The sequence below is a fragment of the Chitinophaga cymbidii genome (genome assembly GCF_007992715.1).
Lineage (GTDB): Bacteria > Bacteroidota > Bacteroidia > Chitinophagales > Chitinophagaceae > Chitinophaga > Chitinophaga cymbidii.
The window spans coordinates 2,590,378-2,648,048 of record NZ_BKAU01000001.1; the positions used below are offsets into that span (position 1 = coordinate 2,590,378).

Annotated in this window: 38 protein-coding genes (2 of these 38 only partly in view); 18 read left to right on the top strand and 20 right to left on the bottom strand. The window is 53.5% G+C overall.

The annotated features are described in order from the left end of the window. Both CCY01nite_RS10720 and CCY01nite_RS10725 read left to right on the top strand, forming a co-directional pair. On the top strand, positions 1-686 hold the 3' end of the coding sequence (locus tag CCY01nite_RS10720; protein ID WP_186831001.1) for a RagB/SusD family nutrient uptake outer membrane protein. The gene continues 733 nt to the left of window position 1, outside the view; the window shows 686 of its 1,419 coding nt (coding positions 734-1,419); its start codon lies beyond the left edge, outside the window; the stop codon is at positions 684-686. A 4-nt stretch (positions 687-690) separates the two neighbouring features. Next, on the top strand, positions 691-1,722 hold the full coding sequence (locus CCY01nite_RS10725; protein ID WP_146860554.1) for a TlpA disulfide reductase family protein: 1,032 nt from the start codon (positions 691-693) through the stop codon (positions 1,720-1,722). Positions 1,723-1,911: 189 nt separating this feature from the next. Here the strand turns inward: CCY01nite_RS10725 and CCY01nite_RS10730 are convergent, their stop codons facing one another. Genes CCY01nite_RS10730 through CCY01nite_RS10740 form a run of 3 tightly spaced genes read right to left on the bottom strand, consistent with a single transcriptional unit; the run spans position 1,912 to position 3,978 of the window. After that, positions 1,912-2,145: a TfoX/Sxy family protein gene (locus CCY01nite_RS10730; RefSeq protein ID WP_222614340.1), complete on the bottom strand. Its 234-nt coding sequence runs from the start codon at positions 2,143-2,145 to the stop codon at positions 1,912-1,914. A 14-nt stretch (positions 2,146-2,159) separates the two neighbouring features. After that, the gene (locus CCY01nite_RS10735; RefSeq protein ID WP_222614341.1) at positions 2,160-2,954 is read right to left on the bottom strand and encodes a hypothetical protein; all 795 of its coding nucleotides are present in this window, start codon (positions 2,952-2,954) and stop codon (positions 2,160-2,162) included. A gap of 34 nt (positions 2,955-2,988) precedes the next feature. Further along, the gene (locus CCY01nite_RS10740) at positions 2,989-3,978 is read right to left on the bottom strand and encodes a type IV toxin-antitoxin system AbiEi family antitoxin (protein ID WP_146860561.1); all 990 of its coding nucleotides are present in this window, start codon (positions 3,976-3,978) and stop codon (positions 2,989-2,991) included. Between the two features lie 103 nt (positions 3,979-4,081). On the opposite strand from CCY01nite_RS10740, the gene CCY01nite_RS10745 reads away from it, so the two are divergent. Then, complete coding sequence (locus CCY01nite_RS10745) at positions 4,082-5,593, top strand: pectate lyase family protein (RefSeq protein ID WP_146860564.1); 1,512 nt, start codon at positions 4,082-4,084, stop codon at positions 5,591-5,593. Positions 5,594-5,633: 40 nt separating this feature from the next. On the opposite strand, the gene CCY01nite_RS10750 is transcribed toward CCY01nite_RS10745, so the two are convergent. From CCY01nite_RS10750 to CCY01nite_RS10775, 6 genes are all read right to left on the bottom strand, one after another. Beyond that, positions 5,634-8,405: a DUF8487 domain-containing protein gene (locus CCY01nite_RS10750; RefSeq protein WP_146860567.1), complete on the bottom strand. Its 2,772-nt coding sequence runs from the start codon at positions 8,403-8,405 to the stop codon at positions 5,634-5,636. Position 8,406: 1 nt separating this feature from the next. Beyond that, entirely contained in the window at positions 8,407-10,068 is a 1,662-nt protein-coding gene (locus tag CCY01nite_RS10755) for a RagB/SusD family nutrient uptake outer membrane protein (protein WP_146860570.1), read from the bottom strand. Between the two features lie 11 nt (positions 10,069-10,079). Beyond that, positions 10,080-13,448 carry a TonB-dependent receptor gene (locus CCY01nite_RS10760; RefSeq protein ID WP_186831002.1) on the bottom strand — a complete coding sequence of 1,123 codons (3,369 nt, stop codon included), beginning with the start codon at positions 13,446-13,448 and terminating at the stop codon, positions 10,080-10,082. A 199-nt stretch (positions 13,449-13,647) separates the two neighbouring features. After that, positions 13,648-14,790, bottom strand: coding sequence for a FecR family protein (locus CCY01nite_RS10765; RefSeq protein ID WP_146860576.1), 1,143 nt, complete (start codon positions 14,788-14,790; stop codon positions 13,648-13,650). 156 nt (positions 14,791-14,946) lie between these two features. Next, positions 14,947-15,507 (bottom strand): RNA polymerase sigma factor, encoded by a 561-nt coding sequence (locus CCY01nite_RS10770; protein WP_146860579.1) that lies wholly within the window; start codon positions 15,505-15,507, stop codon positions 14,947-14,949. A gap of 98 nt (positions 15,508-15,605) precedes the next feature. Then, a complete protein-coding gene (locus CCY01nite_RS10775; RefSeq protein ID WP_146860582.1) occupies positions 15,606-17,990 on the bottom strand; it encodes an ABC transporter permease in 2,385 nt (794 codons plus the stop codon). Positions 17,991-18,903: 913 nt separating this feature from the next. Here CCY01nite_RS10775 and CCY01nite_RS10780 point away from each other — a divergent pair. From CCY01nite_RS10780 to CCY01nite_RS10790, 3 genes are read left to right on the top strand one after another with little or no spacing between them, the layout of a single operon-like run. Continuing rightward, on the top strand, positions 18,904-22,146 hold the full coding sequence (locus CCY01nite_RS10780; RefSeq protein ID WP_246129903.1) for a SusC/RagA family TonB-linked outer membrane protein: 3,243 nt from the start codon (positions 18,904-18,906) through the stop codon (positions 22,144-22,146). A gap of 10 nt (positions 22,147-22,156) precedes the next feature. Beyond that, positions 22,157-23,674, top strand: coding sequence for a SusD/RagB family nutrient-binding outer membrane lipoprotein (locus CCY01nite_RS10785; RefSeq protein WP_146860588.1), 1,518 nt, complete (start codon positions 22,157-22,159; stop codon positions 23,672-23,674). Positions 23,675-23,693: 19 nt separating this feature from the next. Further along, positions 23,694-25,220: a DUF5689 domain-containing protein gene (locus CCY01nite_RS10790; protein ID WP_146860591.1), complete on the top strand. Its 1,527-nt coding sequence runs from the start codon at positions 23,694-23,696 to the stop codon at positions 25,218-25,220. Positions 25,221-25,296: 76 nt separating this feature from the next. Here the strand turns inward: CCY01nite_RS10790 and CCY01nite_RS10795 are convergent, their stop codons facing one another. The 5 genes from CCY01nite_RS10795 to CCY01nite_RS10815 are packed head-to-tail and all read right to left on the bottom strand — an operon-like array spanning position 25,297 to position 35,359. Continuing rightward, the gene (locus CCY01nite_RS10795; RefSeq protein ID WP_146860593.1) at positions 25,297-25,689 is read right to left on the bottom strand and encodes a hypothetical protein; all 393 of its coding nucleotides are present in this window, start codon (positions 25,687-25,689) and stop codon (positions 25,297-25,299) included. An 18-nt stretch (positions 25,690-25,707) separates the two neighbouring features. After that, positions 25,708-27,546 (bottom strand): RagB/SusD family nutrient uptake outer membrane protein, encoded by a 1,839-nt coding sequence (locus CCY01nite_RS10800; protein WP_146860596.1) that lies wholly within the window; start codon positions 27,544-27,546, stop codon positions 25,708-25,710. 18 nt (positions 27,547-27,564) lie between these two features. Beyond that, positions 27,565-30,648, bottom strand: a complete 3,084-nt coding sequence (locus CCY01nite_RS10805; protein ID WP_146860599.1) for a SusC/RagA family TonB-linked outer membrane protein — start codon at positions 30,646-30,648, stop codon at positions 27,565-27,567. Positions 30,649-30,669: 21 nt separating this feature from the next. Continuing rightward, complete coding sequence (locus CCY01nite_RS10810) at positions 30,670-32,460, bottom strand: RagB/SusD family nutrient uptake outer membrane protein (RefSeq protein ID WP_146860602.1); 1,791 nt, start codon at positions 32,458-32,460, stop codon at positions 30,670-30,672. Between the two features lie 13 nt (positions 32,461-32,473). Next, entirely contained in the window at positions 32,474-35,359 is a 2,886-nt protein-coding gene (locus CCY01nite_RS10815) for a SusC/RagA family TonB-linked outer membrane protein (protein WP_186831003.1), read from the bottom strand. 414 nt (positions 35,360-35,773) lie between these two features. On the opposite strand from CCY01nite_RS10815, the gene CCY01nite_RS10820 reads away from it, so the two are divergent. Together CCY01nite_RS10820 and CCY01nite_RS10825 are read left to right on the top strand one after the other, a co-directional pair. Beyond that, complete coding sequence (locus CCY01nite_RS10820; protein WP_146860608.1) at positions 35,774-36,790, top strand: LacI family DNA-binding transcriptional regulator; 1,017 nt, start codon at positions 35,774-35,776, stop codon at positions 36,788-36,790. A 43-nt stretch (positions 36,791-36,833) separates the two neighbouring features. Next, the gene (locus CCY01nite_RS10825; RefSeq protein ID WP_146860611.1) at positions 36,834-38,249 is read left to right on the top strand and encodes a Gfo/Idh/MocA family oxidoreductase; all 1,416 of its coding nucleotides are present in this window, start codon (positions 36,834-36,836) and stop codon (positions 38,247-38,249) included. A gap of 104 nt (positions 38,250-38,353) precedes the next feature. On the opposite strand, the gene CCY01nite_RS10830 is transcribed toward CCY01nite_RS10825, so the two are convergent. Further along, positions 38,354-39,421 carry a bifunctional transcriptional activator/DNA repair enzyme AdaA gene (locus tag CCY01nite_RS10830; RefSeq protein WP_146860615.1) on the bottom strand — a complete coding sequence of 356 codons (1,068 nt, stop codon included), beginning with the start codon at positions 39,419-39,421 and terminating at the stop codon, positions 38,354-38,356. A gap of 413 nt (positions 39,422-39,834) precedes the next feature. Between CCY01nite_RS10830 and CCY01nite_RS10835 the strand changes: the two genes are divergently transcribed. The 3 genes from CCY01nite_RS10835 to CCY01nite_RS10845 are packed head-to-tail and all read left to right on the top strand — an operon-like array spanning position 39,835 to position 44,503. Continuing rightward, positions 39,835-41,058 (top strand): ROK family protein, encoded by a 1,224-nt coding sequence (locus CCY01nite_RS10835; protein WP_146860618.1) that lies wholly within the window; start codon positions 39,835-39,837, stop codon positions 41,056-41,058. A gap of 11 nt (positions 41,059-41,069) precedes the next feature. Continuing rightward, positions 41,070-43,514 (top strand): carboxylesterase family protein, encoded by a 2,445-nt coding sequence (locus tag CCY01nite_RS10840; protein ID WP_146860621.1) that lies wholly within the window; start codon positions 41,070-41,072, stop codon positions 43,512-43,514. 59 nt (positions 43,515-43,573) lie between these two features. Then, complete coding sequence (locus CCY01nite_RS10845) at positions 43,574-44,503, top strand: hypothetical protein (RefSeq protein WP_146860623.1); 930 nt, start codon at positions 43,574-43,576, stop codon at positions 44,501-44,503. A gap of 28 nt (positions 44,504-44,531) precedes the next feature. On the opposite strand, the gene CCY01nite_RS10850 is transcribed toward CCY01nite_RS10845, so the two are convergent. Then, complete coding sequence (locus CCY01nite_RS10850; protein ID WP_146860625.1) at positions 44,532-45,203, bottom strand: hypothetical protein; 672 nt, start codon at positions 45,201-45,203, stop codon at positions 44,532-44,534. Positions 45,204-45,388: 185 nt separating this feature from the next. On the opposite strand from CCY01nite_RS10850, the gene CCY01nite_RS10855 reads away from it, so the two are divergent. Together CCY01nite_RS10855 and CCY01nite_RS10860 are read left to right on the top strand one after the other, a co-directional pair. Next, positions 45,389-45,913, top strand: a complete 525-nt coding sequence (locus tag CCY01nite_RS10855; RefSeq protein ID WP_146860627.1) for a GNAT family N-acetyltransferase — start codon at positions 45,389-45,391, stop codon at positions 45,911-45,913. Then, complete coding sequence (locus CCY01nite_RS10860; protein WP_146860629.1) at positions 45,910-46,803, top strand: phosphotransferase; 894 nt, start codon at positions 45,910-45,912, stop codon at positions 46,801-46,803. The genes CCY01nite_RS10855 and CCY01nite_RS10860 overlap by 4 nt, the downstream gene beginning before the upstream one ends. On the opposite strand, the gene CCY01nite_RS10865 is transcribed toward CCY01nite_RS10860, so the two are convergent. After that, the gene (locus tag CCY01nite_RS10865; protein WP_146860632.1) at positions 46,800-47,408 is read right to left on the bottom strand and encodes a TetR/AcrR family transcriptional regulator; all 609 of its coding nucleotides are present in this window, start codon (positions 47,406-47,408) and stop codon (positions 46,800-46,802) included. The genes CCY01nite_RS10860 and CCY01nite_RS10865 overlap by 4 nt on opposite strands. Positions 47,409-47,480: 72 nt before the next feature. Between CCY01nite_RS10865 and CCY01nite_RS10870 the strand changes: the two genes are divergently transcribed. Then, the gene (locus CCY01nite_RS10870) at positions 47,481-48,635 is read left to right on the top strand and encodes an FAD-dependent monooxygenase (protein WP_146860635.1); all 1,155 of its coding nucleotides are present in this window, start codon (positions 47,481-47,483) and stop codon (positions 48,633-48,635) included. On the opposite strand, the gene CCY01nite_RS10875 is transcribed toward CCY01nite_RS10870, so the two are convergent. From CCY01nite_RS10875 to CCY01nite_RS10885, 3 genes are all read right to left on the bottom strand, one after another. Then, a complete protein-coding gene (locus CCY01nite_RS10875; RefSeq protein WP_146860637.1) occupies positions 48,632-49,198 on the bottom strand; it encodes a dihydrofolate reductase family protein in 567 nt (188 codons plus the stop codon). The two genes, CCY01nite_RS10870 and CCY01nite_RS10875, sit on opposite strands and share 4 nt — an antisense overlap. 115 nt (positions 49,199-49,313) lie before the next feature. Continuing rightward, complete coding sequence (locus CCY01nite_RS10880; protein ID WP_146860639.1) at positions 49,314-51,437, bottom strand: cation:proton antiporter; 2,124 nt, start codon at positions 51,435-51,437, stop codon at positions 49,314-49,316. A 3-nt stretch (positions 51,438-51,440) separates the two neighbouring features. Beyond that, positions 51,441-52,013, bottom strand: coding sequence for a hypothetical protein (locus CCY01nite_RS10885; RefSeq protein WP_146860642.1), 573 nt, complete (start codon positions 52,011-52,013; stop codon positions 51,441-51,443). 180 nt (positions 52,014-52,193) lie between these two features. Here CCY01nite_RS10885 and CCY01nite_RS10890 point away from each other — a divergent pair, with 180 nt between their 5' ends. The 4 genes from CCY01nite_RS10890 to CCY01nite_RS10905 form a co-directional block, all read left to right on the top strand. Continuing rightward, complete coding sequence (locus tag CCY01nite_RS10890) at positions 52,194-52,790, top strand: RNA polymerase sigma-70 factor (RefSeq protein ID WP_246129905.1); 597 nt, start codon at positions 52,194-52,196, stop codon at positions 52,788-52,790. A 60-nt stretch (positions 52,791-52,850) separates the two neighbouring features. Beyond that, positions 52,851-53,906 (top strand): FecR family protein, encoded by a 1,056-nt coding sequence (locus tag CCY01nite_RS10895; protein WP_146860645.1) that lies wholly within the window; start codon positions 52,851-52,853, stop codon positions 53,904-53,906. A 177-nt stretch (positions 53,907-54,083) separates the two neighbouring features. Beyond that, on the top strand, positions 54,084-57,473 hold the full coding sequence (locus CCY01nite_RS10900) for a TonB-dependent receptor (protein ID WP_146860648.1): 3,390 nt from the start codon (positions 54,084-54,086) through the stop codon (positions 57,471-57,473). 19 nt (positions 57,474-57,492) lie between these two features. Further along, positions 57,493-57,671, top strand: the start of a protein-coding gene (locus CCY01nite_RS10905; protein WP_146860651.1) for a RagB/SusD family nutrient uptake outer membrane protein. The gene runs 1,285 nt beyond the window's last position; only the first 179 of its 1,464 coding nucleotides appear in the window; its start codon is at positions 57,493-57,495; the stop codon falls past the right edge of the window.

The window sequence follows — 57,671 nt, forward strand, 5'->3', positions numbered from 1 at the left end:
CGCTGACCGCTGCGCAGCAAAGCCTGAATATCGACAGCGTATTGACGGATGACCGGCTCTATGCGCCTGTGGGCACCACGGGCTTCGTGAAACCGGTGGTGACGCCCGCGGAAAATCTCTTTTATATAGGTGCGGGCGGCAGTCCCACCGCTGCTTCCGTCAGCCTGGAGATCACCAACGAAATTTACGAGCCCGGCAACATCATCAACAGCTATGTGCAGCCGTATTATAATATGGACAATCCTTTCTCCGGCCTCCCCGGCTCAAAACTGTGGATCAGCCAGGGCGGCGTATATGCCATCAATACCGCGGGCCTCACCACCAGCGACACCTATCTCATCAAAGCGGAATGCCATGCCCGCGGCGGGAATTTGGAGGAGGCGCTGCGCATTATCAACAAGATCCGGGAAAGACGTATTCACCCGGATGTATATGCGCCCGTAACGGCCAACACCGAAGCCGGCGTAATGGCCCTGCTGATGCGTACTTCGCGGATAGAGCTGCTGTACTCCATGCGTAACTTTTTCAACATCAAACGCTGGAATACGGAACCCGCCTATGCACAGACCATTACCAGAACGGTGAGCGGCGTCACCTATTCACTGGAACCGGGATCGCCGTTATGGATATTCCCGTTCCCGCAAAGCGCGACCAACTATAATAAAGAACTCACACAAAATTATTAAGACCATGCAAAGCATACACATTGCCGCTGCGCTGCTGTTACTCACGATAACAACGCAGGCGCAGGAAACATTTACCATCAAAGCAAAAACCGGCAACAGCAATCCGCCGGGGAAAGCATACCTGCTGTACAAGAACGGGCGGGATATCATTACGGATTCCGCTGTATTGCACAACGGCGCTTTTGAATTCAAAGGCAGCCTTAAAGAACCGACCCTCGCCCGCCTGATCGTAGACCACAAAGGCGTGGGGTTTACGCAGACAACATCTGCCTCCGACATGACGATGATGTACCTGGAAAAGGGGACGATTTATATCAATGCGCCGGACTCCGTGAAGAAAGCGAAGATCACAGGTTCGCCCATCAACCTGGATTATAGCCGCTACCAGGCGTTTATTGCCGGCGCCACAGAGCAGGATATGCGGGCAAAACAGTTCGAGTTCATCCGGGCAAATCCTGATTCCTACGTCAGCCTGTACACATTGCGCGCAGCCGCGGTACCCGTTATTGACGTGCCGGTGATCGATCCGCTTTTCAGCGGCTTGTCCGAACGCCTCCGGGAAAGCATTACCGGCCGTGAGTTCAAAGCGCTGATCGACAAAAGGCGCGCGCTGGCAATAGGCCAGATGGCGCCCACCTTCACCCAGAATGATGAAAACGGCCAGCCGGTAAGTCTTACCGACTTCCGGGGGAAATACGTGCTGATAGATTTCTGGGCGTCGTGGTGCAAGCCTTGCCGCGCGGAGAACCCGCATGTGGTAAAGGCTTATAACAAGTATAAGGACAAAAACTTCACCGTGATCAGCGTTTCGCTGGACAGACCCGGTAAAAAGGAAGACTGGCTGAAAGCGATCAAAGCGGACGGGCTGACGTGGACGCAGGTGTCTGATCTGCAATTTTGGGATAATGCTGTGGCGAAGATGTACGGCGTCAGGAGCGTTCCCCAGAACTTCCTGCTGGACAAAGAAGGACGGATAGTGGCGGAAGACCTGCGCGGGGAAGCGCTGGGAGCGGCGTTGGAGAAGTTTTTGAAATAGGATGACAGGCGATATAAGCGTTTGCTGAAAAGTGGATGCTTGTATCGCCTGATCTGAACGGGTTGATGTCTGGGGAGGATGTTACTTTTTCTTTTTAGAGGATTTAGCTTTCGGGTTAAATGCCAGGCACAGCCCGATCCAGTAATCGAAATCCTTTTTACTGCGCATCCCTTCGTCCGACACAAATACCTACCCCTTCATCGGCCTACCGGTGAACACCATTTCCCGGCATCCGTTCCTTTCGAGCACCTGCTCGTATTGCTCTTCCCCGATCCGGCACATCATTTCATCACCCGCCACGCCCACGCACATTTTATCATTTACCATATAGCAGATGCCGCCGAACATCCGTTTTTCGGATACGCCGGGTACTGCTGCCAGGGCTTCCCTGATCCTGTTGCTGAGTTGTTCGTTAAAGGCCATAAAAAATGGAGTTTTTATTCTTCAAACCCTTGTTTTAGCTCCTGCAATAAAAGAAAATTTTCCTGAACGGTATTGTCAAAATATTCCCGCATTATCAATGCCATTTTACTTGTATGTGGCTCCGCCGTATTCGATTTCAGAATGTGCCTGATCCGTTTGTATAATCGTTCATCCCGTATGGCAATCCCCGCAATCTCACGCCCCAGGGCCCTGGCGGCAATATTGAGCAATTCGCTGTTGTCATCTTCAAAAAGATCGCTATGTTTTTCCCAGATAACATCCTGGTACATATTAAAGAAGTGCTTCAATATGTCGCTTATATCTTTTATGTCATCCCTTCTTGCTTCCGGACGGTCATCCCAGGCTATCAACTTCAGCAGCACAATGCCGGGGAGCGTACAAATTTTGAACTGGTGTATTTCTTCCAGCTCTATTTCCGGTAATTCCTGTGCATATACTTCTTTAAATCCATCAACATGCATCGTGCTATATCCGTTTCCGCTGACAGACACGCGCCTGTTCTCATCTTCAATTGCGCCAAAGGGTAACAGGTCAACTTCGGTGCCATCTTTCCATATAAGTACAAAGGCGTTTCCGCTATAAGGGGAAAACCCTTCGTGGTGGATGAAGTACGCTTTTAATTCCTCGTATACGCCTTTGTCGTTTATAAATATGGCAAAATCTATATCTCCTGTTGTTCGCCCGGGCAGAATTTTATTAATTCCGCTCATCCATACGTCCCGGGAAACGGCCCCGACAAGGTAATAGTCAATCCCGAACCGGGAAAAGCCTCTTTCCAGCGCGGACAAAAGATTGCTTAATTCCTTATTCTGCCTGATCTGCTCAAAACGTATCTTGTAAATACTCATTATAAATTTTTTGCGCAGTTTCTATGCATCGCCTGTCTCCGGTATTCATCAGGTCTGCGTAGATGAGCAGTGGTGGAGCGATGGTGTTCTCTTCGTTACCTTCCCAGAATTTTTGATAGACGTTTATATTCCCGGTTTCATCAGGTACCAGCCGATAACGCTTTATCAGATCGCTTCTTTTTTCGAGGGTATATAAAGTAAATTCTCCCGGTTTTAAATATCCTGTTAACAAATCAGCAGCTGGCTCTCCGCCCCAATATGTTTCACCGGTTTTTAGCGGCAATTTTTTCCATTGCATATACTCGTCGTCTTTCAGAAAGCGGAATGTAGCTATCTTTAAAGAAGGCTTTAATTTATCCCTGTAGGCCATCATCCATGTATCCAGCAATGATTTTTTATTGACCAGCATAAAGGTTTTCCTGTCTTTTTCTATCAAAAAGCCCTGCTTCCTGAGCGCTGTCATTATAACATTGATATTACCAAAGCTGACACCGGTTTTTTTTGCTATTTCCCTGTAGGTCATATTCACCAGGCTTTCATCAGCCAAAAAATGAAAGATCAGCCTAAGCCCGGTTTTTGAAAATGCTCTTCCCGGCTTTTCTTCCGGTGGATTTGTTTTTTTTCCGTCCAGCCAAAAGTAGATGTCCTTATCCTTTATGTAGGTGTTCCCATTTGTTTCCAGGTAAGCGATGCCTTCTTTTCTTAACTCTTTTTTAAGATTGGGATAAATGTATTCAGCAATTACTATAAGCGGATGGTAGGTGGCTTTCTGCGCCAGGATCTTGGGCAACTGATTATTGCGCAGCTCGCTTTTCACTTCGGCAAAGAAATGGTACTCCTTCTTGTTATACCGGAAAGTTATTTCGCCGTCCAGCGCCTTGTGACGTGACGCCTTCCACTGCATGGTGATGTCTATCAGATCTTCCAGTGCCGTTATGGCTTTCTCTGCGATGTACTTGTCCATGTTTACTTTTAAAATTTGTTTCTTTTTCGTAAACAAACATTATTCGTAAACAAATGTAACCAGTATTATTGAGAAATCAGTTGTTTTATCATTATATTTCACTATGTCTGCACTGAAAAAATATTCCCCGGTTCTCGCTATCTGCGTGTTTTTTTCTTTTTCCCCTTTACAGGAAACGCCCTGGCAAAGCAACCACATCAAAATAACCGGCAACGGCCAACTGGAATACATCCCCGATGAACGCGGAAACATCATCCCCGATTTCAGCAGGGTAGGGTATTATTATGGCGATAAACCCCTCCCCACCGTACCCGTCGTAAAAACAATATCCCCCACCGGCACAGACAACGACCAGGAGCACATCCAGGCCGCGATCGATGAAGTGTCCGCGCGAAAGCCCGACAGAAATGGATTCCGCGGTGCGCTGCTGCTGAAGAAAGGGACCTACCGCATACCGGAAAGCATCCGCATAAAAACCAGCGGTGTTGTGCTGCGCGGCGAGCCGGGCACAACACTTATCGCCACCGCGAACAAACAGGTGTCGCTGATACAGGTGATGGGAGAGGGGCAGATCACGGAGCTGCCGGGCTCCCGCGTGAAGATCACGGACGACTATGTGCCCGCGGGCACATGCTCTTTTCTTGTGGAGAACGCCGGCAAATTCACAAAGGGCGATAAGGTGATCGTTTTCAGGCCGGGCACGGCGCAGTGGATCACCGATCTGCAAATGGACCGCATTGAAGAACGCCCCGGCACAAAGCAGTGGCGCCCGCAGGAATATGATCTGCGGTTTGAACGCACCATCACGAAGATCGAAGGCAACAGGATATTCATTGACAACCCCGTTGTAATGCCGATGGAAACGAAGTACGGCGGCGGGGAGTTATATAAGTATCGTTTCGACGGGCGTATCAGCCAGGTAGGTGTGGAGCAGCTGAACTGCGAATCCGTGTACGAGAAAGACACTTCTGAAAATCACGCCTGGAGCGCCGTCACCTTCGGGAAGGTGGAGCATGGATGGGTGCAGGGCGTAACGGCGCGGTATTTCGGGTTCAGCTGCGTGAACCTGCAACGCACCGCCCGCAATATTTCCGTGCTGAACAGCAACTGCTTTGATCATAAATCGATCATCACCGGCAGCCGCCGTTATTCATTTAACAACGACGGGCAGCTGAACCTCTTCATGAACTGTCACACTACAGACGGACGGCATGATTTTGTAACGGGCGCCATCACCTGTGGCCCCAACGTATTCGTGAACTGCTCGGCGAAACGCACGCATGCGGACATCGGGCCGCATCACCGCTGGAGCAGCGGTACTTTATACGATAACATCACCACCGATGGCGACATCAATGTGCATGACCGCGGCAACTGGGGAACGGGGCATGGATGGGCCGGCGTTACGCAGGTGATCTGGAACTGTTCCGTCAGGAAAGCGGCGGTGCAAAACCCCTGGGTTTCCGGGAAGAACTATTGCATTGGCTTGCAGGGAGAAAAGTTTGAAGGACGCCTGAAAGGCAGGCCGGACGGGGTTTGGGAGGGGCAGAATAAAGCGGGACTGACGCCTTCTTCCTTGTACATGGCGCAGTTGAAAGCCCGTCAGCGGAAATAAAAAGGCCAGCCCAAAGTGTCTTTGAGCCGGCCTTCAATGACTATGCAAAGATTCCCTTCACCATCTCCATGCTGATCGCTTCAGCAGGATTAAAATCTTCCGACAACAGGTAGCGCAACAGCGAATACCTGAATTGCGCTGCTACTTTCCGTTTTTCCAGATCCGTGCTGATATCCATGCTGCATATCATCAGCCTGCCCTTGCCCACTTTCGCTTCGGCGAGCACGGCCATTTTACGGTTCGCCTTCCAGGACGGGACCATCTGGATCAAGGGGCGGTAGCTTTTCGGCCAGGGATGTTTGGCGGCGAACTCGTCCAGGATAAATGGACTGGCCTGTGTCAGCAGCTCCCACCATTGCCAGTTGCCGTGAAAGTCCGTGGGGAAATGCCGGAACACCGGATGTTGAGGATCGGTTAGCAATCCGCAGGCGGAAGTTTCCCCGCCGTGGAAATCGAAGGCGGTCCAGTAGAACGTGCCGAAACATTGCACCAGCTTGCCTTTCAGGGTTTCACGTTCCGGCAGCAGCAGCACGGTCTTTCCTTCGTTGAGCGCATGCAGGGCTTCGTCCGTGAGGGTTTTTACGATCAGCAGATGAGCTGTAGGCACTGCGGGCACGGCTGCGGGGTACACCCAGAAATCCCAGTCATTCACTACATCGTTCACCGCAACGGAAAGGTTGTATTTCGCGGGCGCATCAAAATTTTTCAGGTCGATGGAAAGCCGGCCGGCTGCTTGTCCTGCTCCTTCCGGGAACGTTTTGCCGGCAAGCGTTTCGCGGTGAACAACATCCCCGTTTGCGGAGCGCACGGTGCAATGTATCCCGGAGGACTGCAATACGCCGCCCGAGAAATTATACAGTTCGAGGCGCGCATCCAGCCGTTCGCCGTTTGTCCATGTCCGTTTATCCATCCTTGCCAGTACCACCGTATGATCGCAGCATCTGCGCAGCATTTCCGGCTTTACGTATGGCTTTGCATCGTAAAAGAAATCCAGGAACCCCACCGGCGCGGTTCCCTGCCCCGGAAAATCCTGCAACCCCAGCAGATGAAATCCCCCGATGCCAGGCGTCCGCAGGTTCGCTTCGATCTCTTCCTTATACATCTCTATCTGCCACTTTCCTGATGCCTGTACGAAATCCGGCACCTGTTCCAGCATGCCCAGCTCTTGCAGTTGATCGCGCGCAATGTCCAGATACGTGGGCTGAAGGCTGCCGGTGAATTTTCCGGGCAGCTGCAATACGTCCGGGTACGCGCAGCGTTGCGCAATTTCATGCGCGATGAACGGGCGGTCGCCTTGTTGTATGCCGGCGGTATAATCGCGGGTAGTAGCGGGCGGGAACTGATAGAAATACGAAGGGCCGGGCGTGGGCGGCCATCCAAGGTAATACCTTGCCCGTACGCCGTTCCTTGTGCCCCCGCCAACATAGAAATCGCAACCTTCCAGCAGCGGTTTGCCGCCGGTCTTGCCATTGTACAGGCGCCTGTTGTCGTTCTTCCATTCCCGGAGAAAATATTCGAGATATTCTTTTTTAACGCTCTTTTCGTTGCCGAGGGATAAGGTGACAAAGCTCGGGTGATTGCCGTACCGGCGGAGGATCGCTTCGCTTTCTTTTTTATAGAATTCAAATTGCTCCTGTGTTTGCACGCTGCTCCAGTCCCCGCATTCGGGTTGCAGGTAGATGCCCGCTTCGTCCGCCGCTATGAAAGCGGCTTCGGGTGGGCACCAGGAGTGGAAGCGGATGCAGTTCATGCCCCATTCCTTGTGTATCCGCATGAGTTTCTTCCACCAGTCCGGCCCCATCTCCGGGTATCCGTGCAGCGGGAAAATGGCGGTGTCCACATTCCCGCGGAGGTGAACAGGTTTGCCGTTAACGGTGAACTGTGTGCCGGCGCGGGAGAAGTCGCGGATGCCGTAGCGCACTTTGCGGGTATCCCGGTGGCGCCCGGCTTTCAGCTGCACGGTTATGTGATGCAGATGCGGATGGTGCTCGTCCCAGCGCGGGAGGCCATCGCTGGAAATGTCCAGCTGCAGGCGGGTTTCGCGGCCTTCGAGAAGCACTTCTTTTTCTATTCCCTGCGCGCTCACTTTTCCGCGAACGGCGCCGCCGGTGATATTGCCGATGGTGATGTGCAGTTTGTCCGGGTAAACCTGCACGTCATCTATCCACACCTTGTCCGTGGCTTTCAGCGCAATGGCTCCCACGATGCCGTTCCAGGTGCCCTGCGTTTGTTCGGAGATGCAATGCGGCATGTCGCCTACGTCTACCAGCCGGGAGTTATCTACGCGGATGGAAATATGATTGCTGCCCGTTGTCACCAGTTCCGTGATATCATATTCATGGGGGGCGGACAGGTACATTTGTGTGCCGGCCTCTTTTCCATTGATATGCACGGTGCTTTGCCAGTGCACTCTTTCCAGCGTCAGCAGTATTCTTTTATGTTTCCAGGCGGTGGGTATCCGGCATTCCTTTTCGTACCATGCGGCGCCGAGGTAATGTTTGCGCGGTTGCAGGAATTCGTAGTTCTTGACGTTGCCCGGCTGCCGGTATTTTTCGTATACGGGACTGGTTTTCCAGACGCCTTTCAACGGGCCGTCCCACCATTCCGTGTCCGCCGTTACTTCGTTGCCAAAGCCCTGCGCCTGCATGGAGCCGGGCAGCTTTACCGCGCCGGTCCATTGCTGCGCGCGGTAAAGCCATTCGCCGGATAATGGAATATAATTGTCTGTTGCGGCCATCCATTTAAAAGATGGCAATACGATCATGGCGCCGCCCATGGCGGTGTTCTTTATAAAATCTCTTCTGCTTGTCATGTTACCAGTACGGGTTCTGTTTTAGTTTCGGGTTGATGGTCACCTGGTTGGCGGGCAGCGGGAACAGGTAATGTTTGGCGGGATCGAAATGCCGTTTTGCGGCGGCTTCCACGATAATGAACCCTTCATTGTCCACCGTGAAATTGGTGGTGGAGTAGGGCGGCCTTGTCTGCCATTCGGTGCCGGTGTATTTGAAGCCTTTCAGCGCCAGCGGCATTTCCGTTTCGGCGGTCTTCCACCGTCTGAGATCATCAAACCGGTAACCTTCAAAAGCCAGTTCCACCGTTCTTTCCCGGCGGATCTCGGTGCGCATGTCAAGACCGTTCACCTGCACAAATGTGTTCGTCAGCGGCGGCATGTCAACGCCGGTGCGGCTTCTGACTACGTTAACGGATTTGTTGAGATCATCGTCCGAGATGGCATTGTTCCTTTCAAAGGTGGCTTCCGCGAAGATCAGCAGCACTTCCGCGTAACGGATGATGTGCCAGTCGAAATTGTGCTTGCCGGAAGTGGCGTTGCCCACGGGGTCTTCCGACAGGAATTTGTACAGCATGTAACCTGTGTAGGCGAAAGGCCGGGAGTTAAAGAGCGGCCAGCGTTCCGGTGCGGTTGCCTGATCCGGATAGAACGGCTGCGCCACCTTGCTGCCGGGCAGCAGAATGGTTTGCGTCATGCGCGGATCGCGGTTTTCATATTCGGAAGTGAAGGTGGCATATCCCTGGAAGGAGGATGATTGGCTGATAGGCAGGCCATCCCGGCAGAGGTACATGTCCGCCATTTTTTTGGTGGGGGACATTTCGCCGTAGTAGATAAGGTTGGCCCAGCTCTGCGGGTCTACGTTCACATCAAAGCGGCGGTCCAGCACGCATTCGGTGGACCGGTCGCCTTCGTCGATGAACTGGTAGCGGTAGCTTTGGGCGCCTTTCCCGGAGAACAGCGCGTATTGCTTGCTGTTGATTACTTCTGCGGCGGCTTCAATGGCATCGTCCAGCCGCTCATTGGCCCTGGCGTCGCCCCTGAATTTTCCCCATGTGCCTTCAAACAGGGCCACGCGGGCTTTCAAAGCGAGCGCTGCGCCTTTGGTAACACGGCCATCGTCTTCCGCCTTCAGCTGCTTTTGCAGCGGCAGTACAGAGGCGGCATAGTCGAGATCGGCGAGAATGAAATCCACCACTTCGGCGCGCGGCGTTCTGGCGCCGTACAATTCCGGTGAATTCAAATCCAGCAGCTTGTCGATCAGCGGCACGTCACCAAGATCTTTCATCAGCCGGAAATAAGTATACGCCCTGAAGAAACGCGCTTCGCCCACCCATTGCGCAACCTGCTCTTTGATCGGCGAGCTTTCCGCCTTGGCGATGAGGTTGTTGCAGCCGCGGATGGTGGTGTAGGAATTGTTCCAGAAACCAAGACTTTCCGGCGTAAGCGCGGTGCCGTTGCTGGTGGTATTGGGCGTGATGCCGTATGCAATATCTGAACGGTTGTCGCCAACGGACATGCCGGGATGCTCTTCCAGCGAAAAATAAAAGTTATTGGCGGCCAGCTTGAAGTCCGCCGGCGTTTTCCAGAAAGATGCGTCGGATACTTCCGTGATCGGGTCGAAGTTCAGGCTGCAGCTTTGCAGGAGTATGATGGAGATAAGAAATATCGGTATGAACTTTTTCATCGCAGTCGTTTTTAGAATTTAACATTGAGCCCCAGTGACCAGGTGCGAACGAAGGGATAGGAGTACGCATCATTGCCTTCCTCCGGATCATAAGATCCGTCCCAGGTACCCTGACTGGATTCCCAGAGGTTCTCGCCGCTGAAATAGATCCTCACGGCTGCCAGCTTTATCCGGCTGATCAGGGAAGCGGGCAGGGAATAGCCGACCTGCAGATTTTTCAACCGCACATAGGCGGTGTTCACCAGCTGGTTGGAGGAAGGAATGTAGTTCCAGTTGAGCGTGGTGTTGTCCATGCTCAGGCGGGGATATTTGGCGTCCGGCCTTTCGGGCGCCCATGTTTTTTCATAAAAATAGGCCAGCGGCTGCGCCCAGTATTTGTTGAACGGACGGTAGAATTCGTCGCCGCTGCGGATGATGTTCCGTTTCCCGACGCCCTGTACAAAGGCGGCGAAGTCGATCCCTTTCCACTGCGCGCTCAGGTTCACAAAGTAGTTGTAGCGGGGGGCGGGGTTGCCGAGGAAAACCAGGTCACCGGCAGTGGAAATGCTGCCGTCGCCATTCAGATCGCGGTACCTGGCGTCGCCCACGGAAAGGGTGCCGGGCAATCCTTTTTTGGCGCTGCCGTCAGGGTTCTTTTTATATTCTTCCAGTTCCTTATCGTTCTGAATGATGCCGTCATACACATATCCGAAATAGGAGCTTTGCGGGTAACCCTGCTTGGTGCCGATCAGGCCGGTGCCTACGGGATCGGCGCCGCCAACGTATACCAGCTTGTTCTGGTTATCACTCAATCCTCCCCTTACGCCATATTCAAAGTTGCCGATGTGATCGTTCCATCCGAGGGACATCTCCCATCCGTGCACCCGCAGCTTTCCCGCGTTGGTGGTGGGGGGCGCTACGCCGAGCACTTCCGGCAGGGTAACGCTCAGCAGCATGTTCCGGTTTTCCTTTACAAAGTAATCGAAGCTCATGCTCAGCCTGGATTTCAGCAATGCAATGTCGATGCCCGCATTTTTCATTTCCACGGTTTCCCATGTTCTGTCCGGCGACGCCATGCCGGAAAGGGAAGCGGAGTTGATGCGCAGGCCGTTGCCGAAAGGATAGGCGGTGGTGCCGATGGTGATCAGCTGAATGTAGTTGTAATACCCCAGCCCGTTGATGTCCTGGTTGCCCATCTGCCCCCAGGAGGCGCGCAGCTTCAGGTCGTCGAACAGGTTGAGGCGCTTTACAAAATTCTCTTCCGATAAACGCCATGCCGCGGAGATGCTCGGGAACAGGGCGCTCCAGCGTTTGTCCGCCGCGAAGCGCGAACTGCCGTCCAGCCGCAGGCTGGCTTCCAGGATGTATTTGTTGTTGTACACGTATCCGAGCCGGGAGAAGAAGGAGTTCAATCCCCAAGCGAACGCGCCGTTGGTCGTAGAAAGCGTGGATTTATCCGCAAGATCGAACGAGAATATTTCGTTGCTGGAAAAATTGGTGCCCGAGGTAGTCAGTGATTCATAATGGTACGTTTCGCGGGAAGCGCCGGCCATCGCCGTTACATGATGTTTCCCGCCGAAAGTTTTGTCGTAGTCGAGATGACCGATGAAATTACCATAACGGCTTTTTGAATTGCTGAGGCTCGCGCGGTTGGGAACGTTCTGCGTGCGGGAGTTCTGGCTTTCGTCCCAGTTCCAGGTATAGAATGTTTTGAATTCCTTTTTATTGGTGGTGTTGCGCATGGTGATGCCCGCCTGGCCAACGAGCTTCAGGCCGTCCGCAAGGGTATATTCCAGCTTGAGGTTGCCGATGGCATTCTGTTCCGTGCTTTTGGCCTCACCGCCTTCCGCCATTTCCTGCAGGGGATTGACAAAGCCCTGCCATTGATAGTATTTGCCGCCCGGTGTTTTAGCGGGGACGAAGCTGGGCAGCTTAACGAAGTCTGACAGCACATTAAAAGTGCCGCTGGCCGGCGCGAGCATGGACGGCTCGAAATTGTCCTGCTCCTCGAAGGACAGTTTGATGAATGCTTTCAGGCGTTTGGACAGCGAGTGGTCGTAATTGACGCGGAGGTTGTAGCGGTTGCTGCGGTTGTCGCTCACGTTGTAGATGCCGCCGGTGTTGAAGAAACCGCCGGATATCACGTAGGCGGAATTGTCCGTACCGCCCGAAATATTCAGGTTGTGATATTGCTGCGATCCCGTTTTGTATAGCAGGCCGTTCCAGTCCGTGGTGGTAAAGAACTGCGGGAACCCGGCGATCACGCTGCCGGTGGGCGAGGGGTTGGGATCATTGTCCCGCATCCTTTGCAGGAATTCTTCGGAGAACTGTTTGGGCTTTCCGTCGTTGACGTTCGCTTCGTTGTACATCAGCGCGTACTGAAGTGTGGTGGTCTTGTTCTTCAGGAAGGCCGGTGTTTTCAGCGCGAAGTTGGTGCTGTACTGGATCACCGGTTTGCCTTTTCGGCCGGATTTGGTGGTGATGAGGATCACGCCGCTGGCGGCTCTGGCGCCGTATATGGAAGCGGCCGCGTCTTTCAGCACAGAAACGCTTTCCACGTCGTTCGGGTCTATGATCCCGAGGGGATTGGGAATACCGTCTATGATCACGAGCGGGCCGCCGCCATTGATGGAAGAGATACCGCGGATATCGAACGAATATCCTTCGCCGCCGGGCCTGCCGCTGGTGCGGGTGACGGTGAGGCCCGGCATTACGCCCTGGATGGCGCTTAACAGGTTGGTGGAAGGTTTGGAGCCGATGTCTTTACTGGTGATCACGCCTACGGCGCCGGCGAGGGTTTCTTTTTTGGCGGTGCCGTACCCCACTACCACCACTTCACCGAGGTCCTGCAGGGAAGCTTTCATCACAATGTTGATCACGCTTTTATCGCCCACAGTGACCTCCTGCTCCTGCATGCCGGTGAACCGGAATTGCAGCACGGCATTCCCGTCCGCCACTTCAATGGCGAAGGTGCCGTCCGGCGCGGTGATGGCGCCTTTGCCGGTACCTTTCACCTGTATGGTAACGCCCGGCAGGGCTTGCCCGTTTTCATCCGTCACCTTTCCGCTCACCGGCAGCTGCCGCGGTTTTTCTTCCGGCAGCGGCGTCTGCCGGCGGGTGATGATGATCGTTTTGTCCACTACGGAATAGGTGAAAGGGGTATGCTCAAAGCAGGCTGTCAGCACCTCGTCGATCGGCGCGGCCTGTACCGATACGTTCACGTTCTTCACTTCTTTCAGCCAGTGCTGATTGTAGAAGAACAGGTAGCCTGTTTGTTTTTTTATTTCGTTCAGTACTTTTTCAAGCGGCATGTTACGCGCTGTCAGCGTGACTTTCTGCGCATAACCGGTGGCGCTTACCTGCAGGCAGGCCACCAATAATATGAGCACTGTTATTTTCATGATCTTGACGAGTTGTGGTACAGGACTCCCTTTGCCTTGTGCAGTTAATTGCATAGCTTTACGTTGTTTCGGGTGGATAATAAAATAGCTTTAACAGAGATTGTTTTAATACGCCCTTAACTGGCCGGGAACGCTGGAACGTTTCCGGTTTTTTTGGCGCTTTTCACGTGGTATCTATTCTTTCATGCGCTAGTGTTTTTTACGGTAATACGATTATTTTTCCTTCTTCCATAGAGAATTGCAGTCCGCTCAGCTCCAGTATTTTCAGCACTTGCGAGAGATTTGAATTGCGGGACACGTAGCCGCCGAAGCGCAGTGCCGGCACTGCTCCCTTGTATTCCACGGTTACGTCGTACCATCGCGAGAGCTGCCGCATGATGGTGGCTACATCCGCTTCCCGGAACGAGAACATGCCGTTCTTCCAGGCCAGCGCGTCTTCGGTGTTTACACCGGAGAGCACCTTCCATGCGCCCTGTTTATCCAGTGCGGCCTGCTGGCCGGGTTTCAGGCGGTGGCCGGCGTGGCCGCTGCTGACCTGTACGGCGCCTTCCAGCAGGGTAGTTTGAATGGCGGCTTCTTCGGGGTAGGCCATGATGTTGAAATGGGTGCCCAGTACCGTCACCTGCATATCCCGCACCTGTACTTTGAAAGGCTTCTCCGCCTGCGGCGCGATCTCGAAGTATCCTTCTCCGGTCAGCTCCACTTTACGTTCGTTGCCGGTAAAAGCAGTGGGGTAACGAAGCGAGGAGCCCGCGTTCAGCCATACCTTGCTGCCGTCCGCCAGGGCCACGCAGAACTGCCCGCCGCGTGGCGTGGTGAGGGTGTTGTATTGCACCATGGCGCCGTCCGGCGTTTGTGCATAGGCCAGCAAACCGGCGCCGAGGTTGAGCTTGCTGCCGCCCAGTTTATGCACGGCGGTGCTGTCCAGCGCAATCACATCGCCATTGGCGAGCGTGAGCAGGGCCTTGTTGCCGCCGGGCGCTACGTCATGCGGAACGGGGTGGACGGCCAGCTGTGCGGGTTCGCGGTGTTGTTCCTTCCCGCTGAAAAAGTAAAAGGCGGCACTGACAGCCACTATCGCCGCCGCCGCTGCCGCTACTTTCGGCCATATCCTTCTCCTGACGGGAACAATTGGCGGTTCCTGTTCGTCAATAGCGGAATGGATGCGGGAAAGCAGCCGTTCTTCCAGCGTGGCGTCTTCCGGAACGGCCAGCTGTTCGTTTTCTTTTTGTATATGCCGGAAATAGGCTTCCACGAACTTTTCTTCTTCGGGGGAGGCCTTGCCGTGGAGGTATCTGTCCACCATTTCCTGCAATTCTTTTTTGCTTTCAGGGTTTACCATGCATACAAGACACAGAAAGCAGACGAACTCCCAAGCGGGTGGAATTTTTTTTTTGGACAGGCGTTGGCAGCTGCCGTCATCTGCCGTTGCGTCGCACACTTGTGCGGCGGCAGTGCTGTCAGCGGTTTGTGTGTGGGCGATAAATAACGATATGCGTCAGAAACCTGCCAGTAATAGCAGGAAAGCGGTAAGACCCGCTTTTGCGAACAGTCCCTGTACGGCGGTGTGCAGCTGGTTCTGCACGGTTTTCTGGGCGAGGCCGAGGCGGGAAGCGATCTCCTGTGTGGAAAGGCGGTCAGCAAAATGGAGCAGGAATATTTCCCGGCGTTTTACCGGCAAGGTATCAATGTATTGCACAACGAGGTGCATCATCTCTTTTTCCCTGATCAGTCCGTCCGCTGTAAAAGACGAAGTGGCGATCGCCTCGAAAGGCTCATAAAAAGCATCTTTCACGAGGTCCCTTTGCACGTAGTTCAGTATCCGCGAGCGAACAGCGGTGTATAAATAGGCTCCGGGGTTTTCTATCTGCCAGTCCCTCCGGTGCAGCCAGAGCGCCGTAAAGAGGTCCTGGATGATGTCCGCCGCCTGCGCCGGGTCTTGCAGGCTGCGGTAAGCAATGTCGTATAATGTTTTCCAGTAACGGCGGTAGATGAAGTTAAAGGCAGTACGGTCATCCTCCTGCAGCAGCAGGAACAATTCCTTATCCGTACAATTCATATAGAAAGAGTGATCTGCCAATGTAAAGGCCCTTTAACGCATTGAATTTACTCAAAGGAAAGGAAATAATATGAATTGAAAGTTAAGAAATTGAAACCTTACTCCGAACGCAGGCTCTTCACCGGGTTCATCGTTGCGGCCCTGATGCTCTGGAAGCTGATGGTCAGCAGCGTGAGCGCCAGCGCCCCCAGGCAGGTGCCGGCAATGATCCACAGGGATATGTCCGCACGATAATCATAGCGCTGCAGCCAGCTGTTCATAAAATACCAGGACAGCGGCACGGCGATCAGCAGGGAGATGGTTACCAGCAGCACAAACTCCCTCGACATCAAACGCCACAAATTGAAAATAGAAGCCCCCAGCACTTTGCGCACCCCGATCTCCTTCACCCGCTGCTCCGCCATGAAAGAAGCCATGCCAAAGAGCCCCAGGCAGCTGATGAAAATGGCGAGGACGGAGAAGATGCCGGACAACTTGCCGATGCGCTGCTCCGCATCGAACTTGTTCGCATATTGTTCGTCCACGAATTGATACTTGAAGGGTGCGTCGGGATTGTATTTTTTGAGAATTGCTTCGGTTTTGGACAGCACTTCCGATGTTTGCCAGGCGGAGTTTATCCGCGCCACGATCATGCCGGGGTTTTCGTAATCCATCATGAAAACGGTGCGGAAAACCGGCTGGTACGGCGATTCCATCACCATGTCCTTCACCACGCCGATCACGGTAAAAGGTTTGCCGTCCACCTTTACGATCTCGCCCACCGGATCTTTAAAGCCCATGAACGCCGCGGCGGATTCATTGAGGACCATGCCGGTGCTGTCTGATGCGAAGTCCCGCGAAAAATCACGTCCCGCCACGATCTGCCAGTTAATGGTCTTACCATAATCATGCGTGACGCCGATGGTGCCGAAGTTGCCCTGGGTGCCGGGCTGCATTCCTTTCCACGTGTAGCCGTTATTGATAGTGTTTACGCCGGTGACCTCGCTGGAAGTATATGCCATGGAGGTGATGGCGCCGGAGGCGATCAGCTCGTCCCTGATCAGGGAGAAATGATCTTTCAGCTCCGGGGAAGCCATGGGGATGCCCAGCAGCCCTTCCCGGGTGTAGGCCACGGGGCGGTCCATCGCAAACCGCACCTGCCGGAACACCACCACCGTGCCGATAATGAGGATAACGGACACCGTGAACTGCACCACTACCAATACTTTGCGGGGAACAGCCGCGAAGCGGCCGGCCCTGAAGGTGCCCTTCAATACTTTCACGGGCTGGAAGGAAGAAAGGTACAGTGCCGGATAGCTGCCTGCGATCAGGCCGGTGAACAATGTAAAGCCGGTGCCCGCCAGCCAGAACAGCGGCGCTCCGAATGGAATGCTCACCTTTTTGTCTGCTATTTCGTTGAACAGCGGGAGGCAGACCTGCACCAACGCGAGGGACAGGATGAACCCGATCGCCGCCAGCAGCAGCGATTCACTGAAGAACTGCGTCAGGAGCTGCCCGCGCACGGAGCCTACCGCTTTGCGGATGCCCACTTCCCGGGCCCTTTTTTCCGAGCGGGCCGTGCTGAGGTTCATGAAGTTGATGCAGGCCAGCAGCAGCACAAAAACGCCGATGATGCCGAAAAGCCAGACGAACTGGATCCTGCCGCCGGTGTTCTTTCCGTCTTTCCAGTCGGCATACAGATGCCACTTGCTCATGGGATGAAGAAATATCTCGGGTTTGAATGCGGCGTCCTGCGCCCGCACTTTGTGCAGCTTCACATCTTTGATCTTTACGGACACCGTTTCCAGGTCCGCGTTGTCTGCCAGCTGCGCGTAAGCTTGTGTGAAGTTGGAGCGCCAGGGATTTTCCATCTGCCGGATCTCGGGGAAGCTGCTGAGGTACAGTTCCCAGGGCGCAATGAAGGCCAGGTCCCTGAATGCGGAATTATACGGAAGGTCCTCATACACGCCGGTCACTTTCACATTGATCCGGTCATCGATCTTCATCAGCTGGTCCATCGGGTCCGCGTCGCCGAACAGTGCTTTGGCCGTGGAGGCGGACAACATGATGGAAGCGGGATCATTCAGACCGGCGCGTGTGCCTTTCAGCATTTTAAGCGAGATCATTTCCGGGAAGCCCGGTTCAAAGTAGGTGCCGTCCCGGAATATCGCGTTGTTATCATGCGCCAGTATATGTTCATATACCCAGGAAGTCATGATCACATGCTTGAAGTCGCTGCCGTATTTCTCACGGATCTCCTGCCCGAGCAGGTAGGGCACGGCGGTTTGCGTGCCTTTTATATTGTTGAAGGTCTGGTGTTGCATGACCGCTACAATGCGGTCGTAATTCGCATGATTTTTACTGAACGTCACTTCATCCCTGATCCACAAACCGATCAGCAACGCCACTGCCATGCCGGTGCTTAATCCCGCAATATTGATCAGTGAGAATGTTTTATTCTTCAGGAGGTTCCTCCAGGCGATCTTGAGGTAGTTCTTAATCATGATCCGGTGGCTGCCAAGAAAATGCCAGTGTAAAGCTTGTTTTTATGATAACGGTTTATACATTATCAGAAACGAACAAGTGTCCGGTTTTGATACAACCGCTGTCCGTTTTTTGCGGGGATAAATAGCTGTGAGGGAAAATTTCGAAAACTTTCATTATATTACGGTACGGACTATCAAAAGAGAATGACGCATTGCCTTTTTTGCCTATGGAATGCTTTACTGTGGCGGATGTCATCACATTTTACCAAAATCTGTTCAATACTTTCACATTATTTCACTATTTCTTTAAAACGGTTAATTAAAATTAAATTTTGTTTAATTTAGTTTTTTCTTCTACTTTAGCATAGTCCCTTTGATGAATTAAAGAACAAATGTTTCCACGAATGACCGGCGTACAAGCCGGTTGTATCAACAGTCAGGATTTTTCGTGCAGGCTACGGTGGCGTCACCGGCTCCGGATTCGGTTCAGCCCGGAGCGGTCAAAAAAATTAATTCCCGTTATACAGGCTGCTGAAGCCTTTTCAAACCAAAATTCAATGCCATGAAAGAGCGACACCCTTTTGCCTTGCAGTGCCGGATCAATGCATGATCCTCTACGGCAAAGAACCTCGAAGTGTTACAGAAAATGTGCTGCATCCGTGACCGTGTACATGCCGTATGCCCGCGGACCACAGGAACGTTATGGAAAAATATGCTGTCTCCCTGGTCAGCATGATAGTTTTTTAAACAAAAATTAAATTCTCCGAAACATAATAATCGCTTAACATAAAGTTCATAATGCGCCTATATTTTTGCGCCCTTGAATGCTGCTATTCATTATATGGGGCGATTACATACGAATGAACTTATCACTGAAATCTGTTTAAAACTGTTATCGCAGGATAACCATTACATTAACAATCATCGTTGCATGAAACAATTTTTCCTACTTATCACCGGCCTGCAGTTGTGTGCCTTTGGCATCGCACCTGTTAAGGCTGCCTGGAAGCATCCCGTTGCTTCAAAACCTGAGAAAACAAAGGTTGCCGCAAATTATGAAGACGTTATCGTACGCGGTAAAGTAACCGATGAAAAAGGAGAGGCCCTGATTGGTGTGAACATTAAAGTCAAGAACGGCAAAGGCGGAACGATCACCGATCAGAACGGCAACTACATGTTAACGCTCCCGGAAGGCAAGTCTGTGCTTGTGTTTTCCTTCCTGGGGTTCCTTCACCGCGAAGTGGCCGTGGACAAAACGCAGGTGCTGAACCTGCAGCTTTCTCCGGATCCCAAGGCGCTGGATGAAGTGGTGGTGACCGCGCTCGGCATCAAACGCGATGAGAAAGCGCTTGGCTACGCCGCCACCGTGGTAAAGGGCGAAGAATTGACGAATGCCATGTCCGGCAACTGGACGGATGCATTGTCCGGAAAGGTTGCGGGGTTGAACCTCCTGCGCTCCAACTCGGGCCCTACCGGTTCCAACAAGATCATCCTGCGCGGTGAAACCAACCTGACCGGCGGCGGTGAAGCGCTGATCGTGGTGGATGGTGTGGTGATCGGCGGCAGTTCCCGCCGGACCGCAGTTTCCGGTGAAGATATTTACGGAACGGGCAGCGACAACATGCCGGCGGACTACGGTTCCGGTCTGAACGACATCAACCCGGAAGACATTGAGTCCATTACCGTGCTGAAAGGCCCCGGCGCCGCGGCCTTGTATGGCGAACGCGGTGCGAACGGCGCCCTCATCATCACCACCAAATCCGGCAGCTCCAAAAGGAAAGGGCTGGGCGTTACCATCAACTCCAACGCTTCCATAGAAGATGTGAACCGCTGGCCTGACCTGCAATATGAATACGGCCAGGGCCTGGACGGCATGGATTACTATTCTTACGGTGCGTCTGCAGACGGTTCCAGCACCTCCGGCACCAGCTCTGCATATGGACCGAAGTTCGATGGACAAAGCTTTTTCCAGTACGATCCGAATTTGCAGGCGGTCGGTAAGGAAAGAACGCCCTGGGTAGGCTACCCCGGCAAGATCAACAAATACTTCCAGACAGGTGAAACCTTCACCAATACCATCAGCGTAGACGGCGGAACAGACAGGACCACCGCACGCTTCTCCGTGACAGATGTACGCAATACCTGGATCACGCCGAACACCGGCTATGCAAGGAACACCGTGGCCATGTCCGTCAACTCCAAAGTGAACGACAAGCTGCGGATCTCCTCCAAAATAAACTATACGAATAAACGAAGCGATAACCTTCCGGGCGCGGGCTACGGCAACCAGTCCATCATGTACTGGTACATCTTCTGGCAGCCGAATGCGGACCCGGACTGGTTAAGGGACTACTGGACGCACGGCCAGGAAGGGCAGAAGATCAGGTATCCGTTCAGCTCCTATCCGGAGAACCCCTATGCCATTGCCTACGAATTCCTCAACGAATCCAACCGCCACGGCGTAACGGGCAACGTGCAGGCTACTTACGATTTCACCAAGGAGCTGAGCCTGATGGTGCGCACCTCTATGGACATGACCTATGAGCAGCGCGCGCAAAAACGCCCCTTCGACGCGGGCGCCAAGATGAAAAACGGCAGCTACCGCACGCAGAGCATTTTCTCCCAGGAAATGAGCAGCGACTTCCTCCTGAAGTATGCGAAGAAAATAAACAAGGATTTCGACTTCTCCATCACTGCCGGCGGAAGCATGCTGCGGAACAATTATAATAAAGATGAAGTGCGGGCGGACTCCCTGACCTATCCCGGCATCTACATTATGGCGAATGCCGCGGGACCGCTGGTAACATTGCCCTGGAAAAGCAAACTCGCTATCAACAGCTTTTACGGGATGTTCACCGCGGGTTATAAGGATTTCCTTTTCCTGGACCTGACGGCGCGTCAGGACTGGAACAGCGCACTGGCCACGCCGGAACGTACTACGAATGCAGGGTTCTTTTATCCCGCCGCAAATGTGAGCTTCATATTATCTGAAGTAGTAAAAATGCCGAAAGCATTCGACTTCACGAAGCTCCGCTTCTCCGCGGCGAGCGTGGGCAGCGGTCTTACTACCGCTTACAGAACAGCATACAACTACGAGCAGGCAGGCACGCTGTATCCCGGCGGCGCACTGCAGAACCCTTCTATATTAGCGAATCCGGATCTTCGTCCGCTCAGAACGGATGCATATGAAGCAGGCGTGAACGTGAAGATGCTGAAAGGCCGTATGGGCGCAGACATCGCCATATACACCAGCAATACGAAAGACCAGATCCTGGACCGCATCGTGGACCGTTCTTCCGGTTATACCCGCGCGGTGATCAATGCGGGCAATGTAAATAACAGGGGCATCGAGGTCGCGCTGAACGGCTCTCCCATCAAATCCTCCAAAGGATTTACCTGGAACACCGGCATCGTTTTCTCCGCCAACCGTAACAGGATCACCGAGCTGCCGGACAGCTCCATTGTACTGCAAACCGGCAGGGTAGGCGGCGGACAGCTGGTAGCGAAAGTAGGCGGCAGCATGGGCGACCTGTATGGAAGAGGCTACGTAAGGGCTCCGGACGGACAGGTGGTGTACGACGCAAAAACCGGTTTTGCGCTGATCAGCGAAGATGTGCAATACATCGGCAACACCATCCCAAAATGGAAGATCGGCTTCACCAACAGCTTCAGCTATAAGAACTTCAACCTGAGCCTGCTGTTCGATGCGCAATACGGCGCGGTAGCGCACTCCCTGATGCATTACAAGTTCTCCGAGCAGGGCAAGCTCACCAAAACGCTGCCCGGCCGCTACAACGGCATCATCGGTAACGGCGTGATCATGGATGCGGACGGAAAATACCGTCAGAACGATGTGATCGCGATGGACATTGACGAATACTACCGCTCGCACTACGGCGCGGACAATGCGGAAGGCAGCACCTTCAGCACGGACTTCATCAAGTTCAGGGAAGCGCGGCTGGATTACAACCTTGGTAAAGCAGCGCTGAAAAGGATCGGCATGCAACGCGCCACCATCGGCGTATATGGCCGTAACCTCGCTATCTGGTCAGACTGGCCGATGTTCGACCCGGAATTTGGTACACTGAGCGGAAGCGATATCGTAAAAGGTTTCGAGATCGGTCAGTTCCCTTCTACCCGTACGTTCGGCGTGAATTTAGTTCTTGGATTCTAATTTGAATAAAATGAAGAAGATTATAAATAAGATTACAGGCGCTGTACTATTGCTCAGCATGCTGGTCTCTTCCTGTACGAAAGATTTCAAGGAGATCAATACAAACCCGAATAACTCGCCTTTCGCGGTGCCCGCGCAAATGCTGGCCCCGGCCATGGTCAGCAGCATGACCTATAACATGCTGCGCAACCGGAACTTCAACAATGAGCTGATGCAGGTAACGGTGGACATGAGCGAATCCGAAGGCAGGGTGTTCCGGTACGACTTCCGCGCCAACTGGGCGGACTACCTTTACAACGGGCTGTACTCGGAGCTGACCAACTTCAAGGACATGTACAAATATGCAGCGGACAGCGTTGTGCTGAATGAATCTTACATGGGCGTGTCGCTGATCTGCCAGTCCTGGCTCTATTCCATCCTCACGGATACCTACGGCGATATTCCCTTTTCCGAGTCCAATCTTGCACGGGAAGGCGAGGTGTTTGAACCGAAGTTCGACCGTCAGAAAGATATCTACATGGGCATCTTCAGCAACCTGGAGAAGGCCAACACGCTGCTCGCCGCAGCGGAAGGCGACCTGACGCCTAACAGCGACCCGGTGTATTATGGCGATAACACCAAATGGCGCAAGTTCGGCAACTCGCTCTACCTGCGTTTGCTGTTACGCCTTTCCGGTAAAGCGGAAGTTTCCGACACCTGTATCAAAAAGATCAAGGAGATCGTGGAAACTAAAAAGTCCACCTACCCCATCATTTCCAGTAACGATGAATCCGCTATCCTGCGGTGGACCGGCGCCGGGCCTTTTGCTTCTCCGTACATCGGTGTAAGGGAGCAGGACTTCCGTTCTCCGGGCCTCGGCGAATTCTTCCTGGACAACCTGGTAAAATGGAACGATCCCCGCATCAACATTCCGGATTACGGTAAGGACGGTTTCAACAGGTGGGCCATTGCGCCTTCCCGCGGTTCTTACGTAGGCATCCCGAGCGGCTACGCGCCCGGCCAGAACCCCGAAAAGCGATCCTATTTCTATTCCAATACTTCCAAAGCGTCTATGCAAACGGAGCCGCTCACCGGCATGATCCTGAACTACGCGGAAATACAGTTCATCCTCGCGGAAGCGGCAGTGAAAGGCTGGATCAGCGGGTCCGCCGGCGATTTCTACAAGGCTGGCACGGAAGCGAGTATCAAGCTCTGGCTGCCGGACTACGACAAGCCCATCGAAGAATACCTGGCGGATGCGGATATCGACTGGCAGGAGGGTATGACGGAAGACGAGAAGATGGAACGCATCCATCTGCAGAAATACTACGCCCTGTTCTTTGTAGATATGCAGCAATGGTTTGAATACCGCCGCACCGGCCATCCCATATTGCCGAAAGGCCCCGGCCTGCGGAATAATGGCGTGATGCCCGCAAGGATGACTTACCCGGTATATGTGCAATCTACCAACCCTACCAATTATAAAGCCGCGGTAGCGGCGCAGGGGCCGGATGTGATCTCTACCGAAGTATGGTGGCAAAAACAATAACAGTCTAAAAAAACAGGCAATGAAAAAACTAACAATATATTTTTCTCTTTTGCTGTCGCTGGTCACGCTGTGGGGTTGTGAAACCGATAATACTTATCCCGGCGGACAATTAAGCCCGTTCATGGCTACGTACGATATCAGGAACCTCTACAGAGGCAGCGATGTAACGCTCACCACACAGAACATGATCGGCGCTACGCAGCTCACCGGCGTGGTAGTATCCGATCACTCCGGCGGCAACATGCCCGAAGGATTGCTGCTGATCCAGGACCGCCGCCGCCTTTCGCAGCTCCGCGGTATTGCGATCAACATCGGCGCGGACGCGGCGAATTATGTGCCCGGCGATTCGGTGGTAGTGACTGTTGACGGAGCGGTATTGAAAAGAGTGAACGGCATGCTGCAGCTCACCGGCGTTCCCGCTACAGCCGTGAAGAAAGTGGCTTCCGGCGTCAACATTCCGCTGAACCTGGTACGTTCCAGCCAGCTGCTGGCAGACCCGGAAAGATATGAAAGCACTTTTGTAGTGCTGGTGAAAGGTGGTTTTAACCCGCTGCCCAAGCCGGGGGACAAGCTGGCGGGCGAGAAAGTGATGAACGACGGTTTCGGGGAGATCATCCTGCATACAGAAGCGGATGCCGAATTTGCGGAAACACAGGCGCCTTTCAATGCCAACTATTACAGTGTTGTTTTCAATACACTGAACGATAAAGACTCCCTGGTGCCGCACCTCCGCGTTCGCACCAGCGAAGACATTGTAGTGCTCGGCTCGGAAGTGGTGAAAACGCCGGTGATCATCACCGGCTTTATGAGCGACCTGGACGGCGGCGACGGTAACTACGAATACGTGCAGATGATGGCTACGGAAGACATCGACTTTGCCGCAACGCCGTATGCCGTAGTGGTGACCGGTAACGCCAATGCCTCTACGCCGGCAGGCCACCCGATACAGGGATGGGCCACTGGCGGCAAGCGTACTTTCAAATTCAGTTTGTACGAAGGCTTCGCCGCGAAAGGTACTTTCTTCTATGTGGGCGGCTCCGGTAAAAAGATCAATGGCTCCAAATCTACCAGCATCGCCAGCTCCAACTGGATCAGGTCTTTCGACTATACCGTGCAGGGCGGCGACGCTTTCGGCAATCCTACCACCGGCCTGTTCCCCAACAGCGGCAACGCTTCCGGCGTTGCAGTGTTTGCGGACTCCGCGATCACTGTGGATTCAAAACCGGTAGACGTGCTCTTCGTTTCCACCGGGGGCAGCCTGTACACGCCGGGCCCGCCGCCGAGAGGGTATTTCATCACGAATACCGACTGGTATGATGTGAAGAATCCCATCACGCTTGAGGACCAGCCTTATTTCATGTCCGGCTCCAACACGCTTGCGCTCAAGTACAACGGCGGCCAGCAATACTTCAACCTGATGGGCGGTGTATACAACGTTTCACTGGGTAAATGGACGACTGCCAGATCGCAGACCGCGTTGCTGCTGAACAGGCAATCTGTTATTACGGATATTGAAGGAGAGGGGGCTACGCAGATGGTGGAGTAAGACATAGCAGTAATAAACAAAGAGGGCTGACCATTATTTTTTGGTCAGCCCTTTTACTTACTCAACCCTTATTCATCTAAGGCGTAACATTGATCGTAAACGTCCGGCTGGTGCGTTTGTTATCCGCATCCACCGCATCTACTCTTACGATTGTTTGCCGCGATATGCCGGACAGCGCGTAGTTGAGATTATACACATTCGGTGCAAGCTGGAAGTCCGTATAAGTTTCCAGCAGCGCATCGTTGCTGTACAGCTTTATTTCCTTCAGCTTCATGGGTGCGCTGACGCGCGCTTTAACCGTCCATTCGCTGTCGCCGCCGCTCAATGTGGTTGACACGAAGTCAGCGTTTTCCACCCGGTCATTTTCATAGAACAGCACTTCGGGCACGAATTTATCGAACAGATCGTCCTTTTTGCAGCTGCTGAAGGCAGCCAGCGCCAGTACACATAATAGCAATATCTTTTTCATCTGTTTAATATTTAAAGGTTACCAGCCGGGATTTTGCTGCATGTTTGGATTGTTGTTCACTTCTGACTGCGGCAGCGGCAGCAGGTTGTGCCGGGGTTGAAACACCCGTCTTTCCCATACCTTGATCGTGTATTCGAAGGTCCCGTCCAGCTTTTTGAATATATCATGCTCATACACCACTTTCTGCGTATGTTCCCCGATGAGCCAGCGGCGGATGTCGAAGAAGCGGTGCTCTTCAAATGCCAGCTCTATCCTGCGTTCGTTGCGGATGAACTTGCGCATCTGCTGCTGGTCGTTCACATTCCATCCATTTTTTGTAAATGTTTCCGTTACGTCCGGCATGTCCGCTCTTTCCCTGATCTGGTCGAGCACGCTGATCACTTCCGTGCGGGCGGCGCCGTCCGGCAGATATTCATTGAGCGCTTCGGCGTAGCTCAGCAGCATTTCCACGAAACGGTACAGCGGGAAGTTATGATTGGTTTGTCCGGTTACGCCGTTGTTCAGCGAGATGTTCTTCGGGTCCATGAACTTGCGGAGGAAGAGGCCGGTATGGCCGTACCCGGTAAGGTATTCCTGACCGAGGGAGCCGTCTTCACTGCGCCAGGGGTTGAACGTTACGCCGCCGAACCTGGAGCCATTGTACCAGAGCGAGTGATAGAAACGGGAATCCCTGTTTTCGTAGGGATGCTGCGGATCGAAGCCGGAAGCGGGATTCACCAGGAACTGCCCGTTGCCGTCGAGTAAGGGAACGCCATAGTCATCGGTCTGGTAAACAGGATACCCTTCTTTTGTTTCAAAGCAGGCGGCGTAGTTGTAGGTGGGCAGGGTGTAGGAGGCGTCTCCCGCTTTCTGCATCGCGCCGGGCAGCTGCCATTTATCCAGCTCGTTCGTCATGCCTTTTTTACCATAGCTGAGGATGATCTCCGGGTTTACGCGGGTGATGAAAACATTGAACCAGCCCATTGCCTTGTAGGAGCCGGGGTAGGAGTTCTTGGAACCGAAATAGTTGTTCGCTTCTGTTTTCACCACGAGGTTGTACACGGGCGCGCCGTTCTCGTCCGTATGGTCGATCACCGCTTTGGCGGCGTCCGCCGCTTCTTTCCAGCGGTTCACATCGTAGTCGCCCCATGACCAGGGGCTGGCAGGGCCGGAGGTGGTGCCGTTGAACAGCGGGCTGGCGAGGTGCAGCAGCAAACGCGCTTTGATGGCTTTGGCGAAGCCGCTGGTCACACGCATGTAATCGATGCCCGTTTGCCGGGCCGGGAGATGCGCCGCCGCGGTGTCGCATTGCGCGAGGATGAACTCTTTTACTTCCGCCAGGTTGGCGCGGGCGGAGTACAATTCGGGTGAATCGCGTTGCAGCACTTTGGTAATGATGGGCACGCCGCCGTACCAGCGTACCAGCTCCGCATAGTAAAATGCGCGGAGGCAGAGTGCTTCGTATTTCAGGCGGGTGCGTATCTCTTCATCGCTCATGTATTGCTCCGGATCGGGCGGCACATTGTCGATCTTGCTGAGGAAAAGATTGCAGGCGCGGATAGCGGCATAGTAGTCCGCCCAGCGCTTGAACTTGTCCGGCAGGCTCGTGGGATTGTAGGCGCCCACATGTACGTTGTTCACCCAACCCCACCAGGGCCGTGATTCGCCGTCGTCCGTAGCGGCGTCCAGGTATACGTTGTTATCCCATCCGTAAGGAATGCGGCGGTAGATGTCCGTCAGGAATTCCTTGGTGTACTTCGCGTTGGAGAACACCCTGTCTTCATTGAGATCTCCTGATTCCGCTTTGTCCAGCAGGCCCGCTCCGTCTTTGGTGCAGGAGAAGAGCAGGAGAAGCAGTAAATATTTTAACCGGTGCATAATTGATCGTTTTAAATGTTACAGGGAAACCCTGATGCCGAAATTCCAGGTTCTGAACTGCGGGTATGAATTACCTGTTTCGCTGCCCGATTCAGGGTCCCAGTTCAGCATGTCGTCGAAGGTCAGCAGGTTGGTGCCGTTGGCGAATATCCTTGCGCTGGATATTTTGATCTTTGACAGCATGGCTTTGGACAGGTTGTATCCTACTTCCACATTCTTCAGGCGGATGTAGTTGCGGGAATACAGCCAGTAGGTGGATTTCCGGTGGTTGTTGGTGTTTTCGCTCGGATGAAGGCGCGGATAAGTGGCATTATCCCAGGAGGAAGGATCGTCCGGGTTGTACCTGCCGAGGTGATGCTGCATCACTTTGCCGAGCGCAAAGAATTCCCATACCGCATCTTCCCGGAAATACATGTCCGCTCCGCCGGCGCCCTGCAGCAGGATGTTGACATCCACATTGCGGTAGCTGCCGCCGAAGGAGATGCCGTAGATATGCTGCGGCACCTTGCCTTTGCCGATGGCGCCCACATCATAGCTGTCTATGATGCCGTCGCCGTTCAAGTCCTTATACCGGATATCACCGGGATATACCACGCCAAAGGAAGGAATGGCGATATCTTTTTTGAGCACGGGGAAACCGCCTTCGAGCAGCAGCTCGCCGTTGCCGTCCTGCTCAAAGTCATTGCGGGAATACAGCCCCATGTCCGTCAACCCGAAATGCTGACCGATCTGCTTGCCTTCGATCCTTTGCCAGTCGTACCGCTTGCCCTCTTCATCGATCCGTTCAATGACGTTGCGCGCGAAGGTGAAATTACCTTTGATGAAATAGGTGAATGCGCCGACCTTGTCGTTATAGCTGACTTCAAAATCGATGCCCTTGTTGGTCACGCGGCCGATGTTTTCCGGCGGCAATCCCTGCCCGTCCTTTCTCGTATCGTTCTGCGGGTTGTTCATGCCGAACAGCAGGGGAATGGAATACGGGATGGCCAGGATGTCCCGGCGTTTTTCGAGGAACACGTCCGCCGTAACGGAGATCTTGCTGTTCATCATTTTTGCGTCAAAGCCGATGTTGGATTTTTTGGCTCTTTCCCAGGTCACGAAGGCGTTGCCGGGCTGACCTTCAATGATCCCTCTTTCAGAATTGGGATTCTCTCCCCAGAAATATTTCCATCCGTCTTCATTCGGCGCATAAATGTACCGTTGCTCATAGAGGTAGCTGAAGTCGCCGATCTTGTCATTCCCGATCTCGCCATACGATCCCCTGATCTTGAGGTAATTCACAAAATGAATGTTGTCTTTCCAGAATCTTTCTTCCGACGGCACCCAGCCCATAGACACAGCCGGGAAGAAGCCGAACCGCCGGCTGGGATCGAATTGCCGGGAACCGTTGTAGCCGGCGTTCACTTCAAAGAGGTATTTGCTGCGGTATGCGTAGGTGGCGCGGCCTACCCATCCGAGATAACCGGTGGGTATCCTGCCTTCATCGAAGTACTGGCTTTGCTGGTAAAGTATCATACCGGTAACGGCATGATCGTCGAAGGCGCGGTTGTAGTTGAAAGCGCCCTCAAAGGATTGCCTGCGCCTGCCGGGGCCTTTGCCGGTGGAAATGGACAGCTCGGTGGGAGATTTGTTGAGGATGTAGTCACCGAAGCGCGTGTATTCCCACAGTTCCGGTTTCTCCACAATATCCCTGCGGGATTCATAGTTGCTGTTGAAGCCGATGAGGGTGCGGAAGGACAGCCCTTTAATGAACATGCCCAGGTCCTGCGTAGCCTTGAACGCGCCTTCCAGCACATTGGTGTTGCGGTTGCGGTTGCCGAACTGCGAGAGCAGGGCGTAGGGGGACAGGCGTGTTTCGTCGGAACGCCCGCCGATGGAGCCGTCCGGGTTGATGTAGGGCGCCCAGTTGGGAGGGAGCCTGCGGAGCTTGTCGAACAGGTCTTCCCCGAAGTTCGGCTGCTTCCTTACTTCAAATCGTCCCGTCAGGTCTACACCTACTTTCAGGGTAGGGTTCACGGTGAAGTCCAGGTTCGAGCGGAAGCTGAAGCGCTCGAAGTTGGAGTTGGTTTCATACCGGGAGTTGGGTATTTCTTTATACAGCCCTTCCTGGTGAAGATGGTTGGCGGAGATGAAATATCCCAGCACTTCGTTGCCGCCTCTTACGCTGAGGTTGGACATTTGCTGCCAGGAACCGTCCCTTACAAAATCACGGTAGTAGTCATTATCGGGGTGCGTGTACGGGGAATTGCCGAGGCGGTAATGCTCGAGGTCGCTTGCGGAATATTCGGCCGGTTTGCCTTCGTTCTTCAGCGCTTCGTTGGTCAGCATGGCGAAGTCGTAAGAACCGAGGTATTCGGGAATGCGGATCGCTTCCTGTACGGCGGCTTGTGTGGACAGGCTCAATACCGGCCGGCCTTTGATGCCGCGTTTGGTGGTGATGAGGATCACGCCGTTCGCGCCGCGTACGCCGTAGGCCGCGGTGGCGGAGGCGTCTTTCAATACGGAGAATGTTTCAATGTCCGTCGGATCGATCTGCCGCCATTCTCTTTCCAGTCCGTCTACCAGTACCAGCGGTGCGGTGGTGTTGGTGGTAGCCATACCGCGCACGTATATCTCGGCATTGTCGCTGCCCGGCTTGCCGGCGCCCATGATGGTCACCACGCCGGACACACGGCCGGCGATGGCATTCGTAAGGTTGGGCGTGGATGATTTTTGCAGCTCTTCGGCATCCACCTGCGAGATGGCGCCTACTACGCTTGCTTTCTTTTGTGTGCCGTAGCCCACTACCACAATATCGCCCAGCTTCGTAGCGTCCGAAGCCAGCCTGATGTTAAAGTTGGAAATGTTTTTAATGGGCAGTTCCTGTGTTACATACCCGATGTAGGATATTTGCAGGATGCCCGTGTTGCCGGAAACGGTCAGCTTGAACCTTCCGTCGGGGTCGGTGATGGCGCGGTTGTTCGTGCCTTTTTCCATGACGTTCGCACCTATCAGCACTTCGCCGGCGTCGTCCACCACTTTGCCCGTGATCTCCCTGCTCTGCGCGAAAAGTTCCGGCAGGCAAAAGAGCAGCAGTATGATAATTGATAACAGTTTTTTCATCTTTCTGAGATTTAAGGTTACTTACCAGCCCGGGTTCTGGCGCATGTTCGGGTTACGGTTCACTTCTGTTTGCGGAATGGGGAAGAAGTAGTGTTTTTCTTCAAACACTTTGTTTTCCACCCGCACATCCGGATCATAGGTGAAGGAACCGTCGCTTTCTTTCGTGATCATGCATCCCCTGATGAACTGCGGCAGGTCTTCGATGATCATCCAGCGGCGCACATCGAAGTAGCGCTGGTTCTCGAATGCCAGCTCAATGCGGCGTTCGTTGCGGATGAGTGCGCGGAGGTTTTCCTGTGTGAGCGCGATGCCGCGGTTGGCGAAAGAGGTTTCCACATCCGGCATGCCCGCGCGTGCGCGCACGAGGTTCAGCGCCATTACCGGCGTGAGCGGGTTGTTGGAGGCGGGTACCACGTAAGCGGGGCCACCTGCTTCATTGCCTGCTTCCGCCAGGTTCAGCAGCACTTCCGCATACCGGAAATAAGACCAGTTATGATAGGCGTTGCCCGAGTTCCCCGCGGGGTTCACGTTGGCGTAGTCCGTGAACTTCAGCAGGTAGTAGGAAGTTTCGGTCTTTGCCAGGCCCTGCGCATTTTCACCGCCGGTATAGGTCTGGAAAGTGTAGTTGCTTTTGTTGGCGAACTTGGCGTATTTGGCGCCGTTGTAGATGATGCTGGCGTAGAAACGCGGGTCACGGTCCAGGTAAGGATCTTTGGCCTGCGCGGGATCGTCCCAGCTGAACAGGGTGCCGTCTTTCATCTCGTAGGCGTCTACCAGGTCCTGCGAGGGGCAGGTGCCGCCTTTCGCGTTGGTGAAGCCGGCGGGGAAGTTGTCGTTCTCCGTATCGCGGTTGGGCGTTCTCAGCCTGCCGAAGATGAATTCGCGGTTGCCGTTGCCCGCGCCCCATTCGTTAAAGTATTCCTTATAATTCCTGGCGCCGTCAGCGGTGGGTTGATAAAGCTGATACCATCCGAGGTCTACCACGTCCTGCGCTGCTTTTGCTGCGAGGGCCCAGCGGCCCGCGTCCACATTCCCGTAGGAGGTGAGCGAGTCGTCGCCCGCGCGGTTGTAGAGCGGGCTGGCGGCATATAACAGCACTTTAGCTTTCAGCGCCATACAGCTTCCGCGGTCCGCGCGGCCTACTTCGGTAGGTTCCGTGTAAGATTCATCCGGCAGGAGGGCGGCGGCTTCATCGCAGGAACGGGTGATGAAATCCACTACTGTGCGAACGGAATTCCTGGGCACCAGCACATCGTCAGACGCTTCAAAGGATTTGTCCACTACCGGAATGCCGCCCCATTTCTGGAACAGGAACCAGTGATGCAGCGCCCGCAGGAAGAGGGCTTCGCCCATCAGCCGGTTCCGGTATCTTTCGCTGACCGTGGTGGGCAGCAGGTGGAGGTTCTTGATGGCGGTATTGGCCTTGCGGTTACCGTGATAGCCGCCCCATTTCAGCCAGGAGCCGATCTCTCCCGCACCGTCGCTGGCGCGGTAGTAGCGCATGTTGGAAGGATTCCAGTTGCCCGCGCTCATGCGTTGCGCGGCGGAAGGAGAAGTTTTGTTCGTGGAGATATGCATGGCTTCGTCTGAAGCGGATGCCAGCATGGCATTACCGTCCAGCCAGTTGAAGCTGTTGGATACGTCCGCCGGAAGATCTGTGTAGGCGTTGTTCATGAAGAACTCGGCCCGCGCGGAATCGGAGAAGACGTATTCCGCCGATTTGAATTCCACGGGAACCACATACAGCGGGCGTTTGCAGCCGTACATCCATCCCGTTGCCATAACAGCTATAAAGAGTATGATTCTTTTCATTACAGGAAAAAGTTTAGAAGGTTACTTGAATGCCGCCGTTGATGATCCGCTGGATGGGATATGTGACGTAGTGGCTGGACCGGGCTTCGAGGTCCATCAGGTCGGTGGACGACCAGGTGAACAGGTTGTAGCCGCTGGCGTAGATCCGGACTTTATCCATCCTGATTTTTGCGGCGAGGGTTTCCGGGAAGGTGTAGCCGATCTCGAGCGTCCGGAGCCTCAGGATGTTGGCGTCTTTCAGCCAGTAAGTAGAGGTGCGCTGGTTGTTGGCCTTGTTCGCGAGCGAGAGGCGCGGATAGGTAGCGCCGGCCCAGCTGTTGGGATCTTCCGGGTTGAAGCGGCCGAGGTGATGCTCGCGTACGGTGCCGTTGTCGTGAAACTCCCATACGGCTTCGCCCGTCATGTTCTGCATGGTGCCGCGGCTGGCGGTGAACAGCACGTTCAGGTCAATACCTCCGTACTTCAGCCCGAGGCCCGCGCCGTATTGCAGGGTGGGCATGTTGCCCTGCCCCAGGAATACTTCGTCGTACGCATCGATCACGCTATCGCCATTCTGGTCCCTGTACTTGATATCACCGGGCTGCACCACGCCGAATGTTTGCCTTGGACTGGCGTCGATCTCATCCTGATCCTGGAAAAGGCCGATGGCTTCCAGCCCGTAGATAGCGTCCAGCGGGCGCCCGGTGCGGGTCTGGTAGTCGTACCGCGGCTTTTCCTCCCCTCTGTTCAGCACCTTGTTCTTTGCATGTGAAACCACACCGCTGAGCGTAAATTCCAGTTTCCCGATCCTGTCCGTATACCCGATCATCGCATCAAAGCCTTTGTTTTCGATCACGCCGATGGGGAAGTCGGGAAAGCGGATGCCCATGATATTCGGCAAGGCGGGCTGTATCATGATGTCGCTGTTCTTTTCATAGAACCAGTCGAACGACAGATTTACTTTGTTTTTTATCAGCGCGGCGTCCAGCCCTACGTTGGTTTTCTTTACCTTTTCCCAGGTAACGTTGTTGAGCGCGAATGCCGTTTCGTTCCAGCCGGTGTAACCCAGGGAGGTCCATCCGAAATTCACGCCGCCGGCGCCCTGGTATTTCTGGTACCAGATGAAGTAGCCGCCGAGATCGTCGTTGCCGGTGATGCCGTGGGAGGCGCGGAGCTTCAGGAAGTTCACCCATTGGTTATCCTTCAGGAAATCTTCATCAGACACCACCCAGCCCACGGAAACAGCGGGGAAGAAGCCGAATTTATGGCCGGGCAGCAATTGCTCGGAACCTTGGTAGCCGAAATTGAATTCAGCGAGATAACGGTTGTTGAAAGCATAAGAAACTCTGCCGTTCGTGCCGAGGTAAGCCCGCGGAATGTTCCCGTTATTTTCCGAGGAGATGATCCGCTGCATCACCGCGGCGTACGCGGTAACGGCATGCCGGCCGAAGGTGCGGTCGTAGTTCAGCGAAAGGTCGCCGGTGAAGATGCGTTGTGTGGAAGGGTATTCAACGCCGCTGGACATCTGGGTGTTGGAACCTGTTTCCACATACCGGATGCTGCCGTCCGGCAGGTATTCCACTTCTCCGTTGGACTGGCGGAGGTCGTATACCTTGAAGCTTTTGCTGCGGTTGGTATTCTGATCGTACCAGCTGTCGAAGGAGGCGTTGCCTTTCAGCACCAGGCCCTTTGTGATGAAGTCGAGATCATGTTTTGCGCGCAAGGTGGCAAACATGCTGCGTACATAATACAGCGAGTATCCCTGGTTGTTCAGCAGGCCGTAGGGGTTGTCCTTGTAATCTTTGGTGCCGCCCAGGTAGCCGTCCGGTGTAAAAACGGGGAATGCGTTGGGCGGGGTTTTATACAGGGCGCGGAACACGCGCAGGGAAGCATCTGTACGCGAACCGGGATAGGTGCGTTGCTCCTGCCTTCCCGCAATGTCCAGCGCAAGGGAGAAACGTTTGTTAACGTTGATGTCCACATTCGAGCGGAGGGTGATCAGGTTGAAGTCCGCATTCGTATTATAGGTATTGGCAGCTTTGTCAACTTTGTACAAGCCGCTGTTGCTGGTATATCCCGCGGAGATAAAGTACCGCGCGTTCTTGTTGCCGCCGTTGATGTTGAGGCTGTAACGCTGCTGCCAGGTGGATTTATTTACATATTCATCGTACCAGTTGATGTCCGGATAGAGGTAGCGGTCCAGCTCGTTCTCATAGATCCCGCGCGAAGCCTTTTCATACTTGTCCAGGTCTTCCGCGGAGTAGCGGGGGCTTGCTCCATCATTCGTCAGCGCTTCATTGTACAGCGTTGCGTACTGGAATGAGTTGAGCAGCTTCGGTGTGGTGGTGGGCGTTTTCATGCCTGCGCGCGCGTTGAAGGAAATTTTGATCTCGCCTTCCTGTCCGCGTTTGGTGGTAACGAGGATGATGCCGTTGCCGCCTCTCAGGCCGTACTGCGCGGTGGCTGCGGCGTCTTTCAGCACGGTGATGGACGCTATTTCGTTCGGGTCCAGGAGGTCCATGCTTCTTTCCACGCCGTCTACCAGCACAACGGGGGCATTGCTTCTGAAGGTACGCTTGCCGCGTACCAGCAGCGAGGCGCCTTCATCGCCGGGCTCGCCGTTGTTCTGCATTACAAAAAGCCCCGGCAGCAGGCCCTGCGTTCTGTTCTCGTTGTTGATCACAGGATTGTTTTCAACGGCTCTGCCGTTGATCTGCGAAAATGCACCGCTCACATCATGTTTCCGTTGCTGGCCATTAAAGACCCGGATAATGGTGTCTTCCGGTACAGTTGTTGTGTCGGCTACGTGTGCTGCAAAGCCGGTCAGGGACAGGCACAGGCAGCCGATAACGCCGATGGAGGCCCTCAAATATGCGCGATATCTGAGGGGAGCCCTGGTGAATGTTTGTACAGTGTTCATAACATTGGTTAAATCAATCATTAAAAGGTGATGAGGGACATGGTATGCCCGTACTGTGCGACGTACACAATAAGTTCAGAGAATAAGATGCTGCTCCTTTACCAGTTAAAGGAAATTCCGGGTATGGTCTTGATGCTTCCTGCTTTTGCTGTTATTTTGAAGCGGAATCATTTATACTGCAGAGCGAAATCATTTATACGGTAGACAACTGTATCTTCATGCTGTAATTTTGGTTTTGACAACGGGTTTGTATGCGTGGATCAACTTAAATCGGGCGTTAACTTATGAAAAAGAATGAACGTTGTCGCAGTTTTACTCATTTATTTACGGAAACGTTTGCGTGAAAAGAAAGCGCTTTTGTTGGCAGTACAAACTAATAATCATATTTTATAAAACCGGAAGGGAGGCCTTCACATGAGTAAGATAAATATTAAATACCTGGCTAAGGAATTGAACTTATCCATATCTACTGTATCCCGCGCATTGAGGGATAGTCATGAGATAAGCGGGGAAACGAAGAAAAGGGTCTTTGACCTGGCCAAACGTTTAAATTATCAGCCTAACTCGAATGCGAGCGGATTGCGGGGACAGAAAACAAAGATGATCGCAGTGGTGATACCGGATATGGTGAATGATTTTTTTTCACTCGTGATCAGCGGAATTGAAAAGGTAACGCAGGAGAAGGGATATCATATATTACTGCATTTTACGCATGGAGATCACGAGCTGGAAGTATCGTTCATCAATACGCTGGCAAGCGGGAGAGTAGATGGTGTATTGTTGTCGATGTCAAGCGAGGATAACGACAGCCATCACCTGGCAGAGCTGAACAGCAGCGGCATTCCGCTGGTGCTGTTCGACCGGGTCAGCGAGTGTGTGAGCAATGTGAAGGTAACGTCTGACAATCATGAAAGCAGCGTCCTCGCCACTCATCATCTAATTGAAGCGGGATGTAAAAAAATAGCTTACTTGCAGGTCCATAAAAATATCCCGGTGGGGAAAGTGAGGATGAACGGGTACCTGGAGGCATTGCAGCAATACTCCGCGCAGAAAGTGCCGCTGGTGCTGGAGTGCACGAACGACAACGATGAAACGTTCGAACTGATACAAAAGATGCTGGTAGCTGAAAAGCCGGATGGCGTTTTCGCTTCGGTGGAAAAGCTGGCCGTTGTATGCTACCGCGTTTGTGAAAAGATGCGGTTAAAGATACCGGACGATATCAAGATCATCAGCTTTTCCAACCTGCATACGGCGGCGCTGCTGAATCCTTCGCTGACAACCATCACGCAGCCGGCGTTCGACATCGGGGAAACGGCCGCGAAGGAGCTGTTCAACATCATTAATAAAAAGAACAGAACGCTGGCGGGGGATAATAATAATGTAGTGCTGCAATCGAGGCTCATCAAAAGACGGTCCACAGCGCGGTACTGATAAATTTGTATTTTGGAATTCCATAGTTATAAACAATCACGAAATGAATAATGAGTATTCAAGAAGGTCGTTTTTAAAGCAAGCCATGCTGGCTTCTGCTGCTGCGGCCACTCCCGGCATCCTGATGGCCAATGTAAAGCTGGCTGGTCCCAATGAGCGTGTGAACCTGGCCTGCATCGGCATCGGTAACCGCGGCGGCGAGATCATCAAAGACCTGTACAAGACCGGCCTCGCCAATATTGTTGCGCTTTGCGATGTGGACATGGGCGCGCCGCACACGCAGGAAGTGCTGAAGATGTTCCCGGACGTGCCGCGGTTCCAGGACTTCCGGCAGATGTTCGACAAGATGGGGAACCAGATAGAAGCGGTATCTGTTGGTGTGCCGGATTTTTCCCACTTCCCTATTACCATGATGGCGATCGGCCTCGGCAAGCACGTGTACGTGGAAAAGCCGATGGCGCGCACGTTCAATGAAGTGGAGCTGATGATGAAAGCAGCGGAGAAACATCCCAAGGTAGTGACCCAGATGGGCAACCAGGGACATTCCGAGGCGAACTATTTTCAATTCAAGGCCTGGGTGGATGCCGGCATCATTAAAGATGTGACCGCTATCACCGCGCATATGAACTCACCGCGCCGCTGGCATGGATGGGACCCCAACATTAAATCATTCCCGGCGGCACAGCCTGTTCCGTCTACCCTGAACTGGGACATCTGGCAGATGGCCACGCAGGGGCATAGCTATAACAAGGATTTTGTGAACGGTCAATGGCGCTGCTGGTACGATTTCGGTATGGGCGCGCTGGGCGACTGGGGTGCGCACATCCTGGATACCGCGCATCAGTTCCTGGACCTGGGCCTGCCTTACGAAGTAGCGCCGCTGAAATTATCCGGTCATAATGATTTCTTCTACCCGATGTCTACCACCTTATCCTTCAAATTCCCCGAACGCGGCAATATGCCCGCGCTGGAAGTGAAGTGGTATGATGGGGTGGACAACCTTCCGCCGATCCCCAAAGGATATGGCGTATCCGGCCTGGACCCGAACATCCCGCCGCCGAGCACGGGCGCTATCAAGCCCGCGAAGCTCAACCCCGGCAAGATCATCTACGGAAAAGACCTGACCTTCAAAGGCGGCTCGCACGCCAGCACGCTGTCCATCATCCCGGAAGAGAAAGCAAAAGAGATGGCAGGCAAGCTGCCTGAAGTGCCGAAGAGCCCTTCCAATCACTTTGCGAACTTCCTGAAAGCCTGCAAGGGCGCTGAGCAGACGCGCTCACCGTTTGCGATCGCCGGGCCGCTGAGCCAGGTTTTCTGCCTCGGGGTGCTTGCGCAATGGACGGGTGAAAAGCTGGAATTCGACCGCGCGAAAAAGGTGATCACCAATAACAGACATGCGAACGACCTGCTCGTGGGACCGCCGCCGAGGAAAGGATGGGAGCAGTATTATAAAGTGTAAGTTTTTTTGATGTAATATGAAGAGGCAGCTTAAAAGGCTGCCTTTTTTTGTTTGCGGGATATCAGGCCGGCTCCCGGATGAGCTGTTCCGGCAGATTGGAACGGTCACGAGCTGCTATCGGGCAGATCGTTATCCGCCGCGTTCGACCGCTCAAAATCCAGCAGCCACTGCTTCCGGTGCAGCCCGCCGCCATAGCCGGTGAGGCTGCCGTCTTCGCCGATCACCCGGTGGCAGGGCACCAGGATGGATATCCGGTTCATGCCGTTGGCATGCGCCACGGCCCGCGGCGCTTCCGGTCTGTTCAGGGTGACGGACTGTCGTTTATAGGTAGACGTTGTACCGTACGGCACTGCCCGCAATGCTTCCCACACAGATTGCTGGAAAGGGGTTCCCGGCATGAACAACGGCACCGTGAAGTGTTTCCGTTTCCCGTCAAAATATTCATTCAGCTCCCGCCTCAGCTGGTCGAAATGCCGGTGTATGCCGGGGATGATGTTTGCCTTTAGTAACCGCGACAAGGTGTTCAGTTCTGTTTCCAGCATTTTGCGGTCCGTGAATTCCAGCAGGCAGACGCCCTGTTCCACCGCGCAGGCGAACATGGTGCCCAGCGGGGTTTCCAGCCGGGTCATGTGAATAACCTGTTTGTTTTTGCTATTGGAAGGCGATACGCCGAAGACCGCTTTGAAAGAATCCCCGAAGCCGCTCAGCGATTCATATCCCGCTTCATAGGCCGCCGAGGTCACCGGCTCTCCGTGCTGTATCCTGCTGAACGCGGCGTTGATGCGCAGCATCCGCTGATAGGCGTGAAAGGTCATATCATGGTTCCGGAGAAACCATCTCCTGATCCTGCTCGGCTCAACGCCCCGCTGAAGCAGGTCCCCGTCCCTGAACTTCCTGGACGGGTCCGCGTTCAGCTCCTGCAAAATATCCCGGATGAAAGCCGGCGTTTCCCCGATCTTCTCCAGCGGATGACAGATCTTGCAGGGGCGGTATCCTTTGCGTATGGCCTCGCCCGCCGTGCGGAGGAACTCTACGTTTTCCGGCTTCGGTTTCCTGGCCGTGCAGGTGGGCCGGCAGAATATGCCCGTGGTCTTCACCGCGGTGATAAATGTTCCTTCAAAGGTTACGTCCCTTTCAACAATCGCCTGGTACATCCTTTCGTGGGTAAGCATTCCTATATTTTTTCCAAAGGTAGGGCTTGCGCGATGCCGCCGGCAACCGGAAAATGAACAAGTATTTTTTCTCCCCGCTGATAAGGCGTTCCGGGAGATAATAAAAAATGTGTAATACTTTTTATTTTTTTTCAAAAGTTTGTTACATTCGTGTAAACGCAGCAGCAGCCGTTTGGCGGCAAACGATAAAATCTAACCATCATCAACCGGAAGCAACATCTCATACCATTATTGGCGGATGAGGCGTTGGCGACAGGCGTTAACCTGATTTCAAAGACGCTTTCATGGCGGCCCGCCTGGTTTATCTTTTTTCAGATATATATTGATATTTTTGGCTGATCTGCGTTCAGTTTTTGCAACTTTTTTCCGGATCATCACTGTTTCTTCTAACAATGTATAGCGATTTGTGAATTATGGTTAATAAGAGTTATTATAAAGCGCTGGCTTTAAGGGAATTTTACTTTTCAGGCAAACTGTCATCTACTGACCTGAGCGTGCGTATGGGCAAAAGCATTCCCCATGTACTGAAAATAATAGATGATCTGATCGCGGACGGCTCCATTGCCGAACTGGGCTATGCCCCTTCCAGCGGCGGCCGGCGGCCCATCATTTACGCGCTGAAGCCGGATGCCATTTATATTTTGTCGGTAGGAATGGACCAGGAATTTACACGCATCGCGCTGATGGACATTGAGAATAACCCGGTGGCGCAGGTGAAGGAATTTGAGCTGCCGCTGACCAACAACCCGGAAGCGATTGTCCGTTTAAAGGAAAAGATGCAGGAAGTGATCAAAGAGTCCGGCGTCAGCAAAGACAAGATCATTGGCGCGGGCATAGGCATGCCGGGCTTTGTGGATTTCAAGAAAGGGGTCAACTACTCTTTTCTGAATGCGGGCGGCAAAACCATCACTGAATACCTGACCAGCGAACTGAACATCCCGGTGTACATTGATAATGATTCCAGCCTGATCGCACTGGCGGAGTTCCGTTTCGGCGCCGCCCGGCAGAAGAAGAATGCCATGGTGGTGAACATCGGGTGGGGGATTGGTTTGGGCATGATATTGAACGGGGAATTGTTCCGGGGGCATGATGGCTTTGCGGGCGAGTTCAGCCACATTCCTCTTTTCAATAACAACAAGCTCTGCAGCTGCGGCAAGAGCGGCTGCCTGGAAACGGAAGCTTCCCTATTGCTGGTGATCGAAAAAGCGGGGCACGGCCTGAAGGACGGCCGCCTGTCCGCCCTGGGCGCGAAGTTCCCCACGGGGCACCCGGAGGCGGATTGGGATGCGATCGTAAAAGCCGCCCACAAAGGCGACCGCTTTGTGGTGGAGCTGCTGTCGAAAACAGGTTATGATATCGGAAAAGCGGTGGCGATCCTCATCCACCTGATGAACCCGGAATTTGTGATACTCAGCGGCAGGGGCACGCTGGCCGGCAAGGTATGGGAAGCGCCGGTGCAGCAGGCTTTGAATGAGCACAGCATTCCCCGCCTTGCTGCCAACACCAAGCTGGCCATTTCCACGCTTGGTCATCATGCGGAGCTGATCGGCGCGGTTTCGCTGGTCATGGAAAACAAAGTGAAGGAGTTCAAGACCAGCCGTAAAAAGGTAAGGGTGAGAGAGTTCTCGCACGATTGAATCTTCATGGCATGAATAAAATAAAATACTTGCTGGCCTTCCTGCAATGCTGCCTTGCAGTGCCGGCTTTTTCCCAGGATACCTTTCCGTTCACGGAGGCTTTATTTGTGGCCGCTCCGCAACGTTATGGCAGAGAGGCGGTGTATACAGACCACCTCGCTTACCAGCTTTATACGAACCAGCTGAAAACACCGGTGGAAGGTGCGTCTTTCGCGCCGTCGCTGCAATGGCAGGCCGTAAAAGCGGACAGCGCCCAACGCCTCGTCCGCCGCGGAGGTGGCAGGGGATGGGGTTTCGGGAGAGGCGGATATTTTTACCTGACCTATTCATCCGACCGCGCGCGCCCGGCCTTACTGCATATCAAAGGCAACAGCGGATTATATTTCAACGGCATCCCGCATACCGGCGATCCCTACGGATCAGGATGGCTGTACATCCCGGTGCAGCTGAAAAAAGGACTGAACGAGATCTATGTGCGCGGCGCCATGATCACCGCCAGCCTCCGTTTTCCCGGCAAGCCGCTGCAACTGGTAACGGAAGACCCTACCATGCCGGCCATCGTTACGGGGCAAACGCCGGATACAATGCAAGGCGCGGTGGTAGTGATCAACAGCACCAACAAGGAATGGAAAGGGCTGCGGATGCGTGCTGCGCTGGCCGGAAAAGAGATCACTGCTGCATTGCCTTCCATCCCTCCCATGTCGTCCAGAAAAGTGCCTTTCTCTTTTGATGCCGGCGCTGTGAATACGGTGGGGAAACCGGTTTGCCATCTTGCGCTGCTCGATAAAAACAAAATACTGGATGAAGCGGAGATCGCGGTGGAAGCGGTGGCGCCGGGGGATCAATACAGCAGCACGTTTACCAGTGAGATAGACGGCAGTCTGCAATATTACGCGGTGGCGCCGCAAACGAACGGGCCGGTGAAAGGATCGGCGCTTTTTCTTTCCGTGCATGGCGCGGGTGTGGAAGCGATCGGGCAGGCGAGGGCTTACCAGCCGAAGGACTGGGGGACGCTGGTGGCGGCTACGAACCGCCGCCCACGGGGGTTCAACTGGGAAGACTGGGGCCGGCTGGATGCGCTGGAAGTGCTGCACATCGCCCGCGAAAAATTTCAACCTGATCCGCGGCATATCTATCTCACCGGGCATTCCATGGGCGGCCACGGCACCTGGTTCCTCGGCGCCACCTACCCGGATAAATGGGCGGGCATCGCGCCCTGCGCGGGATATCCCACGTTGAAAGGATACGGGTCCGCAGACGGGTTGATCCCCGACAGCAGCGGTTCCCCCATGGAGCAAATGCTGCTGCGCGCCGGCAACCAGAGCGACGTGATCCGGCTGGTGCAAAACTACAAGCCGTTGGGCGTATATATCTTTCACGGTGATGCGGACCGCACCGTATCGGTCAACTATGCCCGGCAGATGCGCGGCTTGCTGGGCGCATTCCATCCTGATCTCAGCTACTACGAATACCCCGGCGGGTCACACTGGTTTGGCAATATCAGCGTGGACTGGAAGCCCATCTTTGATTTTTTCAAATGGCACAGCCGTCCCGCTGACACCGCTGTGAACACCATCGATTTTACGACCGCCAACCCCGGCATCTCCGATTCTTTCCGCTGGGCTTCCGTGCAGCAGCAACATCATCCGCTGCAATACAGCCGGATACAACTCCACCGTAACCGCACGGAAAAAAACATCCGCGGCACTACTGAAAACGTGCGCCTGCTCCGGCTGGACCTCAGCGGTTTTTCCGCCGGAACTGCGCTGACACTGCAAATCGACAGCACGGAAATTACGCACAACGTTACCACCGCGCCGCTTTACCTGCTGAACACCGGCGGCGCCTGGGCCGTTCACCGCCAGCCACCGTTATCGGAAAAAGGGCCGCACCGCAACGGCACATTGAAAGATGCTTTCAATCACCGGATGATATTCGTGTACAGCACCGGCGGCTCCCGCGAAGAAAACGAATGGAGCTTCAACAAGGCGCGGTACGATGCCGAAACCTGGTACTACCGAGGTAATGGAGCGGTAGATATTATTGCGGACAAGGATTACGCGACGGAGAATTACCGGGACAGAGGGGTGATCATCTACGGCAACCGGAACACCAACAAAGCCTGGAAAACATTGCTGAACGATTGCCCCATTCAGGTAGAACGCAACAGGATCACCGCCGGCAACAGGCAATGGACAGGCGAAGCGTTGAGCGCCTGCTTTGTGTGGCCGCTCAAAGGTTCCGACGTTGCATCCGTGGGCGTGATCGGCGGAAGCGGTTTAACGGGGATGAAGGCGGCGGACGGCAACCAGTATTTCGCGGGCGCCAGCGGGTACCCGGACTTCATGATCTATCATGCGGAGATGCTGGTGAACGGCGCGGGCGAAGTGAAGATGGCGGGTTTTTATGATCATCAATGGCAGTTGAATGATGATAAAATGATCCGGGCGGATTGATGCAAAAACTACTCAAACGAGTACTAACGCGGCGTGGCGGATTGCGCTAATTTCATCGCATGAAAAACCTCTTATCGGCTTGCCTGTCCGTTTTACTACTGGCTGGCTGCACCGGTGGCATCTGGCCTGAACCGGGAACTCCCAAGCCCGAAACGCCCGAACAGCCCGGTTGGCTGCTCACCAAAGTGACTAAACGATTGAAATACGACTGGGGTTATGTCAACATTACAAAAACAGTAGACGAATATCTTTATAACGAACATCACAAACCAATTGTACACCGCTATTACTCGAATGCCGCCGATTCCAATAACCTGATACTCACGGAAGTGGACAGCCTCTTCTACGACAGTCAGCAACGGGTTGTACAGATCAACCGTTTTTCGGTTAGCTTGAACCATGTTTCCTCTCTCCGTAAACTGATATATAGCGGAAGCAACCGGCTGCCCCACCGGGTGGAACAGCATACGCTGCATGATTCCCTCGGCAACCCGCGCCCTTACCCGGGGTATTTGTATCATTATGACTATACCTACCAGGACTCGGTGGTGATACAGGTAGCGAACGGGAACGACTTCAGCAACGACACGGCCAAATATCACTACAATGCATCAGGTAATTACATGTTCTATGATTATCCGTCATGGAATGCCGGGGGCGCCTTTGTGAAGGAGCACGAATTCAGCGGGTATGATAATGCGCCCAATCCCGCGCGTTACTTCAACCTGGAGCATGGCTTCGCTTTCATCATTGATGATGTACGTTCGCTTTTCCGTTTCTATACGCCGCTGGTATCAAAGAATAACTGGACGAGCTTTTCAAAGTACACCTCCTCCCAGTTACCGCGACCGTATGTGGTGCGCACGGTGGTGGTGAACGGAGATGGCCTGGTGGTGGAAACGAATTCGCCGTATGGTGATTTCGGGAACAGACCGTATACGAATGAGCATATCGTATATGAGTATGAGCAGATAGCGGAGGCTGATTAAAAGGCGGGAGCGTCAGCCGGCTCTGATGTCAGTTCATGGCACGGCGGCTGTTGTAAAGCGCCAGCTGCTTTTTCCAGGCGCCCAGCAGGTAGACGTTCCTTTCCTGCAGCTCCCTGAACGCATCCACCGCCAGCATCACTTTTGTAAGATATTCCCGGTCTTCTTCGCCTAACATCCTGGGGGCGTAGTTGCGCCGTTTGCTCGTGCTGTCTTTCAGGAAAGCGTGCAGCGCATCCGTGTGCGGCATGAAAGCCTGCATCAGGTCTTCGATCTGCTGAATGTATTCCGTGCTGAAGCTGTGATATTCTTCCGCCAGCTTTGTGGCGATGCGCTGCAACACGTTCTGGCCATAAGACGCGAGCAGTATGTGATATTGCTCGATGCTCCCGGAAAGCTTTTTGCCGTCCGGCTGCAGGTCTACCGGGAAACGTGTTTTCCACCATTCGCCGGCTTCCAGCAATACCAGCAGCAACTCGCCCGCCGCAACGATATCTTTATGCGCCAGCTTCTTCGCGATCTTGGTCCTGTAGTGGCTGCTGTCGTGTTCCCTGCTGCACCAGTCCATTATCTTCTGCATATTGCTTTCTCCCTTATAGCATTTGTAGATCAGCGTACCATGCTGCTCAAGAGATTTGAATGGATAGAATGAGAACCCCTCACAGAATTTTTTTTGCAGTTCGGCATCGGTAAATGAAAGCATAGTCTCGTTTTTAATGCGATAATATTCGGTACAGGATGTTATAGGCTGGTTAATGCATATTCAGTACGGTCTTAACAAAGATAACGAAGGGAAAATACCGTGCGATAACCCTAAAGTAGTACAACAGCCGAAACAACAATAACGGGCGTTGTATGTTCGTGTTAGTTGTCCTATATTTATTGATAATGGAAATCATGATTGAAAATACGACGGAAGACGACCTGCCGCTTGTTTTACATTTGTTCAGGGAAGCAATGGAGCTGCAGGGGAAGAATGGCTACAAGGTCTGGCAGGAGATCGATCAGGAAGGTTTACGGAATGATATCAAAAACAGGTTGCAATTCAAGATCATGCGGGGGAAGGATGTGCTATGCATTTTCAGCATGCAGCATAACGATCCTTTTATCTGGCGGGAAAGGGACCGCAACGATGCCATTTATTTACACCGGATAGTAGTGAACCCCGCGTTCAAAGGCCAGAAACAATTCGAAAAAGTGTTGAACTGGGCGAAGGATTACGTCCGGCAAAAGGGTTTGCGGTATGTGCGGATGGACACATGGGCGGAGAACACGCGGATCATTGCATATTACCGGTCGTTTGGATTTGTATTCATTGAAAACTATAAAACTTCCGATGCTCCGGAGCTGCCCGTTCAGAACCGGAACCTGGATGTTGCATTGCTGGAACTGGAAGTAAAAGCATCACTATGACAAATGCCAGTGCCCCGCCGCCATACCTGGTGGATCTTTTAACGCACAGCATCAACAAAAAGCCGGTGCATTGGGCTGTCCCCGATTGCGGCCTGTCATCCGCCCACCGGTTTTCCGTAACGTTTGAAGACGGCAGCAAAGTATTTGTGAAAGCAGCGGTTGATGCGCTGACGGCGCAGTGGCTGCGCACGGAGCACCTGGTGTTGTCGTCCGTCCGCACTGCGGTAATGCCGGATGTTGTGGCGTGGATCGATCAGCCGGGCACCTATCCCGTTCTGCTGAGCCGTGATCTGAGCGATGCGTACTGGCCTGCCAGTCATAGCGGGGTTACCTGGCGGGAGGGGGATTTTAACCGTTTGTTCAGCAGCATCCGGGCGCTTTCGTCTTGTGAGGCGCCGCCGTCGCTGGCTGCTCTGCAAAACAGGCAGGCGCCTGCGTGGATGGAAATAGCCAATGATCCCGGTGGGTTCCTGGCCCTTGGGGTATGTTCTCCGGAATGGTTCCGCAGCTCGGCAGGCGCGCTTGCCGAAGCGGAGATGAACGCCGATATAACCGGTGATTGCCTCGTGCATGGGGATATACGAAGCGATAATATCTGTATAGCAGGATCAACCGCGATGTTTGTTGACTGGAGCCATGCCGCGCGCGGCAGTGCGCGATATGACCTCGCTTGTGTTTTGCCCACGCTTTGCCTGGAGGGTGGCCCCGCTCCATACCTGGTGATGCCTGACGGCGGGGGAGAAGCCGCTTTGATGTGCGCCGGGCTTGTGCGGCGGTTGATACAGGATGATGCGATGCCGGAGTGGCTGAAGAGTGTGTTCAGGAGGCTCATTGCTATTGAACTGGAATGGGCCGCGCAGTGCCTTGGGCTGGATCAGCCCGCCGGTTAAACTGCAAATTTCTTCATCCCCTTCGCTGTTAAATACGGATAGAACATCCCCCAGAAAAGCTCCGAATAATATTTCAACGCTTTCTTCCCTTTCAGCTGCAACGTGATCTCGTTGCTGGACAGCCAGAAGTCCGCCACAATGAACAGCTGATGCACGAATAATTTCAACACGTCTTCCGGAATATCCTTTCGCATGATGCCTTCCTGCTGCATGATGCTGAATATATGCATGAACTGCGGTTCCCGTTTCCGCAGATTGTGTTTGTAATGTTTGGTAATGGCGGGAATGCGGCGGCCGATCTCCACGAAGTGCAGGAATATGAAGCGGAATTCGTAAACCAATTCAAAACTGGCCGTCACGCTCTGGCGGAAAGCTTCCATCCTGTCTGCAGCCGCTGCCGGAATAGCGGTCAGCAGCGTATCGAAGCGGGCAGCCAGCCGGTCGTACAACGCCTGTATGACAAGGTTGGTATTGGCGTAATGATATTGGAGGTTGCCGTGGCTGATGCCCATTTCAGCGGCGATATGCCGCACGGTTACGGTATCGATCCCTTCCGTGTTGAACAGCTCCAGCGCGGTGTCCAGTATTTTGTTCTTCGTGCTCATACTTAAATATTAGGCCATTTGGCCTATTTCTACAATAAAATTAGTACATTTGACCTAAAATTACGCTTTTTTATGAAAGTGATCATCATAGGCGCGGGAATCGGCGGGCTGACCACTGCTATTGCTTTGCAGCAAAGGGGGATCGCATACGAAATATATGATGCCGCGCCAGGCAACCGGCCGGTGGGCGCTGGCATTATGCTCGGCGCCAATGCCATGCGCGTGTATGAACGCCTGGAGATTGCGGAGGAGATCAAAAGCGTGAGCGTGCTGGCGGAATACATCTACATCCGCAATTGCCAGGGCACTGTTTTGCAGACGATCAGCAACGCGGAAGTGGAGGAGCGGTATGGTACGGGCACATACGGGCTGCACAGGGCGGCATTGCAGCAGGTGCTGCTTGGTCATTGCAGGCAACCGGTGCACTACAACAAACGGTGCGCATCCGTCAGTGAAAACGGGCCATGTATAACGGTGCATTTTTCGGATGGAAGCAAGGCTGAAGGTTCGCTGGTGATCGGCGCGGACGGCATCCGCTCGGCCGTCCGCGAGCAATGTGTGGAGAAAGCCCGTTACCGCTATTCGGGGCAGACCTGCTGGCGGGCGATCATCCCGGTGGACCTGCCGGCAGCGGAGGCCAGTGTTGCCGCCGAAACCTGGAGCGTGAAAGGCGGCGGGCTCCGTGCGATGTTCACGCAGGTAGGCCCGCAACAGGTATATTTCTGGATGACCAAAGCAATGCCCGCCGGTACGGTAATGCCACCCGAAGCAGCGCTGCCGTTCATCCGCGAGCAGTTGTCCGGCTACGAGGGATACATGCAGGCCATGCTGCATCACCTGCGCCCGGAATATCTCATCCAGAGCGATTTGTCCGACATTGCGCCGCTGCGGTCATGGCACAAGGGGCGCGCGGTGCTGCTGGGAGATGCGGCGCATGCTACCACGCCCAATGTAGGGCAGGGAGCAGGGCTAGCCATAGAAGACGCCTGGGTGCTGGTGCAGTGCCTGGCCGCTAGCGGACATCATGAACAGGCATTTGAAGCTTACCAGCAACGCCGCATGGCGCGCGCGGGGAAGATCGTCCGCCTCTCCCGCCAGATCGGGTGGCTCACCAACTGGAAAGGCCGCCTGCTGACAGGGTTGCGGGACAGCCTGATGAAGCGCATGCCCAAACGGATGACGGACAAGCAGCTGGCATTCTTCTATGGAGTAGACCTGGATGCTTAGTTGTCCACTTTATATTTGAGCAGTACCAGCCCCGCCATGAGCGGCTTTACGGATAAAGTGGTCAGCTTGTGCCTTGTTTTGATGTTGTTGAACATCGGCAGTCCCGCGCCCAACAGGGTAGGGTTGAGTGTGATCCGCAATTCATCCACCAGCCCGAGGCTGAGCAGCTCGGAGGCGATCGTGGCGCCGCCCCACAGCATCATATCCCCGCCCGGTTGCTGTTTCAGCTTCGTTACTTCGCTTGCGGCGTCATGAGCGATCCGGGTGTTATGCCAGCTCACTTCCGTTAGCGTTCGGGAAAACAGGATGTGCGGCGTCCTGTCGGCCAGTTCAGCGTATTTCTTTTCATGGGGGTCGGCTGCCGGATCGGTCAATACCGACTGCCAGTATTGGAAATAGTCCGGATGCATGTTCCGCCCCACCAGCAGCGTGTCTACAGATTCCATGTCGTTAAAAAGTTCCTGCCAGTCGTCATCGCTGGAGGCAATCCAGTCCATTTCCCCCGCGGGACCAGATACGTAGCCGTCCAGCGTCATCTGCATGGATAATATTAATTTTCTCATGATAAAAGATTTTTGCTTTGAATGTATAATTCAAAGGTAGGCCGCATCTGTATGCCGGGCGGGGTGGGGTAGCGACTATTTCGAGGGGTGATTGCGACGGGCGATCATCCGTGGACTATTTGAACATCCTCCCGATAATCGTACTGATCTCGGCAAAATCGCGGTGATTGCTGATAGACCTCCGTTCGGGCATATCGTCTTCCGCTTCGGAGAAGGGGAAGATCAGCAAATGGTTGTTATCGTGAAGATGCCTGTTCAGAAATTCAGGCACGGCTTTCATCTGCGGAAAGTAAGATGCCGAGCCGGTTTTACTCATAAATACGATAAGGCCCTCATCTTCCTTAAAGGATAAAGCCATTTCCTCTATCTCCTGCCAATACCGCGTTACCTTGAATTCCGCTTCCACACTTGACTTCTTCATGATGCGCTGCAGGATGCCGATGATCTTCTGCGTGGTATGGAAGGTGATCAGTGCGCCGGAGTTCCGCCCGATGTTCCAGACCTTCAGCAGGGCATGAAAGAAGCCGGCTTCCTTTTCGGCATTTTCCGGGATGAATACCACATGCCGTTTAACGGTGGATATCGGCTGCGCCGCATGATAGACGAGCACGTTGATGTGCGTATTCAGCAGATAACCGTAGTAAAGGTTATAAATGAAAGCGGGGGAGAAGCCCTTTTCATCTTCCAGTCCGATGATGAGGTCGGTAATATTTTGCTCTTTCACCACGCTGTTGATCCCGTTCACCACATCATTGTCGTACCGCACAAGCGATTGCAGGGTGATATCTGCCGCCGCCGCGGTATTTACCGCATTATGCAGGATCTTTTCCGCATGCTTTTTGGAGGAATCGTTCTGGCTTTCATTGATGACATTCAGCGCAAGCAGCTTGCTGTCTTCTGCTTTGGACTTGATCAGCAGGCCCAGGTTGACCATCCTTTCCACGGTTTCCTCGTATTTGACCGCCAGCAGGATATTTTCCGTATCGTGTTTGTTGCCTGCTATCGTGTCTTCTTTTTCTTCATCCGCGATGCGCTGGGCGCTGGACATGGACGTGAAGGAAGATATGGTACAGGAGATCAGTATCAGCAGAATGCTGCCGTTCAGCACGTGCTCGTTCAGCAGCCTGACAGGTTCTCCCGCGGCGGTTTCGGAAATGATGATGTTATACCCTACCATCACGGATGCCAGCGTTGCGGCGGCGGATGCGGAACTCATACCGAATATCAGCAGTCCTTCATCCTTTGTAAAGCGGAACGTTTTCCTGGTGGCGACCGCCGCTATGTATTTCCCGCCGATGGAGGCTACCAGCATAATGGCGGCCACCGTAATGGTTTCCCAGCTTTTGAAAAATACGGTGAAGTCGATCAGCATGCCAACGCTGATGAGGAAAAAAGGAATGAAAATAGCATTGCCGATGAACTCGATGCGGTTCATCAGGGAAGATGCGTGCGGGATCAGCCTGTTCAGCGCAAGACCCGCAAAGAAAGCGCCGATGATCGCTTCAATGCCTGCCAGCTCGGCCAGCAGAGCGGTGAGGTAGATCATCACCAGTACAAAAATGTATTGCGATATCTTGTCTTCCACCGTTTTGAAAAACCAGCGGCTGATAACCGGAAAAACCAGCAGTACGATCAACCCGAACAGCAGCATGGATATGGAAAGGCGCGTCCAGAAAGCGGAATCCACCTCTCCCTGCGTCATACCCACGATCACGGCCAGCACAAGCAAGGAAAGTACATCGGTTATCATGGTTCCGCCGACGGTGATGTTGACCGCAAGGTTCCTGGCGATGCCGAGCTTGCTGATCAACGGGTAAACGATCAGCGTATGGGAGGAAAAGAGGCTGGCGAACAGGATGGAGGTGAACAGGGAGAAATGGAGCAGGTAGTAACCGCCGATGAAACCCAGCAGAAAGGGTGCAATGAAGGTGTAGATTGAAAAAGTGATGCTCTTCCATTTGTTCCTTTTAAAGTCACCCATGTTGATTTCAAGCCCGGCCAGGAACATGATATAAAGCAGTCCCGTTGTGCCGGTCACTACCACGCTGCTGTCCCTGGACAGCACATGGAAGCCATTGGGGCCCACCACTGCGCCGGCAATAATGAGGCCGAGCAGGTGCGGTACTTTTATTTTGTTGAGCAGGATGGGAACACACAGAATGATAATCAACTCAAGGAGAAACTTCAGCAGCGGATCTTCTATCGGCATACTCAGGTGTTGAATACTCAGCAGGGGCATAAATCAGTTCGTTTTTGAAACACGTGAAAGTTCTACGGAGAACCTTGCGGTGCAATCGTTCTCGCCTTTAACCAGTTGCGTTCCCTTCATCAGGGTACTGTCCGCCATGTTGAGCGCTACCTGTATTTCAATCGGTTTTGTTGCGCCGGAATCTGTCCGGAAACCTAACAACAGCTGATCATTACTGATCTCACCATGAAAAACACGCACCACCTTGTTGTTGTTCACGATCTTGGCATATAAACCGGAGGAATCGGCCAGGAACTCCCAGTTGGCCGTCCGCTGGTCGCCCACCACGTAGTCCCGGCAACTGGATTCCCTGCAGAGAGCTCTGCCGGTCCATGTACCGGCTATTTCCGGGGGCCATGCTTTTAAACTGACGGTATCCCTGACCGTCAGCAGGCTATCTCTCATTCTCAATAATGCTTTATACTCGGCTTCCTTCAGGGCAAAATCCTTCTCTTTCTGAAAGAGCGCCGCTTCGCGTTGGGCCAGCTGCTCTTCCCGTTTCGCGTTGGTGCAGCCGGCGGTGAATACAATGAACAGGAAAAGAGAAAGTAGCGTTTTATATCGCATGGGCATATTTTTAATGGGAAATGCGGGTCTTGTATAATGAAAATAGGGAATTTTGTCTAAATGCTTTCTGCGTGCTGCAAGCGATGGCTTTAGCGGCAAAATAATATTCAACCTGACCGCCTCCGTTTTACAAAAAAATGTTTACTTTGAGATTCAACCAAAACTAAAACAATCGATTGCGTGCAAAATAGTTCACATCATACAAGTGAGGAGCCGCTGGTGGCGCTGCAGCGCATCGCGGATGGTGATGAACAGGCGTTCCGCCGGTTGTTTCAGTATTATAGCCCCAGGCTCAGCCAGTTTGCGTATTCCATCGTCAGGATCAAGGAAGCGGCTACCGAAATAGTGGATGATGTATTCATCAAATTATGGAAGCAAAGGGAAAAGGCTTCTTCCATTTCCAATATCCGCGTTTACCTCTATGTAGCGGTAAAGAACAGCTCCCTCAATTACCTTTCTTCAAAGGCGCACCGGCAGATCACGGAACCTTTCAATCATCTGGATATAGCTTTGAGCCGCGACCAGGCGCCGGACCAGAAGATGATCAGCGCGGAATTGCAGGAGAAGATCCGGTCCGCCGTGGAGTCCCTGCCGCCCCGCTGCAAGATGATCTTCAAGCTGGTGCGGGAAGATGGCCTCCGCTACAGGGACGTGGCCGAGATCCTGAACCTCACCGTGAATACGGTAGACGCCCAGATGGTCATCGCCGTTAAACGCATCTCCGAAAAGGTGCAGGCGCATTTCACTGCTTTCCCCAAAAGAACGGTCAAAAAATAATTTCCCTCCATTTTAAGGTCATCTTTCCGTTTCCCTGTCTTTATCATTAACCAAGGTTCAATGCATAAAGAAAGGATCACACAACTAATTGCCAGGAAACTATCCGGGGAAGCATCTTCCGAAGAGATAGAAGAGCTGGATGCCCTTTTAAAGGAGTACCCGGAAGACGCTTATCTGCTGTCCCTGTTAGCGGATTACTGGTCTACGCCCGTTTCGTCTATCGCCGGTGAAGATGCAGATTCAGAAGCGCACTTCCGCCAGATACTGGACGCGGCGGACAATGAAACCGCGGAGCCTGTGCCCATACATGGCAACCGCCCCCGTTACGTCCGCAGGCTGCTGGTTGCGGCGGCTGTGCTGACGGGGCTGATCGTTGGCGCCTGGTTCTACGTACAACAGTTGCGGGACCAGCCCGGCATCTCCGAAGCATCGCGCATAGAAACCGTTGCCAAGCCGGGCGCGAAGTCGAGATTATTGCTCCCGGACGGAAGCGTTGTATGGCTTAATTCCGGAAGCCGGCTCAGCTACCCCGATAATTTTACGGATTCCCTGCGGGAAGTGGAGCTGGAAGGAGAAGCTTATTTTGATGTAACGAAGGATGCAGAACGCCCCTTTATCGTGCATACCCGCGACATCCACATAAAAGTGCTGGGCACGGTCTTCAATGTGAAGTGTTACCCGAGCGATCATAAAACGGAGGCGACATTGATCAGCGGCCTGGTGCAGATATCAAAAACCAGCGACGACAATGGGGAAGTACTGTTGCTGCACCCGCATGAAAAGGTGGTGATCAACAGGGCGCCGGAGCATACCGGCGCGGCGCTGGATAATATGACCGTAAAGCATTTTAAAGAAAGCATTACGGACACTTCCATGGCAGAAACGGCCTGGGTGTATAATAAACTGGTTTTTGACGGGGAGGACTTCCGGGAGATCGCGGATGAAATGGAAAGATGGTACAATGTAAAAATATCTATCAATGATTCAACGGTAGCGGGATACCGGTTTCACGCAAAATTCGAGAACGAAAATATCACGGAAGTGTTGTCGGCCTTACGGCTATCACTGCCTTTCACATTTAAAATCCGCAATAATGAAGTAAACATTTACAAGTAACAGCAAAAAGATCGGGAAATGCGCGAACATTCCCCGACAAGTCTAATTTTCAGAAACCTCCGATCGGCAAAATCACGGGTTTCTGTTCTTTTAAACCGTAAATCCAAAGTTATGAAAAAAAACGTACCTCCCTCCCGGGGAGTTATGACGCCGCGTCTGCTTAAATTTCTTCTATGTATGAAGCTTTCCTTGTTAATTATTATCCTAACTGCTTCCCAGATCCACGCAGCGAAAGTATTCAGCCAGACCATCACCGCCAGCTTCGAAAAGGTTGAGCTGCGCGCTATTCTGACCGCCATTGAGAAAAAGGCCAAGGTCAGGTTTATATATAATTACGACCTCAACCTGCTCACCAGGAAAGTGGATTTTTCTGTAAAGAATGCAAAGATCTCCGATGCGCTGGATAAACTTCTGGAGAATTCCGGGCTGCGTTACCGAGACATGGGGAATAACCTGATCGTTATTTCATCGGGGAAAGCCGATGAAGCGGCCGCTCCGGCCCGGGTGACGGTCAGCGGGCTGGTAACGGGCGAGCAGAATGAGCCGCTGCCGGGTGTGAGCGTCAGCGTTAAGGGAACGTCGCTCGGTACAGCTACCGGCGCGGACGGGCGTTTTACGCTGAATGTACCTTCTCCCGATGATGTCCTGGTGTTCACCTATATCGGTTATGCGCAGCAGGAACAGGCGCTGGCGGGTAGAACAACGCTCAATGTAAAGCTGGTGCTGACTTCCAGTAATCTCAATGAACTGGTGGTGGTAGGCTACGGCACGCAAAAAAGGCAGGATGTTACCGGCGCCATTGCTTCCGTTCCCATGCGGGAGATCGGCGATATGCCGGTATCGAACGTAGGTACCGCTTTACAGGGTAAAATAGCCGGCGTGATCGTGCAGCAGAATTCCGGCAGCCCGGGCAGAACGCCCGCCATCAAGGTGAGAGGCTTCGGTTCTATTTCAGCGGGCACCGGCCCGTTGATCGTAGTGGACGGTAACATTGTGTCCGCGAACGTTTTCGGTTTGCTCAACGCGGAAGAAATTGAGAAGATAGACGTGCTGAAAGACGCTTCTTCCGCCGCCATCTACGGCTCCCGCGGCGCCAACGGCGTGATTCTCGTTACAACAAAACGGGGCCGCTCGGGCAAAACGCGGATGAACCTGAACGTATATACGGGATTCCAGCAGGTGACCAAAAAGCTGGATGTACTAAGCTCGCAGGAGTATGCGGAGTTTGCGAAGGAAGCGGCTAACAATGCTTACCTGGACAATGTGCCCGGTGCGCAGATATCAGACCCCAACAACGTGCGGCCCTCCAATTACCTGCGTTACCGTTACGCCCGCGGTGATCTTTTTGACTGGCTCGATTATGATGATCCCGCAAAAGTGGCGGCGTTGCCGGACCATAACTACCAGGACCTCATCTTCCGCACGGCGCCGATCAGCAATTACCAGTTCTCCGCCTCCGGCGGCACGGAAAAGGTGCAGTATGCGGTCAGCGCAGGCTACCTGACGCAGGACGGCATCATCAAAAAATCAGCGATGGACCGTTATACCCTGCGGGCTAACGTGGACATCCAGGCCACATCGAAGTTCACCGTGGGCGTCAACATCAACCCTTCTTTCAGAACAACGCAGGAGGTGCGGTCAGACGGGCACTGGGCGGACAACGGCATCATCAACGCCGCGCTCAATACCATGCCCATGGCGCCTATCTATAGTGAAGACGGCAGCTATTCTTCCATGGCGGCGCTGGCCGCTCCGTACAACCTGCCGGGCATTACCAATCCCGTTGCCAACATCACGGAGTACAACAGCAAGTTCGACCAGACCAACCTGCTGTCTAACGCCTATGCGGAATACAAGTTCCTTCCGAACCTGCGATACCGGGTGTCCGGCAATGCCAATATTTACCAGAACAGGCGAAACGCCTACACTACTTCCCGGATGCCGCTGAACCAGCAGTTGCCGCCTACGGCCGCCAGGGGAAGCGCATTCTCCGAACAGGGGCTGAGCTGGCTGGTGAACCAGGTGCTGACCTACAATATATCGTTCCGGGATGTGCACAACCTGGAAATACTGGCCGGCACGGAATCCGGCAAGCTGCAATACCAGTCCTCCGAAGCGGCGGGCAACACCTTTGCCAACGATATTGTGCAAACGCTGAATGCCGCTGGGCAACCGGTATCGGTGACTTCCCAGATCACCGAAAACGCAACGGTATCCTACTTTGCGAGGGTGGACTATAACTACAAGTCCAAATACCTGCTGAAAGTATCGGTGCGCCGCGATGGCTCTTCCATCTTTGGTCCGGATAACCGGTTCGGTACTTTCCCCGCGGCGTCCGCCGGATGGAGGGTAACGGAAGAACCGTTCATGAAGAGCCTTCCGGTGGTATCGGAACTGAAGCTGCGCGCGAGTTACGGCCTCTCAGGGAACAATGCGTTCAGCAGCAATTATCCTTATGTGGGAAGCATCGGCACTACCAATTACAGCTTTTACGATAACATCGTTACCGGCCTTGCGATCAGCTCACTCGGCAATCCCGGTCTGAGCTGGGAACGCAACCAGCAGCTGGACCTGGGCATCGACATCGGCCTGTTGAAAAACAGGATCGCGGTTACTGTTGACTATTACGACCGTATCACCAAAGACCTGCTGCTGTCTGTAAACGTGCCCACGCTTACGGGGTTTGGCTCTGCTGTGAAGAACATCGGCAGGATGAGCAACAAAGGTTTTGAATTTGGCGTGAACAGTTATAACCTCACCGGGGAGTTCTCCTGGAATACAAGCGCGAATCTTTCTTTCAACCGGAACAAAGTGCTGGCGCTGGGACCCACCGGCGATCCGATCCGGAATGCGAGCGGTGTGGGAGAAACGAATATTACGATGATAGGCCAGCCGATCGGCAGCTTTTACGGGTACAAGCAAATAGGCATATTTAAAGATGCCGCCGATCTGCATACCAATCCACATGATAATACAACAAGACCGGGGGATGTGAAATATGAAGATGTAAATGGAGATGGTAAAATTGATGCGAACGACAGGGCCATCATCGGCAATAACCAGCCGGATTTTATTTACGGCATGAACAACACTTTTTCTTTTAAGAACATCGATCTGAGCATTTCCGTACAGGGCATGCAGGGAGGACAAATACTCAACCTGAGCCGCCGCTTTTTTGATAACCTGGAAGGCGGGGGCAACAACCTGGCCATCGCGCTGGACCGCTGGCGCTCGCCGGAAAACCCCGGCAACGGAAAGGTGCCGCGGGCGAATGCGCGCACAACGGGGAATAACAATGCCGTTTCTTCCCGCTGGGTAGAAGATGGGTCTTACCTGCGCATACAGCATGTAAGCCTGGGTTACAAGCTGCCGCAGGCGGTTATACACCGGCTTAAACTGCAACAGGTACGGATATACGCTTCCGCGCAGAACCTGTATACCTGGACGAACTACACGAATTTCAATCCGGAGGTAAGTAATTACGAAGGACCGCTTACCGGCGGCGTTGACTACGGCAGCTATCCGCTGGCAAGAACGGTGACTTTTGGTATCAACGTTGATTTTTAAACTACAAACCTGACATCTCATGAAATTCAATCAACCTAACATATACAAGGCAGCTTTGATCGTGTTTTTGTTGTCTTCCTGCGGCAAGGGCTTTGTAGACCTGAAGCCGGTTTCATCCATCACTACCATTAATTTCTACCAGACGGAAGAAGATTTCCGGAACGCGATCAACGGCGCCTATAACGCGCTCAGAACGGG

Coding starts and splice junctions, on each gene's coding strand:
- CCY01nite_RS10725 (WP_146860554.1), top strand. CDS start 691: ATGCAAAGCATACACATTGCCGCTGCGCTGCTGTTACTCACGATAACA.
- CCY01nite_RS10730 (WP_222614340.1), bottom strand. CDS start 2,145: ATGGCCTTTAACGAACAACTCAGCAACAGGATCAGGGAAGCCCTGGCA.
- CCY01nite_RS10740 (WP_146860561.1), bottom strand. CDS start 3,978: ATGGACAAGTACATCGCAGAGAAAGCCATAACGGCACTGGAAGATCTG.
- CCY01nite_RS10745 (WP_146860564.1), top strand. CDS start 4,082: ATGTCTGCACTGAAAAAATATTCCCCGGTTCTCGCTATCTGCGTGTTT.
- CCY01nite_RS10750 (WP_146860567.1), bottom strand. CDS start 8,405: ATGACAAGCAGAAGAGATTTTATAAAGAACACCGCCATGGGCGGCGCC.
- CCY01nite_RS10755 (WP_146860570.1), bottom strand. CDS start 10,068: ATGAAAAAGTTCATACCGATATTTCTTATCTCCATCATACTCCTGCAA.
- CCY01nite_RS10760 (WP_186831002.1), bottom strand. CDS start 13,448: ATGAAAATAACAGTGCTCATATTATTGGTGGCCTGCCTGCAGGTAAGC.
- CCY01nite_RS10765 (WP_146860576.1), bottom strand. CDS start 14,790: ATGGTAAACCCTGAAAGCAAAAAAGAATTGCAGGAAATGGTGGACAGA.
- CCY01nite_RS10770 (WP_146860579.1), bottom strand. CDS start 15,507: ATGAATTGTACGGATAAGGAATTGTTCCTGCTGCTGCAGGAGGATGAC.
- CCY01nite_RS10775 (WP_146860582.1), bottom strand. CDS start 17,990: ATGATTAAGAACTACCTCAAGATCGCCTGGAGGAACCTCCTGAAGAAT.
- CCY01nite_RS10780 (WP_246129903.1), top strand. CDS start 18,904: ATGAAACAATTTTTCCTACTTATCACCGGCCTGCAGTTGTGTGCCTTT.
- CCY01nite_RS10785 (WP_146860588.1), top strand. CDS start 22,157: ATGAAGAAGATTATAAATAAGATTACAGGCGCTGTACTATTGCTCAGC.
- CCY01nite_RS10790 (WP_146860591.1), top strand. CDS start 23,694: ATGAAAAAACTAACAATATATTTTTCTCTTTTGCTGTCGCTGGTCACG.
- CCY01nite_RS10795 (WP_146860593.1), bottom strand. CDS start 25,689: ATGAAAAAGATATTGCTATTATGTGTACTGGCGCTGGCTGCCTTCAGC.
- CCY01nite_RS10800 (WP_146860596.1), bottom strand. CDS start 27,546: ATGCACCGGTTAAAATATTTACTGCTTCTCCTGCTCTTCTCCTGCACC.
- CCY01nite_RS10805 (WP_146860599.1), bottom strand. CDS start 30,648: ATGAAAAAACTGTTATCAATTATCATACTGCTGCTCTTTTGCCTGCCG.
- CCY01nite_RS10810 (WP_146860602.1), bottom strand. CDS start 32,460: ATGAAAAGAATCATACTCTTTATAGCTGTTATGGCAACGGGATGGATG.
- CCY01nite_RS10815 (WP_186831003.1), bottom strand. CDS start 35,359: ATGAACACTGTACAAACATTCACCAGGGCTCCCCTCAGATATCGCGCA.
- CCY01nite_RS10820 (WP_146860608.1), top strand. CDS start 35,774: ATGAGTAAGATAAATATTAAATACCTGGCTAAGGAATTGAACTTATCC.
- CCY01nite_RS10825 (WP_146860611.1), top strand. CDS start 36,834: ATGAATAATGAGTATTCAAGAAGGTCGTTTTTAAAGCAAGCCATGCTG.
- CCY01nite_RS10830 (WP_146860615.1), bottom strand. CDS start 39,421: ATGCTTACCCACGAAAGGATGTACCAGGCGATTGTTGAAAGGGACGTA.
- CCY01nite_RS10835 (WP_146860618.1), top strand. CDS start 39,835: ATGGTTAATAAGAGTTATTATAAAGCGCTGGCTTTAAGGGAATTTTAC.
- CCY01nite_RS10840 (WP_146860621.1), top strand. CDS start 41,070: ATGAATAAAATAAAATACTTGCTGGCCTTCCTGCAATGCTGCCTTGCA.
- CCY01nite_RS10845 (WP_146860623.1), top strand. CDS start 43,574: ATGAAAAACCTCTTATCGGCTTGCCTGTCCGTTTTACTACTGGCTGGC.
- CCY01nite_RS10850 (WP_146860625.1), bottom strand. CDS start 45,203: ATGCTTTCATTTACCGATGCCGAACTGCAAAAAAAATTCTGTGAGGGG.
- CCY01nite_RS10855 (WP_146860627.1), top strand. CDS start 45,389: ATGGAAATCATGATTGAAAATACGACGGAAGACGACCTGCCGCTTGTT.
- CCY01nite_RS10860 (WP_146860629.1), top strand. CDS start 45,910: ATGACAAATGCCAGTGCCCCGCCGCCATACCTGGTGGATCTTTTAACG.
- CCY01nite_RS10865 (WP_146860632.1), bottom strand. CDS start 47,408: ATGAGCACGAAGAACAAAATACTGGACACCGCGCTGGAGCTGTTCAAC.
- CCY01nite_RS10870 (WP_146860635.1), top strand. CDS start 47,481: ATGAAAGTGATCATCATAGGCGCGGGAATCGGCGGGCTGACCACTGCT.
- CCY01nite_RS10875 (WP_146860637.1), bottom strand. CDS start 49,198: ATGAGAAAATTAATATTATCCATGCAGATGACGCTGGACGGCTACGTA.
- CCY01nite_RS10880 (WP_146860639.1), bottom strand. CDS start 51,437: ATGCCCCTGCTGAGTATTCAACACCTGAGTATGCCGATAGAAGATCCG.
- CCY01nite_RS10885 (WP_146860642.1), bottom strand. CDS start 52,013: ATGCGATATAAAACGCTACTTTCTCTTTTCCTGTTCATTGTATTCACC.
- CCY01nite_RS10895 (WP_146860645.1), top strand. CDS start 52,851: ATGCATAAAGAAAGGATCACACAACTAATTGCCAGGAAACTATCCGGG.
- CCY01nite_RS10900 (WP_146860648.1), top strand. CDS start 54,084: ATGAAGCTTTCCTTGTTAATTATTATCCTAACTGCTTCCCAGATCCAC.